Source organism: Mucilaginibacter sp. A3364, assembly GCF_059690715.1.
In genome coordinates, this window is the sequence record NZ_JCAWED010000002.1 from 1094356 (window position 1) to 1152026 (window position 57671).

46 protein-coding genes (2 of these 46 only partly in view) are annotated in these 57671 nt (G+C 45.2%); 29 read left to right on the forward strand and 17 right to left on the reverse strand.

The genetic code is table 11. The features are described from left to right. The 7 genes in view from AC59JT_RS17205 to AC59JT_RS17235 are tightly spaced (at most 34 nt apart) and all read left to right on the forward strand, a layout consistent with a single transcriptional unit that may run on beyond the window. On the forward strand, positions 1–1151 hold the final stretch of the coding sequence (locus AC59JT_RS17205) for a TonB-dependent receptor (protein WP_497401249.1). The gene continues 2188 nt to the left of window position 1, outside the view; only the last 1151 of its 3339 coding nucleotides appear in the window; its start codon lies off the left edge, out of view; its stop codon occupies positions 1149–1151. 13 nt (positions 1152–1164) lie between these two features. Further along, complete coding sequence (locus tag AC59JT_RS17210) at positions 1165–2565, forward strand: RagB/SusD family nutrient uptake outer membrane protein (RefSeq protein WP_497401252.1); 1401 nt, start codon at positions 1165–1167, stop codon at positions 2563–2565. A 13-nt stretch (positions 2566–2578) separates the two neighbouring features. Next, positions 2579–3067 carry a hypothetical protein gene (locus AC59JT_RS17215; RefSeq protein ID WP_497401254.1) on the forward strand — a complete coding sequence of 163 codons (489 nt, stop codon included), beginning with the start codon at positions 2579–2581 and terminating at the stop codon, positions 3065–3067. Position 3068: 1 nt separating this feature from the next. Continuing rightward, positions 3069–5075 carry an FAD-dependent oxidoreductase gene (locus AC59JT_RS17220; protein WP_497401257.1) on the forward strand — a complete coding sequence of 669 codons (2007 nt, stop codon included), beginning with the start codon at positions 3069–3071 and terminating at the stop codon, positions 5073–5075. A gap of 5 nt (positions 5076–5080) precedes the next feature. Continuing rightward, positions 5081–5839: an SGNH/GDSL hydrolase family protein gene (locus tag AC59JT_RS17225; RefSeq protein ID WP_497401259.1), complete on the forward strand. Its 759-nt coding sequence runs from the start codon at positions 5081–5083 to the stop codon at positions 5837–5839. Between the two features lie 4 nt (positions 5840–5843). Further along, positions 5844–7058, forward strand: a complete 1215-nt coding sequence (locus tag AC59JT_RS17230; protein WP_497401261.1) for an MFS transporter — start codon at positions 5844–5846, stop codon at positions 7056–7058. A gap of 34 nt (positions 7059–7092) precedes the next feature. Then, positions 7093–9822, forward strand: coding sequence for a glycoside hydrolase family 2 protein (locus tag AC59JT_RS17235; protein WP_497401263.1), 2730 nt, complete (start codon positions 7093–7095; stop codon positions 9820–9822). A gap of 72 nt (positions 9823–9894) precedes the next feature. Here the strand turns inward: AC59JT_RS17235 and AC59JT_RS17240 are convergent, their stop codons facing one another. Further along, on the reverse strand, positions 9895–10479 hold the full coding sequence (locus tag AC59JT_RS17240; protein ID WP_497401265.1) for an RNA polymerase sigma-70 factor: 585 nt from the start codon (positions 10477–10479) through the stop codon (positions 9895–9897). A 132-nt stretch (positions 10480–10611) separates the two neighbouring features. On the opposite strand from AC59JT_RS17240, the gene AC59JT_RS17245 reads away from it, so the two are divergent. Beyond that, positions 10612–11742, forward strand: a complete 1131-nt coding sequence (locus AC59JT_RS17245) for a FecR family protein (RefSeq protein ID WP_497401267.1) — start codon at positions 10612–10614, stop codon at positions 11740–11742. An 88-nt stretch (positions 11743–11830) separates the two neighbouring features. Here the strand turns inward: AC59JT_RS17245 and AC59JT_RS17250 are convergent, their stop codons facing one another. From AC59JT_RS17250 to AC59JT_RS17265, 4 genes are read right to left on the reverse strand one after another with little or no spacing between them, the layout of a single operon-like run. After that, the gene (locus AC59JT_RS17250; RefSeq protein ID WP_497401269.1) at positions 11831–12517 is read right to left on the reverse strand and encodes a DUF4998 domain-containing protein; all 687 of its coding nucleotides are present in this window, start codon (positions 12515–12517) and stop codon (positions 11831–11833) included. 10 nt (positions 12518–12527) lie between these two features. Then, on the reverse strand, positions 12528–13745 hold the full coding sequence (locus AC59JT_RS17255; protein WP_497401271.1) for a DUF5000 domain-containing lipoprotein: 1218 nt from the start codon (positions 13743–13745) through the stop codon (positions 12528–12530). A gap of 15 nt (positions 13746–13760) precedes the next feature. Next, positions 13761–15686, reverse strand: coding sequence for a RagB/SusD family nutrient uptake outer membrane protein (locus AC59JT_RS17260; RefSeq protein WP_497401273.1), 1926 nt, complete (start codon positions 15684–15686; stop codon positions 13761–13763). A gap of 10 nt (positions 15687–15696) precedes the next feature. After that, positions 15697–18906, reverse strand: coding sequence for a SusC/RagA family TonB-linked outer membrane protein (locus tag AC59JT_RS17265; protein ID WP_497401275.1), 3210 nt, complete (start codon positions 18904–18906; stop codon positions 15697–15699). Between the two features lie 382 nt (positions 18907–19288). Between AC59JT_RS17265 and AC59JT_RS17270 the strand changes: the two genes are divergently transcribed. Together AC59JT_RS17270 and AC59JT_RS17275 are read left to right on the forward strand one after the other, a co-directional pair. Continuing rightward, positions 19289–20413, forward strand: coding sequence for a glycoside hydrolase family 27 protein (locus AC59JT_RS17270; protein ID WP_497401277.1), 1125 nt, complete (start codon positions 19289–19291; stop codon positions 20411–20413). A 268-nt stretch (positions 20414–20681) separates the two neighbouring features. Then, positions 20682–22034: a serine hydrolase domain-containing protein gene (locus AC59JT_RS17275; protein ID WP_497401279.1), complete on the forward strand. Its 1353-nt coding sequence runs from the start codon at positions 20682–20684 to the stop codon at positions 22032–22034. 67 nt (positions 22035–22101) lie between these two features. Here the strand turns inward: AC59JT_RS17275 and AC59JT_RS17280 are convergent, their stop codons facing one another. After that, a complete protein-coding gene (locus AC59JT_RS17280) occupies positions 22102–23736 on the reverse strand; it encodes an ABC-F family ATP-binding cassette domain-containing protein (RefSeq protein WP_497401281.1) in 1635 nt (544 codons plus the stop codon). Positions 23737–24067: 331 nt separating this feature from the next. Between AC59JT_RS17280 and AC59JT_RS17285 the strand changes: the two genes are divergently transcribed. Further along, complete coding sequence (locus AC59JT_RS17285) at positions 24068–28024, forward strand: cadherin-like beta sandwich domain-containing protein (RefSeq protein WP_497401283.1); 3957 nt, start codon at positions 24068–24070, stop codon at positions 28022–28024. Between the two features lie 67 nt (positions 28025–28091). Here the strand turns inward: AC59JT_RS17285 and polA are convergent, their stop codons facing one another. The 4 genes from polA to AC59JT_RS17305 all read right to left on the reverse strand — a co-directional run bounded on the left by polA (position 28092) and on the right by AC59JT_RS17305 (position 32477). Then, positions 28092–30908 (reverse strand): DNA polymerase I, encoded by a 2817-nt coding sequence (polA, locus tag AC59JT_RS17290; RefSeq protein ID WP_497401285.1) that lies wholly within the window; start codon positions 30906–30908, stop codon positions 28092–28094. 184 nt (positions 30909–31092) lie between these two features. Continuing rightward, complete coding sequence (locus tag AC59JT_RS17295) at positions 31093–31668, reverse strand: DNA-3-methyladenine glycosylase I (protein WP_497401287.1); 576 nt, start codon at positions 31666–31668, stop codon at positions 31093–31095. Positions 31669–31694: 26 nt separating this feature from the next. Then, positions 31695–32057, reverse strand: a complete 363-nt coding sequence (locus AC59JT_RS17300; protein ID WP_497401289.1) for a four helix bundle protein — start codon at positions 32055–32057, stop codon at positions 31695–31697. A gap of 72 nt (positions 32058–32129) precedes the next feature. Beyond that, positions 32130–32477, reverse strand: a complete 348-nt coding sequence (locus AC59JT_RS17305; protein WP_497401291.1) for a carboxymuconolactone decarboxylase family protein — start codon at positions 32475–32477, stop codon at positions 32130–32132. Positions 32478–32602: 125 nt separating this feature from the next. Between AC59JT_RS17305 and AC59JT_RS17310 the strand changes: the two genes are divergently transcribed. The 3 genes from AC59JT_RS17310 (at position 32603) to AC59JT_RS17320 (ending at position 34234) form a co-directional block, all read left to right on the forward strand. Next, positions 32603–33046 (forward strand): DUF4488 domain-containing protein, encoded by a 444-nt coding sequence (locus tag AC59JT_RS17310; protein ID WP_497401293.1) that lies wholly within the window; start codon positions 32603–32605, stop codon positions 33044–33046. Positions 33047–33106: 60 nt separating this feature from the next. After that, positions 33107–33601, forward strand: a complete 495-nt coding sequence (locus AC59JT_RS17315) for a DUF4488 domain-containing protein (RefSeq protein WP_497401295.1) — start codon at positions 33107–33109, stop codon at positions 33599–33601. A 78-nt stretch (positions 33602–33679) separates the two neighbouring features. After that, positions 33680–34234 (forward strand): hypothetical protein, encoded by a 555-nt coding sequence (locus tag AC59JT_RS17320; RefSeq protein WP_497401298.1) that lies wholly within the window; start codon positions 33680–33682, stop codon positions 34232–34234. Positions 34235–34298: 64 nt separating this feature from the next. On the opposite strand, the gene AC59JT_RS17325 is transcribed toward AC59JT_RS17320, so the two are convergent. Beyond that, positions 34299–35393, reverse strand: a complete 1095-nt coding sequence (locus tag AC59JT_RS17325; protein ID WP_497401301.1) for an acyltransferase family protein — start codon at positions 35391–35393, stop codon at positions 34299–34301. Between the two features lie 292 nt (positions 35394–35685). Between AC59JT_RS17325 and AC59JT_RS17330 the strand changes: the two genes are divergently transcribed. Beyond that, the gene (locus tag AC59JT_RS17330; RefSeq protein ID WP_497401303.1) at positions 35686–36765 is read left to right on the forward strand and encodes an alkaline phosphatase family protein; all 1080 of its coding nucleotides are present in this window, start codon (positions 35686–35688) and stop codon (positions 36763–36765) included. A 136-nt stretch (positions 36766–36901) separates the two neighbouring features. Here AC59JT_RS17330 and AC59JT_RS17335 read toward each other — a convergent pair whose 3' ends face one another. Continuing rightward, positions 36902–37927 carry a LacI family DNA-binding transcriptional regulator gene (locus AC59JT_RS17335; RefSeq protein ID WP_497401305.1) on the reverse strand — a complete coding sequence of 342 codons (1026 nt, stop codon included), beginning with the start codon at positions 37925–37927 and terminating at the stop codon, positions 36902–36904. 428 nt (positions 37928–38355) lie between these two features. On the opposite strand from AC59JT_RS17335, the gene AC59JT_RS17340 reads away from it, so the two are divergent. From AC59JT_RS17340 to AC59JT_RS17360, 5 genes are all read left to right on the forward strand, one after another. Next, positions 38356–39459 carry a PKD domain-containing protein gene (locus AC59JT_RS17340; RefSeq protein ID WP_497401307.1) on the forward strand — a complete coding sequence of 368 codons (1104 nt, stop codon included), beginning with the start codon at positions 38356–38358 and terminating at the stop codon, positions 39457–39459. Positions 39460–39624: 165 nt separating this feature from the next. Next, positions 39625–40491 carry an AraC family transcriptional regulator gene (locus tag AC59JT_RS17345; RefSeq protein ID WP_497401310.1) on the forward strand — a complete coding sequence of 289 codons (867 nt, stop codon included), beginning with the start codon at positions 39625–39627 and terminating at the stop codon, positions 40489–40491. 2 nt (positions 40492–40493) lie between these two features. Further along, positions 40494–40922, forward strand: a complete 429-nt coding sequence (locus AC59JT_RS17350) for a DUF983 domain-containing protein (RefSeq protein WP_497401312.1) — start codon at positions 40494–40496, stop codon at positions 40920–40922. Positions 40923–41063: 141 nt separating this feature from the next. Next, the gene (locus AC59JT_RS17355; RefSeq protein WP_497401314.1) at positions 41064–41420 is read left to right on the forward strand and encodes a hypothetical protein; all 357 of its coding nucleotides are present in this window, start codon (positions 41064–41066) and stop codon (positions 41418–41420) included. Positions 41421–41430: 10 nt separating this feature from the next. Beyond that, positions 41431–42582, forward strand: a complete 1152-nt coding sequence (locus AC59JT_RS17360) for a hypothetical protein (protein ID WP_497401316.1) — start codon at positions 41431–41433, stop codon at positions 42580–42582. A 3-nt stretch (positions 42583–42585) separates the two neighbouring features. Here the strand turns inward: AC59JT_RS17360 and AC59JT_RS17365 are convergent, their stop codons facing one another. Genes AC59JT_RS17365 through AC59JT_RS17375 form a run of 3 tightly spaced genes read right to left on the reverse strand, consistent with a single transcriptional unit; the run spans position 42586 to position 44755 of the window. Continuing rightward, positions 42586–43170 (reverse strand): Crp/Fnr family transcriptional regulator, encoded by a 585-nt coding sequence (locus AC59JT_RS17365; protein ID WP_497401318.1) that lies wholly within the window; start codon positions 43168–43170, stop codon positions 42586–42588. 17 nt (positions 43171–43187) lie between these two features. Then, the gene (locus AC59JT_RS17370) at positions 43188–43814 is read right to left on the reverse strand and encodes an alpha/beta hydrolase (protein ID WP_497401321.1); all 627 of its coding nucleotides are present in this window, start codon (positions 43812–43814) and stop codon (positions 43188–43190) included. Between the two features lie 5 nt (positions 43815–43819). Further along, on the reverse strand, positions 43820–44755 hold the full coding sequence (locus AC59JT_RS17375) for a ring-cleaving dioxygenase (RefSeq protein WP_497401323.1): 936 nt from the start codon (positions 44753–44755) through the stop codon (positions 43820–43822). Positions 44756–45172: 417 nt separating this feature from the next. On the opposite strand from AC59JT_RS17375, the gene AC59JT_RS17380 reads away from it, so the two are divergent. The 9 genes from AC59JT_RS17380 to cysM all read left to right on the forward strand — a co-directional run bounded on the left by AC59JT_RS17380 (position 45173) and on the right by cysM (position 55782). Continuing rightward, entirely contained in the window at positions 45173–46585 is a 1413-nt protein-coding gene (locus AC59JT_RS17380; RefSeq protein WP_497401325.1) for a glycoside hydrolase family 125 protein, read from the forward strand. Between the two features lie 129 nt (positions 46586–46714). Further along, positions 46715–47626 carry an EamA family transporter gene (locus AC59JT_RS17385; protein WP_497401329.1) on the forward strand — a complete coding sequence of 304 codons (912 nt, stop codon included), beginning with the start codon at positions 46715–46717 and terminating at the stop codon, positions 47624–47626. Positions 47627–47715: 89 nt separating this feature from the next. Beyond that, complete coding sequence (locus AC59JT_RS17390) at positions 47716–48813, forward strand: carboxypeptidase-like regulatory domain-containing protein (RefSeq protein WP_497401333.1); 1098 nt, start codon at positions 47716–47718, stop codon at positions 48811–48813. Positions 48814–48870: 57 nt separating this feature from the next. Continuing rightward, positions 48871–49992 carry a carboxypeptidase-like regulatory domain-containing protein gene (locus AC59JT_RS17395; RefSeq protein WP_497401336.1) on the forward strand — a complete coding sequence of 374 codons (1122 nt, stop codon included), beginning with the start codon at positions 48871–48873 and terminating at the stop codon, positions 49990–49992. Positions 49993–50203: 211 nt separating this feature from the next. Beyond that, positions 50204–51781 carry a CotH kinase family protein gene (locus AC59JT_RS17400; protein WP_497401340.1) on the forward strand — a complete coding sequence of 526 codons (1578 nt, stop codon included), beginning with the start codon at positions 50204–50206 and terminating at the stop codon, positions 51779–51781. Between the two features lie 62 nt (positions 51782–51843). Next, positions 51844–52509, forward strand: a complete 666-nt coding sequence (locus AC59JT_RS17405) for a DNA alkylation repair protein (RefSeq protein ID WP_497401342.1) — start codon at positions 51844–51846, stop codon at positions 52507–52509. Between the two features lie 77 nt (positions 52510–52586). After that, complete coding sequence (locus AC59JT_RS17410; protein WP_497401344.1) at positions 52587–54011, forward strand: DUF4419 domain-containing protein; 1425 nt, start codon at positions 52587–52589, stop codon at positions 54009–54011. An 89-nt stretch (positions 54012–54100) separates the two neighbouring features. Then, the gene (epsC, locus tag AC59JT_RS17415; protein ID WP_497401346.1) at positions 54101–54907 is read left to right on the forward strand and encodes a serine O-acetyltransferase EpsC; all 807 of its coding nucleotides are present in this window, start codon (positions 54101–54103) and stop codon (positions 54905–54907) included. 2 nt (positions 54908–54909) lie between these two features. After that, complete coding sequence (cysM, locus tag AC59JT_RS17420; protein ID WP_497401348.1) at positions 54910–55782, forward strand: cysteine synthase CysM; 873 nt, start codon at positions 54910–54912, stop codon at positions 55780–55782. A 477-nt stretch (positions 55783–56259) separates the two neighbouring features. Here cysM and AC59JT_RS17425 read toward each other — a convergent pair whose 3' ends face one another. Both AC59JT_RS17425 and AC59JT_RS17430 read right to left on the reverse strand, forming a co-directional pair. Next, positions 56260–57456, reverse strand: a complete 1197-nt coding sequence (locus AC59JT_RS17425; protein ID WP_497401350.1) for a DUF1501 domain-containing protein — start codon at positions 57454–57456, stop codon at positions 56260–56262. Between the two features lie 118 nt (positions 57457–57574). After that, positions 57575–57671: the 3' end of a DUF1800 domain-containing protein gene (locus AC59JT_RS17430; protein ID WP_497401352.1), read on the reverse strand. Its footprint extends 1292 nt past the window's final position; only the last 97 of its 1389 coding nucleotides appear in the window; the start codon falls outside the window, past its right edge; it ends in the stop codon at positions 57575–57577.

Sequence of the window (57671 nt, forward strand, 5' to 3'; positions counted from 1 at the left end):
GCGATTATACTGCGCAGGGACAATATGCAACAGGCGGCAGCTACATAGGCCAAAGCGGTATATTTTTAAGTACCATACCTAACCCTGATCTCACCTGGGAAACCACCCTGCAATATAACGCCGGTTTGGATATCTCCATGTTAAAGTCGCGCATCTCTTTAAATGTGGACGCGTATGTTAAAAACACATCGAACCTGTTGCTAAACGTGCAACTGCCAGGAACATCAGGCTTTGGCTCGGTACTCAGGAACGTAGGCGCCACGCAAAACAAGGGTCTGGAGTTTACGTTGAACACTATTAATATTGAGAATGATGCGCTTACCTGGAGCAGCAATTTCAATATCTCCTTTAACCGTAACAAAGTAACGCAACTTTACGATGGTGCCGACAATATAATTGTAACCTCCGGCGCAGGCTTGACTGGTTCACTTACCTCGTACAGCATCATACAGGTGGGAAGCCCAATAGGTAGCTTTTATGGTTGGAAACACTCGGGTGTTTACCGTTATTCGACAGATAATACAACTGGTATTTTAAATACCAGTGTTGGTACCAACAATTACAAATTTAAAGGCGGTGACCTGATATTTGAGGATGTCAATAAAAATGGCACCATTGATAACTTTGACCGTACCATCATTGGTAATGCTCAACCTAAATTCACCGGTGGTTTTAATAACTCTATTAAATTCAAGGGCTTTGATCTGAACGCTTTAATGACCTTTAGCTATGGCAACGACGTGGTGAACGGTACCCGTTATTCGTCCGAGTCGGCCACAGGTTTTGTTGGCTCATTATCGTTATTACGTCGCTGGAAGAATGAAGGTGATATCACCGATATCCCACGAGCTACTTCGGCAGATCCGGGTGGTAATAAAAGGTTCAGTAACCGCTGGATAGAGGATGGTTCATACCTACGTTTAAAGACAATTACCCTGGGTTACCAAATACCGAAGACCTTAACAAGCAAGTTAAGCGTACGTAGTTGCCGTGTTTACGCTACCGCCCAAAACTTATGGACACTTACGCGCTATACCGGCTATGACCCAGAGGCAAGTTCATTCAATTCAAGTGTTGCGCAGATAGGTATCGATCAGGGGACTTACCCGCAGTACCGCGCATTCATTTTTGGTTTAAGTGTTGGATTTTAATTTTAAGAAAAAAATGAGAACCAGTATAAAAATGATTATCGTGTTGGCTTGCTTTTCGGCATCATCATGTAAAAAAGTTACAGAACAGATCCCCGATAGTATCATCACCCCAACAAATTTTTACAAGACCGCTTCAGACGCGGATAATGCCATAAACGCCTGTTACGATGCTTTGCAGGGCAGCCCTTTTAACTACATTATTTGGGGCGACGGCCGTGCAGATATGTTAGCCAGTACCGACCGCTCGTCAGGATCAGACCTGCAGGTAACAAGTGGCAACGTATCGGCTACTAATGATTACGCCGGCTGGAACGCTATGTACGCAGGTATTAACCGTTGCAACAGCGTGATCAAGAACGTACCCGGCATGACCGATGCAAGCTTAGCGGCCCGCAAGGACCGCATTATAGGCGAAGCGTACTTTTTACGCGCCCTGTTTTATTTTTACCTGGCCCGCACATTCGAGAACGTGCCATTGATATTGCAGCCTTACGAGGACCTAAGCGGAGACTTTTATCCTAAAAAGACAGACCGAGCCACTTTGTTCACCCAAATAGAAAGCGACCTGAAAAAAGCGGAGACCATGGTGCCTGACCTGCCATTTAGTACCGTATTGGAAAATAAAGGTAAAGCTACGAAAGGTGCGATCAGAACAACTTTGGCCGACCTGTATCTGTGGCAAAAGAAATACCAGGCCGCGGCCGATGCCGCTAACCAGGTGATCACCGGCGCAGGTAATTATAGTTTAGTATCAGGCCCTAACTTTGCTACCATATTCACCGCAAAGAATACGACCGAATCCATATTTGAGGTACAGTATAACTATACCTATCAGGAAGGGAATAACAATAACATTACCGAACAGTTTTTACCGATAGGTGGTACCATTACCGCAGGTAACTTACGTCTTCAACCGAGCAACGCGTTGTTAGCGGCCTTACCTGCTAATGATAATCGTGCGGCCATTACCTATAAAAACACAGGAGCCGTACCAGCACCTTTCCGCGACGCTAATAAACTGTATATCGCCAAATATCCGGGAACACTGGTTGGTAATATACTTTATTATGATGCCAACCGCATAGTTTACAGATTAGCCGAGGTCATTTTATTCAGAGCCGAAGCCTTGAACGAACTGGGCCAAACGCCGGACGCGATAACGCTGCTTAACCAGATCCGCACCAGGGCCGGTATTGGCAACACCTCCGCGGTAACGCAGGCTGATGTAAGGCTGGCCATTGAAAGAGAGCGCTTTGCTGAGCTGGCCTTTGAAGGCAAGCGTTATTATGACCTGGTACGTACCGGTCGTTACGCGGCGGTGACCGGTTTTACCGACCCTAACTTTTTGCGTTGGCCTTTACCAGCACAGGAGCTTATCAGAAACCCTAACTTAGTTCAAAACACTGGCTATTAATCTACTTAAGACCATGAAAATATATCAAAATATTAAAATGCTGTCCATAGCCATCTTGTTAATGGCAGCTATAGTTGGATGTAAAAAAGAGGAGACCTACCCGCCGATCACCGATTATATTTACGTAACGTCGACCGCGGTCACCGGCTCGGGCAGCACCGCCCAAACCACGATCACCAATTCGGCTTCGGGTAAGGTATCGGTAACGCCGGCTACCGCGCGGGTTTATGTTAATACACCCAAAACTACGGACGTAGTGGTCAATTATACCTTATCAGGCACAGCGGTTGCCGGTACTAATTACACCGCGCCAACACCTTTAAGCGTTACCATCCCGGCAGGTAAATGGTATGGCGATATTTCTATACCGGTGATCAATACGCCATTGGTAGGTGGAAATAAAACCATTATCATAACTTTAACCGGAGGTACCAACAACATCCAAATCGGTGTGGGTACAGACCGTAATTATAAAGTTTTTACTTATACCCTTACAAACTGATATGCCTTATAAATTATTCAGCATACTATTGCTTGGTTTAGTATTTAACCTGGTAACTAACAAGGCTCATGCACAACCCCGCCCGCAAGGCGGGGTTGATGTATGTATATACGGCGGTTCTTCAGCAGGCGTAATAGCGGCGTACACCGCGGTTAAAATGGGGAAAAGCGTAGTACTGATAGAACCGGGGCAACGTTTGGGCGGTCTGTCAAGCGGCGGCCTGGGGTTTACAGATATTGGTAATAAATATGTAGTGACGGGATTGGCCCGCGACTTCTATCGAAGGATAGGCCAGCATTACGGCCGATTTGAGCAATGGACCTTTGAGCCTAAAGTGGCCGAAGCTTTGTTTCTGGACTATGTTAAACGCGCCCAGATCAAAGTGATCTATGATCGCCGTTTGATCAAGGTGAACAAAAAAGGCCTGGTCATTAACAGTATCGTACTGGAAAGTTCGACAGGTAAAGCCGGTAGTTTAAACATACAGGCCAAACAGTTTATTGATTGCAGCTACGAGGGCGACCTGATGGCCCAGGCCGGGGTTAGTTATACCACAGGCCGGGAGGCTAACGCGCAATATGGCGAGACCGTTAACGGTGTGCAGTTAAAACATGAGCATCAGTTCCCGGACGGTATCGACCCATATAAGATCCCCGGAAAACCGGAGAGCGGTTTACTTTGGGGAATAAGCGACGCCAAATTGGAGCCTACCGGTACCGGCGATAAAAAGATACAAACCTATAACTATCGTATCTGCTTAAGCAATGACCCGGCTAATCGCATAGAAATAACCAAACCCGCGAATTATGACCCGGCTAAATATGAATTATTGCTGCGCTACCTGGCGGCAAAACCGGGTAAGGACCTTTGGGCTTTTCTAAAAATGAGCCCGATGCCCAACCATAAAACAGACATTAACAATAACGGCCCTTTTTCAACCGATATGATCGGGATGAACTACGAATACCCGGAAGGTGACTACAAAACCCGCGAAAAGATAATTGCTGAACATGAGGATTACACTAAAGGCTTGCTTTATTTTGCGGGGCATGACCCACGTATGCCCGAGCATCTGCGGAAAGAGATGTTAACATGGGGTTATCCAAAGGACGAATTTGTAACTACCGGTAACTGGACACCGCAGTTATACGTTCGTGAGGCCCGCCGTATGGTAGGCGCTTACGTGATGACCCAGGCCAACTGCGAACAAAAAGAGGTGGTGAAAGATGGCGTAGGCATGGGTGCTTACAATATGGACTCGCACAACACCCAACGTATCGTAGTGAATGGCATGGTAAAAAATGAAGGCGATGTACAGTTGCGTGGCATTAGCCCATACCCTATCGCGTATCGTTCCATAACCCCTAAAGCTACCGAGTGTAGTAATTTGCTGGTGCCGATATGTTTGTCGGCTACGCATATGGCCTATGGCTCTATCCGTATGGAACCGGTGTTTATGGTTTTAGGTCAGTCGGCAGCGGTAGCGGCCATTCAGGCTATTGATAAACGCATACCTGTACAAAAAATAAACGTAGCCGCGCTACAACAACAACTGAACGATAACCCGTTGGCAGATAAAAGCCTGCCCGAGATATTGGTAGATAACGACGCGGCCGGCAACGTAACTATAACAGGCAACTGGAAAAAGGAAAAGAATGGCGGCTATGGGCCATCATATCTATACGACATGACGAACAAAAGCAGCGTTAAGTTTAGCCCGGCAGTTAAAAAGGAAGGCAGCTATGATATTTATATCTATTGCCCTAAAGTTGCTAAAGCAACAGATGTAACCATTGTAAATATATACGATGGGAAAAAACTTGAAAAACACAAGATAAATAAGGACCAGATACAAGTGATCGGACAAGCATCGGGCGAGTGGGTTTCCCTCGGCACAGTGAACCTGTCACAAGGCAAGACAGGTTACGTAGAGATCACCTCAGAGGGCGCTAACGGCGTTGTTGTTGCTGATGCGGTGCTCTTCGTCCCGAAAAATAATTCAAAATAAAAAACATGACCTTAAATAGAAGACAATGGGTTAAATGCGTTGGCGCATCGGCCACCGCATTGGCTTTACCTTCGTTTGGCGTAGCCAGCGAATATCGCCCCCAACAAACAACTAATCATAAGATAATTAATGCGGGCATAGGCGGAAACAACACGAACGAAATGCTGGCCAGGCTGGATAAGGATTGCCTGGCACATCAGCCTACGCTAACCATATTGATGGCCGGCACCAATGATATGAACAGCGTTAAACATGTTCCCTTAGATCAGTACGAAAAGAACATGGACGAAATGGCCACACGCATCAAAAAAAGTGGCAGCAAATTGCTATTGATGACCATACTGCCAACCTACGAACCATACCTTATGACGCGCCACCCCGTCGCGTTTTACCAGCCCGAAGGTGTGGCCGTTCGCCGGGAACAGGTGAACACCGTTGTTAAACGTATAGCCAAAAAACATCGCGCGCCTTTGCTGGATATCGGGCAGCGTTTTAGCGCTATAGGTAAAATAGGCTTGGATAAAGATTCGCTGATACAGAACGAAGCGAACTCCAACAAAACCGACGGTATACACCCTACCCCTAATGGCTATCGGTTTATAGCTCTGTCGTTATTCGACCGGATAACCGATCTGAAACTGCCCCTTGAACGCATAGTTTGCTTTGGCGACAGTATTACCCGGGGTGATGGCAGCACTACCGGGAATAGCTATCCCGGTTTTTTACATCAACTGTTAAGTACGATGACCGATGAGAACGGATAGCCCTGTGAAACAACTTTTCTCGCTGCCGCTGGTAGTGGCCGCGTTGGGCTATTTTGTTGATATATATGATCTGCTACTGTTTAGTATAGTACGTGTCCCCAGCCTGAAAGCCCTGCAAATACCCGACGAACTTTTGTTATCCGAAGGTGTGCATTTAATCAATGTACAAATGGCCGGGCTATTGATCGGTGGTATATTCTGGGGTATTTTGGGTGATAAGAAGGGGCGCTTGTCGGTTTTATTCGGCTCCATTTTATTGTACTCGCTTGCTAATATCGCCAACGGCTTCGTCACTAACATCGATCAATATGTTATACTGCGTTTCATTGCAGGTATTGGCCTGGCGGGCGAGCTTGGAGCAGGCATCACATTAGTAGCCGAAATATTACCCAAACATTTACGCGGTTATGGTACTTCGCTTGTGGCATCCATAGGTTTATTGGGCGCTGTGCTGGCTTACGTTGTGGCCGATCTTTTTGATTGGCGGATAGCTTACATGATAGGCGGTGGCCTGGGATTGCTTTTGTTATTATTACGCTTTAACATATTTGAATCGGGCATGTTCCAGCAGGCTAAGAAAGAAGAGGTGGCCCGGGGGAATTTCCTCATGCTTTTCAGTTCAGGTGCCAGGGCCATGAAATACTTGCGCTGTATATTGATCGGCATTCCTATCTGGTTCGTTATTGGCATCCTGATCACCTTCTCGCCCGAGTTCGGCAAGAGCCTGGGCTTGAGTTTTCCGGTAGAGGCAGGCAAAGCGGTCATGTTCAATTATATCGGCCTATCACTTGGCGACTTGAGCAGCGGCTTTTTAAGTCAGCGTTTACATAGTCGTAAAAAGGTAGTATTGCTATTCATGTTTTTGACGGCAGCATTCGGCGGCGTTTACCTGTTCATGATGCCCGACTCGATATGGTTTTTCTATGGCCTTTGCCTGTGTTTAGGCTTCGCGATAGGGTACTGGGCCTTGTTCGTTACTATAGCTGCCGAACAATTCGGCACCAACGTACGGGCTACCGTTGCTACCACTGTGCCCAATTTTGTGCGCGGCAGTGTTAACCTGATGACACCGGCTTTCCTGTTGCTTAAAACAACGCAGGGCGTAACAGGTGCGGCGGCCATAGTTGGTGGGTGTACCATCATATTAGCACTGCTTGGCTTATGGAAAATGGAAGAAACTTACAGCAAAGATCTTGACTACAATGAAACGGTCAACTGATCTAATTAAATTTAATTTAGACCCTTCATCACCCATGATAAAATTATCAATTCAGCGCATTACGACCGTAATTGTGGTTACGCTGATCCAGGCATTTAATGCGAATGCGCAACAGGCAGCGCACTTGTCCACGCCATCTTCAGAAAGTTCGATCTTTTTACGGTCGTCAAACAGTGTGGGCGGTAAATACGCCTGGCAAATGATCAAAGCTAGTGAGGTGACAGGTGGCGGCGAGGCTATATCAAAGACCGGTCAGTCGACAGGTAACTGGCAAAAAGCCATTGTTCCGGGCACGGTGCTAAATAGCCTGGTGGCCAATAAAGTTTATCCCGAACCATACTATGGTGATAACAACCGCCGATCCAAAAAGATCATTCCCGACATCACAGATGCCGGTTCCGAGTTTTACCATTATTGGTTTCGCACATCATTTAACACACCAGCTACTTTTAAAGGCAAACGGACCTGGTTAAAGTTTCATGGCATCAATTACCGTTGCGCTATTTGGGTAAACGGCGTTCAGGTTGGCAGCATGGCAGGTATGTTCAATACCCAAAGCTTTGAGGTTACAAAAGTGCTTAAAAAAACAGGCCGCAATGTGCTTGCTGTTGATATTTTACCTGTGGATCACCCGGGCTCGTATTACCGGCCGGGACAGGGACGTGCCGGCGCCGTGGGCGAAAACCATAACGGCGGCGACGGCGAGATAGGCAAGAACGTGACCATGCTAATGAGTGTTGGCTGGGATTTCACCTCCCCCGATGGTATCCGCGACAGGAACACAGGGATATGGCGCGATGTAGAGCTTTTCGCTACCGGCGACGTGACCCTTGCTAGCCCATTTGTACAAACCGACCTGCCACTGCCGGATACTTCATCATCAAGAGAGACCGTATCGGTTGAAGTGAAAAATGCATCTACCAAAGCTCAAAAAGGCATATTGTCAGGCATCATCACCGAGACGGGTAGTACCTTCAGCAAAACGGTTTCGCTTGCACCTAACGAAACGAAAACGGTAGCTTTTACACCCGAAGAATTTAAGGCGTTGACCATTAAGCGGCCTAAGCTTTGGTGGCCTATCAACAAAGGTGGTCAGCACCTGTATAACTTGAAACTTAAATTTACCATCGCGGGGCAGGTAAGCCATAGCCTTAGTAGTAAATTCGGTATCAGGGAGATCAGTTCTGATCAGAACACGCCTGATAAGTCGCGCCGTTTTTATGTTAACGGCCAGCCTATCTTTATACGCGGCACCAACTGGGTACCCGAGGCTATGCTGCGCAATAACGAACAACGCACCTATGCCGAGTTACGTTACACCAAACAAGCCGGCTTAAATTTGCTGCGTTTGTGGGGTGGTGGTATTGCCGAGTCCGACTATTTTTATCAGTTATGCGATGAATTTGGCTTACTGGTTTGGAGCGAGTTCTGGATAACAGGCGACACTCGTATGCCAGCCGATACCGCGCTATACTTTAAAAACCTGACGAATACAGTAAAACGCATCCGCCAGCACGCATCATCAGCTTATTACGTGGCGGCCAATGAGGGTGGCGAGATACCTGGCACTGCCGCACTGATCAAAAAATTTGACCCGACCATCGGCTACCAGGTACAATCAGAATGCTGCGGCGTGCATGATGGCAGCCCGTATAAATACGAAAACCCGATGCAGTATTTTGAGAACACCGCGTCAAAAAGAGGCAGCCGTGTGGATGGCTTTAACCCAGAGTATGGCGCGCCGAGTTTGCCGATAGCCGAGTCGATCAAGAAAATGATGCCGGGCACGGATGCCTGGCCGATCAATAAAGATGTTTGGGACTACCTGGATGGTAACGGCTTTCACCAGATGACCACTAAATATCGCCAGGCGGTAGATGAATTTGGTCCCTCATCTTCTATCGAAGAGTTTGCCAAAAAAGCGCAGTTCGTTGGCGCGTTAAATTTCCGTGCGATATGGGAGGTATGGAATTATAACAAATTCAACTTCGGCGACCGCTGGGCCTCAGGCTTCCTGTTCTGGTATCACAACAGCCCGCTTCCGCAAACTGCGTCAAGGATGTATGATTGGTATTTGGAGCCTACAGCAGCCCTATACTATTCGCAAAACGGACTGGCGCCATTACACCCGCAGTACGATCATCTAAAAAATACTGTATCCGTTTACAACGACTATCGAAAAGCTTTTAACGGTTACAGCGTAGAAGCCACGGTGTATGATCTTAACTCAAAACCGGTATGGCAAAAATCAGCAAAAGTTAATATCCCGGCGGATGGCCTGGTGAAAGACGCGCTGAAGATCGACTTTCCAACGGATATTACCTCCGTGCATTTTATTAAACTGAAGCTGAAGGATAGTACAGGAAAACTGGTTAACGATGCTTTCTACTGGCGATCAACAACCGCCTACACCGGTGCCTGGAGCATGACGGGGCCTGCGGTATCAGGTTTTCAGGACATCAACAAACTGCCAAAAGCAAAATTGAAAGTGAGTGTCAAAAAGATCAAGATAGGCCATAAGCAAGGCCTGGAAGTACTTGTCAATAACCCGTCGGGATCACTGTCGTTCTTTACGCAGTTGAAACTACAGGACGAAAAAGGCAATAACTATGCGCCTACTTATTATTCGGATAACTTTTTCAGCTTATTACCGGGCGAATCGAAGACGGTAATTATCGAAATCCCTACAGAAGCCACCAAAGGCAAAGTAAAACTAGTGACCGATGCTTTTAATGCAACTGCTACAGCACAAATTATACAGTAATTGATCAATTAAATTAGATTAAGGGCATCTGAAAAGATGCCCTTTTTTATGGGCGGTTCTTGGCTGATAACTTTATTTAACAAATTGCGAAATAAGCGACAGGATGAGCGCTACGTATTTCATAGACATGCGCAAATGTTTTAGCGCGTGAGTGATCTGGTTCTCCACCGTTCGTTTGGATATACCCAGGCGCATGGCAATTTCCTGGTTAGACAGCTGCTCAACCCTGCTCATCTGGAATATCTCCTGACAGCGCTTAGGTAAATGATCCATGTGGTCATATAGTTCGTGATGCATGTCGTGTTCATTCAACCGCTCTGCGCCTTCGTTATATACCGCGTTAGATTCCTGGTCCGCAACTTCTTCTGCCTGTATATGTATCGGACGTTTAACCCGGTAGTGATTGTGTACCTGGTAACGGATCGCGGTAGTTAAAAAAGCGGGGAAAGATTGTATATCCAAATCGGCCCGGCGCTCCCAGATATTCACAAAGATATCATGAACGATCTCCTCGCATAATTCCTTGTCGCGAATGTGCGCGCAGGCGGTTTTATACAGCTTTACCCAGTAGCGCTCGAAAAGCACCTGGAACGCGGCCTCATTATCATGACGCACGGCATGCCATAGTTCAATATCTGTACCGGATAGGGATCTCATAATTTAACTGGTTCCTAAAGTTAAAAAATGATCAACATATATCCTAAATGGAATTAATTGAATTTTTTTTTTTATTTATGTGTGTGCATCTCCCATTTGTGATACATTCAATATGTAAGTACATACATTATTATGACCGCTAACGAATTTCAAATACTGTACAAAAAGTTCATGGAAGGCAAATGCACGCCCGAAGAGGAAGCCGCCCTGCATGCGTACCAGGATGAAATAAAGTTGCTCGACGCTAACTGGGACGCTGATCTTGGTGACCAGCAGCTTATTCACGACAGATTGAAGAACCGGATACACGAAAGTCGCTATGGTAAGCCTAAGAAAAACTATACCTGGCTTAAGGTGGCTGCCTCAATCCTGGTGCTCTTCAGTATCAGTTATTTTTGGCTGGCTAAGCAAAGCCAACCTGTAGAAACTACCGGCGTTACAAAACAGCTTATCAAACCCGGCAGTAATCAGGCTTACCTTATTACTGCAGAAGGCAAAAAGATCCTGCTTACCGACGCTAAGAATGGCCAATTGATGGTACAGGCTGGTGTGCAGGTTTCAAAAGCCAAAGACGGGTTACTGGTATATGATCTGTCATCTTCAAAGCACACGGGTGACGAATTGATCCATAACACCATAGCCACGCCACGAGGGGGGCAGTATTGGGTAACCCTGGCTGATGGCTCAAAAGTATTGCTTAACGCAGCCTCATCACTTTCGTTTCCGGTGGCTTTTAAAGGTAAAGAGCGTCGTGTGCAATTACAGGGCGAAGCGTATTTTGAGGTTGCAAAGAATGAAAAGATGCCTTTTATCGTTGAGGCCAATGGTACCAACGTGAACGTACTGGGCACTCATTTTAATGTGAGCGCTTACGCGGATGATAACGCGGTTACGACAACCCTGTTAGAAGGCAGTGTACGCTTGAATAAAGGTGCGGCCAGCGCCATGCTAACTCCGGGCTTCCAGGGTATTGCTTTAAATGCAGAGAGCGGTTTTAAGGTACAACGTGCCGATATTAAAACCACCATAGCCTGGAAGGAAGGATATTTTTATTTTAAGGAGATGGACATCAAGTCTATTATGAAACAAATGGCACGCTGGTATGATATTGATCTTGCTTATGAAGGGCCACTTAATAAAAATGAGCGTTTTAGTGGTAAAATATCCAGGTACAAGGATATTACGGAATTGTTAAACAACTTCGAACTCACCGATTCCATTCACTTCAGGATAGAAGGGAAGAAGGTAACGGTAATCCAATAAGATATATTAATCCGGATTCAAGTTTAATAAGAAAGGGCACCTCCGATACCGAAGGTGCCCTTTCTTATTATCATCGCTTTTGGTAAACTTAGTAATTCAGCGTATCGGTTTTTGAATAAAATGTATCGATAGCACCTTTAGGGATGTAAGCCGTTTTAAAGATAAACTTTTGTGCAGGCTTAGCATTGGTTAACAAAGTGGTATCGCGGTTTTTGGCCGTGAATACCGATGCCGTGCTACCGTTATTTAGCGGATAATAAACCCGCACACCAACCATTGCTGATGAGGTATCCGTTTCAGAGAACCATTGTATACCCGTAGTGCCCGATACCGTGATCTTAGCTTTATACACCCGGTTCACTAATGTCCTGATGTAATTTTGCCCGAAAATGGAACCGTTCTTTTCCGTTACTACCGAACGATGACCGGCTGCATCAAAGCTCACGGCTTGAAACGAATATATCCCTTCGGGAATAGAAGGTATCATGATGGTTTTATTCTTAGCCAGGTCGGTCTTGTCAATTGTTGCTTCAACAGAATCGCGACCGCTGTTCCAGTAAATACGCACCTTAACAACCCGCGGATCAGGGCTGATCAGTGCCAACACCTGCGCACGGTTGATGCCCGAATTAATGGTTAGCGAAACGGGTTTGCCTGGATACACGGCCTCTGCGTTATCCAGGTATTTGGTATAGTCGCCTGTGTACTTTTTGCAGCTCCCGACAAAGAGCAGGATAGCCAGTAACAGGAAGGGTATAATGCGTGTTTTTTTCATAATAAGCGTATTAATTGGTGCCATAAAAAGTTAGTTCGGCCAGGGCCACATAAGTTACCAGGCCCCAAGTGGCAGTTGTTTTAAAGCGCCAGTAACGGAATTTACCGGCAGTAGCCTCAAACTCGTACTCTTCGCCTGCTCTAGCCTGTGCTATATCTGCCGCCGTTACCTTACCTAGTGGTGAACCAGAAGGTTTGACTGAATTGAAAGTACCTACGTAGGTCCAGCTGTTAAAGCTGCCATCGCTGGTAGGGTTATTGCTTCCCCACATCTCGAATGCTGACGGTTGTCCGCCGGTGTAAACGTTCAGATCGCTTGGCGGGATGTCCGGATACATGATCATGCGGCTAATACGATAAGGTGCTCCCATGTCGAACGAGAACCACTGCGGGATCAGGGTAGTTGGTTTGGTTTGGAAGATGGTGCCGCTTTGCGCGCGTATACCGTCCCATAATACAGGCAAGGCCCTGGCTCTGCCCTGCGCCGTATGAATATCGTATGTATCAGACGGCAGATAGAGTGGTAAGAATTTGCTTCTGTCGATTAGGCTTTCCTGGAAAGGCGTAAGGTTAGCCGTCAGCGTATCGGTGCGATTGTTCCAACGATCGGTAATCGCAACACCAAAGTCGCGCGCTGTTGCTTCCAATCCTCTTACACGTATACGGCCGCCCGGCGCATTGCTATAAGAGGTTTGTATCTCTTTCCATTGCGAAGTGCTTACATCTTTTTGCAGCACATGGAACACCAGGCTTGACAACGTAGGATTTGAATAATCAATATTCAAACCACCAAAAGCAGCATAAAATGCTTTCTTTAGTTTGATGGTATCCATCACCAGTTTGTACGCCGGGCGCAGGGTCTGTATCTTGATCACTACCGGGGCAGATTCAACCTCGCCTACGGCTACCGAAGTTAAGTTAATGTCATAACTGCCTTCGCTGGAGAAGCCGTCAACCTGCAACGTGTTCTTGTAGATCGCCGATTTGGCCTCTCTGGTTTCGCCGTTATCCAGCTTGTAAGTAGCTTTAATGTAGCGCAGATCGGCGCCTTGTGGCAGGTCATACGTAATAATGGCGCCGCCTGGTATAGATACATAACTATAATTTGTTACTACTGAAGGTTTTTCACCTGTTTTGAGGGCCTTTAAACCATCGTCTCTTTTACATCCTGCCCAAACCAATAGCAGTACAAATGTTACTGCTGTTAGTATGCTTAATTTTGCTTTCATATCTTTTAAATTAAATTACCAACCAGGGTTTTGAGTTAATTTTGAGTTTCTGCGCAGTTCGCCTATGCTCATAGGCCATAGGTAGTCGCGTTGCGCAAAAGTGCGCGAATACAGGGTGGCCTGGCGATAGAACAACTGCGCGTCTTTTTCACGGATGCTCCAGCCGGTGATATTCGTATTCAGTTCTTGCTGGGCTGTTTTCCAGCGGCGCAGATCCCAAAAACGCTTTCCTTCAAACATCAGCTCGATAGAACGTTCGCGACGGATAATGTCACGCAAACCTTCTTTGGAGTTAGGTTTGGCCGGGTTGCGGGCAAATTGTGTCCATGATGTTTGCACGCCTAGTAAACCTGCTCTTTTACGTACAAGGTCCAGCTTCGCGATAGCATCCCCATTCGGGCCGGTAGCTTCGTTTGATGCTTCAGCGTAAAGCAAATACAGATCGGCCATACGGATGATTGGGTAAGGATACTCATACACGGTGAACGAGTTAGAGGCAGCGGTAACATTACGATAGCTGGCCAGCTTTTTAGGGGTATACCCGGTAGCAGAGTAAGTTCTGATATTCACCGGTGCGGCGTTACCACCCGGTTTGTAGTTTAAGTTAAACGCGCTGTTATCATTAGTAAGCGCGCTGGTAAAATAGCGTCCGCCATCAAAAGCTAACGACGCGTAAAAGCGATCCTCACGGTCAAAGTGCATACCAACGGTAGTGTAACCAGCGGTAAGGTTGTACATGTATTTAGAAGTACCGGTGGGTACCGCTCTCAGTGCAAAACGGTTACCATAATCATAGGTTTTATCTTCATCTATCGGTACACCGTTGTTGCTGTAGTACAACAGGGCAACGTTGATGGTCGGTGACAGATAACCGGTTAATACGCTATTATCAATAAAAGCAGGGTCATAGCTCCTGATCGTAGCCGCGGCCTGCACATCCCGGGTAGCACGTGATACGTTGTTCACCCATATCTGTTCCGGATTATTTTGGCGCTCGGCGATACTTTCGCGGTAGCTCATCTGATTAATGGTACTTGTTTGCGGCGGTGTAGTTAATGTAAGCGGCGGCGTCCACTTAAAAAGCGTACGGCCATAGCTTTCCGCAAATTCAACTGCAATCTTGCAGGCCTCAGCAGCTTTCACCCATTTGTCGTTATTGAATGTCGGGTTGAAAAAAGGCTTGCCATCGCTTGTGCTAAAACCAGAATAGTCGGAATTACCGTTAAACAAAGGACTGGCTGCTGTAACCATTATTTCTGCCTTTATAGAATAAGCGATCAGTTTGCTGATCCGGCCGTATTCATTAATGGTGCTGATATCATCCGGTAGGTCAGGCACCGCGCTATCGATTAGGGAGGTGATATAGTTAAAGCATTCGTCTACCGGTTTACGCTCTATCTGGGTCTCCAAAGGATCGGCGGTAGTGCTCACATTAACATCCATAATGTGAATAGGGCCGTACATGCGCAGCAGATAGTAGTGATAGTATGCTTTCAGGAACTTAACCTCAGCCGACCAACGCTTCTTCTCCAGATCATCCATATCCGGCACAACAGCAATGTTCTCTAAAAAGATATTACAGTCGCGGATGCCTCTCCAAAGTGCTTTCGCCTGACCCGAGCCATCCCAGTAATTATTTAAAGGGCTGCTGGTATTTTGGTTACCCAAAGCGATGTACCAGTTACTAAAAGTGCCGGTAAGAAAGTTAGATGTTGAGCTTAGCCAAAGTTCATCACCGGCAAAAAATGCTGGGTTTGATTCCAGGTCGAAGCCGCCCGGCATCCAGTTATAGCAGGTATTCAGGTAACGCTCGGCCATTACCCGGCTTCTGAAAGCGTTATCCAGCGTTGGCACGTTATCGGGCACAATATCCATGTATTTATTACATGATGTGGCACAGATAGCGACCAGGAACAGCAATATTTTAAATAGTTTTTTCATGATCATTTATTTAGAAATCAACTTTAAAACCCAGGTTATAAATACGTTGCAGCGGGTAGGCTAAGCCGTTTCCACCCATCTCAGGGTCCCACAATTTGAAAGCGCTTACATTAAATAAATTCGTACCGCTCACGTATATTCTAAAGGCATCAATGTGCATGCGTTGCAATGTTTTTTTGCCCAGGTTATAACCTAATTCCACCTGCTTAAGGCGGAAGAAGGCCCCGTTACGCATCCACTTTGTGCTAGGCTGGGTATTGTTAGCCAAAGCGGTTTGGCTTAAGCGCGGCCAGAAGGCATAGATGTCCTGGTTCTCTTCGCTCCAGTAGCTGTCGGCGATGGTTTGCAGTACTGCTTTAGGCGTTGTAATGTTACCGAAAGGCGCTATACCCTGCACAGCATCGCCGGGTTGCGATGAGGTTGGCGAGATGAACAAACTGGTATTGGCCACACCGGTGAAGAAAAACGAAAAGTCGAAATTTTTGTAGCCAGACGAAAGACCAAAACCATAAACTATTTCGGGGGTGGTAGGTTTACCGATAGGCACCATATCATTGGCATCTACGCGTCCGTCTTTGTTCACATCCACGTACTTGATATCGCCACCGCGTACTGTAGAACCGAACGCTTGTGTAGGGCTGTTGGCCACTTCCTGATCGTCAACAAAAAGTCGCTCGGCTATATAGCCCCTTACCTGGCTTGATGCCAGGCCGATACGGCTCATGTAAGGATATTGGTAATAAGGTTCTTCATATCTTACATAGTGACCAACGGCATAAGTTAAAGTACCGCGACCTTGTATCCAGAAATCTTTGTTGAAATACTGGTTATAGGTAGCTTCCAGATCCACACCTGAGCTTTGGTATTTACCCAGGTTAACTAATGGCGTGTTTGACAAACCCAACGCTGATGGCAATGATGCCCTGGCTTGTACGATGTCATTCCTCTCCTGGCGATAGATATCTGTGGTTAAGGAGAACGCGCCATTAAACATGCTGAGGTCAATACCTAAGTTGAATTGTGTTGATTTTTCCCAGCGCACCTGGTCATTTGCGTAACGATTTATCGAAATGCCATTAACCGTAGTTAAACTGCCCGGGATACCGAACGAGAATGATCGGTCGGCATCGTTCAGGTTAACATCTGATAAGTAAAAGAAACGAGTATCTGATATCGCGTCATTACCCACCAGGCCATAAGTGGCACGAAGGCGAAACGTATTGATCCACTTTTGAAGCGGCTTCATGAATTTTTCGTTACTCACGTTCCAGGCCACACCGGCAGACGGGAAAAAGCCCCAACGGTTGTCCTTGGCAAAACGCTCGGAACCATTATAGCCAAAAGCGAATTGCGCGTTAAAACGGTTGTCAAACCCATAGGTAAAACTACCCGACAAACTGATGTTACGGAAAGGCAAGGTGTTCAGCAAGTTCAGGTCCTGATCGCCGGGTTGGGTGATATTGGTACGCATGGTATTGATTAGCATACCAGTAACCGTATGTTTAGAGTTAAAGGTACGATTGTAGTTGATCGCGTTCTCCATGTAAAACAACGCCGCCAAACCTTTACCTGCCGAATTAAAGCTCAGTGTTTCTGTCCCGGTGGTGGGGTTTAAGTTGATGTAAGTGTATTCGCCAGTTATAGGATCTTTAAATGGCGTATAGTAGAACGGGTTATAGGTGCGCGATATCGCATAACTTGATTTCCGCGTAAGGTTAGCTAACGAGCGGTAACTCAAACCCTCCAACACAAATGATGACAGGTCCTGCCGAAGTTCCAGCTGTACCTGCATATCGTTAGTATTCTGCTCTTGGTAACCCCGTACTACGTTAGCATAAGGGTTACGAAACGTACCGTTACTAAAGTTTCCGAAAAGCGGATGCTTGATATACGATTGAGATGGCCCCGCGGTATACACCGGTTGAAACATCACCGGGTTAGCGCTGATCGCTTCCGCGTAAGCCTGGCTACCGGTCACAGGCGGCCCCGAGTAGATCTGGAAATTACCGATGGTACGCACCATCAATTGTGTTGACTTGGTGAGGTTAAAGTTGATGTTACTACGTAAGTTATAGGTCTTAAAATCAACGTTTGTGTTGAAGTTATTGATCGGGTTCACCTTTAGCAAGCCATTATCCTGTGTTAAGCTACCGCTTACGGCATAGGTGGCTAAGTTGCTACCACCGCTTATGCTCAAACTATAGTTTTGGGTAGTAGTGCTAGGTTTGGTGATCACATCCAACCAGTTCACGGCCGGGTAAAGCAGTGGATCAGCACCCGCGGCGGTCATAGCTATTTTCTCATCCGAGTAGAATGGCACAGCAGGCTCACGCGTCATAATAGCCTCATTACTCATTTTCATGAATGTGATAGGATCGGCTAATTCCAGCTTTTTGGATGGCGATGAAAGACGTTGTTCCGCACGAAAGCTTAGTTTCGCCGGGCCGGCTTTACCCAATTTGGTGGTTACCACGATAACGCCGTTGGCACCCCTTGAACCGTAAACTGCCGACGAGGTAGCATCTTTTAAGATAGAGAAACTGGCGATATCATCAGGCGGAAGCCTTGCCAACGCGTCGGTGGTCACTTCCATGTTATCGATCAATATCAATGGGCGTTGACTAACACCGAACGAGCCGATACCACGGATAAAGAAATCGGCATTATCACGTCCCGGCTCACCGCTTCGCTGCACAGATATCAAACCCGGAACACGGCCCTGAAGCGCCGTAGTTAAATTACTGGCCGGAATCTTAAGGTCTTTTGGCGATACCGTAGTCACCGCGCCTATCAGGTCGCTTTTTTTCTCTTTTTTGCCAAAGGCGGTTATGACTACTTCCTCCAGGTCATTTTTGACATCGGCCATTTCAACATTTATCGTTGTTCTTTTTCCTACGGCGATGGTTTGGGTAGTGTAGCTGATCATAGAGAATACCAGTTCTGAATTTTCCGGTACTACCAACACATACCGGCCGTTTATGTCGGTAGCGGTGCCTATGCTGGGTTTATCCTTTCGGGATACGTTAAGGCCGGGCAGTATCTCGCCTTTGCTGTCTTTTACTATACCGGTTACGGTAATATTAGTTTGCCCGAAGGACAATAAGGAGAAAAGGCAACACAATAAAGTGATCAACCCTATAACGTGCTTTTTAAATGACCGGAAATGCGGGGGCTTTGAACCTGCCCCCCGGTTGGAAAAATGGGTAGTGTTTTTATTCATAATTTGGATTAGGTGGTTTCAAAAATTTTGACAATAAACAACCATCATTGAATAATTATTCAATGCAATTGGCTGTAAGTAAATACCTTAACTAATTACAGCTATTCCACGTGACGGGCTTTGCCAAACAGGTGCTTTGGTTTCATAATGGTTAAAAAAGGTTTATTAATAATTGGTTTATCAATACTATAGTATATAAAAAGAGCGCCCACACACATGGTTTTAAATAAATTATTACGAAAACGTTTTCGAACGGCGATGTATCAAAAAATGTAAAAAAAGGATGTGTGTGTAATCAATTTTTTTACACTCTAGGAATAATGCCGGTCATGACCGTAAGGTATGGGTGTTCCTTATCTTAAAGCTAACCGATAAACCAATTATGCTGAAAAGATCATTTATTACCAGTGTCTTCATAGGGGCACTGCATATAGCGGCAATTGCGCAGACCCGAAACACCAATGTACCGCCCAAAGGGTGGAACAGTTGGGATAGTTACGGCATGTATCCTACCGAAAAGGCCATGATGGCCAACCTGGAAGTAATGGCGAAACGCCTGAAGCCCTACGGTTATGAATATTTTGTTATTGATGCGGGTTGGAATAAAATAAAGAACGAAAAAGGTAAAGTAACGGGCATGAGCCTGGATGAACACAGTCGCTTTATTCCGGCGCCGGGAAGTTTTCCTAACGGAATGAAGGTAGTAGCGGATAAAGCGCACGCGCTGGGTTTAAGATTTGGCATACACATTATGCGTGGCATATCGCGCCGGGCTTATGCGCAAAACCTGCCGATACTAAATTCCACCGCTACCGCCCGCAGCATAGCAGATACCTCATCAAGGTGCCCATGGAGCAGCGATAACTATGGCGTGAATATGAAAGCCCCGGGCGCACAGGCTTATTATGATTCGTACATAGCGCTGTTGGCCAGCTGGGGTGTTGATTTTATTAAGGCTGACGATATTGCCGGGCATCCGGACGAAATATTGGCGGTTGTTGAAGCGATAAACAAAACTGGCAGAAAAATAACACTTAGCCTTTCGCCGGGCAGCGATGCCAAACCCGAGCACTTTAATGTGTACAAAAAGGCAGATATGGTGCGGGTGACCTATGATATATGGGATGATCAATTAGGCATTGACCGTGTGTTTGAGGCCTGGAAAAAGTGGAAGGCTATTGATCATGAAGGTTTTTGGCTGGATATGGACATGATTGCCTTGGGGCACCTGAACCTTCCTAATTCCGACCCTAATTATTTGACCGCAAAACGTGACCCTAAACGCATGCGCAGCGGACAGGGCGAACACATGAGCTTTTTTACTACCGATCAAAAATATTCGTTCATGGCTATGCGTGCGCTTACCGCGTCACCATTATTTATGGGCGGAGACCTGCCTACCAGCGACGAGTTCTCCTTTGCTATACGATCCCCTCTCCATAAATGTCTCGTCCGAGGCTTATTAAATTGGTTACCCCCGGCGTGGTTGCCGGGGTTTTTTACTTAAGGAAGTTGGTCGCGATTTTTGCTCTCACGGTCATCAACAATCGTAGTATCATCTGAACGGTATCAATACAATATGCACTTAATATCACATACTATCAAAGCAATGCTAATCGAGACGCGTATCTTCCCATCCCTCAAAATCAAATAACTACCGCAAAGGTGCTCGTCCTTAAAAAAAATTTATTTCTACCCAGCGTTTTTGATATCCTACCCGTAATTACAGATACCGCTCACAGAACAGCGGCGACACGTGAAAATTTAACGCAAGGATGAAACAGATCATTATCACACTAACATTGGCAACAGCTATAGTCTGCCCGGGGCGCAGCCAACCGCTTACAGCCCAAACAAAAGCGGCAATAGACCAACTTATTGACAAACGTTATAAAGCCGACGAACCCGGCGGCTCGGTGCTGATTACACGCAAAGGGCAAGTGCTTTACCAGCGCGGTTTTGGTATGGCCCATCTGGAGCAACCAACCCCCATGCAGCCTGATATGATCTTCAACATAGGGTCGCAAACCAAACAGTTTACAGCCGTTTGCGCGCTGCTGCTGGCCGAGCGGGGAAAATTGCGCGTTAGCGATAAAATAAGCAAATATATTGATCATTGCACACCCGCCTGGCAGGATATAACCATAGAGAACTTAATGACGCATAGTTCGGGTATTTCAGATCTGAGGGGTGCAAACGCGCCGTCGCTAGTGGCCAGGATAGATACCGCCATGACCAGGCCGCTGGCCTATAAGCCCGGTACTAAAACTTTTTATGCCAATATAGAATTTGAGATACTGGGTTATATTGTAGAGAAAGTATCCGGCGAGACGATGAACGCCAATATCCGGAAGCACATTATTGAACCGCTGGGGCTTAAAAATACTTATGCGCCCGATCTGGGCCAGGTAATACCTAACAAGGCATCGTGTTATGTACGCGGCCGCGACGGAAGCTTTTTTAACAATGCCGCCAGTTCGGCAATTGGCCCCGTTGGTGGCGCAGGCGGCTTGTTTGGCAACACGCGCGACATGGCCACCTGGTACGAGGCATTGGCAAACGGAAAGGTGATCAAAAAAGAAACGTTGAAAAAGGCTTGGCAGCCATTTACCCTGGCAGACGGCAAAGCGGCTAAATATGGTTATGGTTGGGATGCCGGCGGCGATGTGCAGGGCAGCCCGATTGCAGAGCATGGCGGAGTAGCCGGTGGTTTTGTTACCGAATCGTTGTATTTAATGGATGAGCATATTTATGTAGGCGTTTTTCTTAACCAGCGGGCTTATGCCGACGCCACCGCCCAGGAACTGGCAGCCATAATACTGGGCAAGCCCTACGTGGTTGAAAGCGCGAGCCCCACCGAAACCGACCTTTCAGCCTGCGCCGGCATATATAAAGATGATAGCGGAGTAGAAAAGTTATTCAACTTAACAGATGGCAAACTTTATTACGAACCTAAGGGCGCCATGCGCACACGGTTGGCAGCCTACAGCAAGGATAAATTTTTGTTGGATAATACGTTGGTTGAGTGCGAAGCCGTGCGAGATGAACAGGGCAAGGTAATAGCCATGCGTTTCCGTGATAGGCGCTACTCTAAACAGCCGGGTTGGATGTGGAAGAAAAGTAGTTGATGGATTAAAAAGTTGGTTGGTTTAAAGTCGAAAGCCTTCAGGCGTTAGTCTGAAGGCTTCTTTGTTTCTACCCCTGCTCCACCTGCCTCAAATTATCCATCTTCTTATGGGCCAAAAATCCTTTAATATCCTCAAAATGCTCACGTACGCGTTTGTTGCCAAACTCAAATACTTTGGTTACCAATCCGTCCAGGAAATCACGGTCGTGAGATACGAGGATCAGGGTGCCGTCAAAATCTTTCAGGGCATCTTTGATGATGTCCTTGGTTTTCATATCCAGGTGGTTGGTGGGCTCATCCAGGATGAGCACGTTCACCGGCTCCAATAGCAATTTGATCATCGCTAAACGTGTTTTCTCACCGCCTGACAGTACTTTAACCTTCTTGGTAGTATCATCGCCACTGAACATGAATGCGCCCAACAGGTCTTTTATTTTCACGGTTCCGTCGCTTAGCGGGATCTGGTCAATTGTTTCAAATACGGTTAAATTTTCATCCAACAAGGCCGCCTGGTTTTGGGCGAAGTAGCCGATCTTGGCATTGTGGCCAACTTTCAGGCTTCCCTCAAAATCAATTTCGCCCATTATGGCTTTGATCATGGTTGATTTACCTTCGCCGTTTTTACCTACGAAGGCCAGTTTTTCGCCACGCTCTATCACCATAGATGCCTTCTCAAATACGGTATGATCGCCATATTTTTTGGTTAGCTCCTCAACAATAACCGGGTATTGGCCCGAACGTGGCGACGGCGGGAATTTTAAGCGTAATGCCGATGTATCCACCTCGTCAATCTCCAATATCTCCAGCTTCTCCAACATCTTAACGCGCGATTGTACCTGTAAGGTTTTAGAATACACACCTCTAAAGCGGTCAATAAACTCTTGGTTATCGGCAATAAAACGTTGTTGCTCTTCGTAAGCTTTGATCTGGTGCACACGGCGGTCGGCGCGTAGCTGCAGGTAATGGGTGTATTTGGCTTTATAATCGTATATACGGCCCATGGTTACCTCGATGGTACGGTTGGTAATATTATCTACAAAAGTACGGTCGTGCGATATCACCATTACTGCCTTCGCCGAGTTGATCAGGAAATCTTCCAGCCATTGGATACTCTCGATATCCATGTGGTTGGTAGGCTCATCCAGCAGTATCAGATCGGGTTTCTTTAACAGGATCTTGGCCAGCTCAATACGCATGCGCCATCCGCCGGAGAATTCAGAAGTTTGGCGGTTGAAGTCTTTACGCTCAAAGCCTAAACCTTTCAATACTTTTTCTATCTCCTCGTTATAATTCACCTCTTCCTGCGAGTAGAATTTTTCGCTCAACTCAGATACCCGCTCGATCAGTTTCATATACTCATCGCTCTCGTAATCGGTACGGGTGTTTAGTTGCTCGTTCACCTCGTCCAGTTCTTTTTGCATCTGGTTGGCCTCGTCAAACGCTTTCATCGTTTCTTCAAAAACGGTTACGTTGTCCTGGGTAAGCAAGTGCTGTGGCAGATAGGCTATCACGGCATCTTTAGGACCGGTTACGTTACCTGTGGTAGGTTTGGCCGCGCCGGCAATTATCTTAAGAATGGTAGACTTGCCTGCGCCATTTTTGCCCATCAGGGCTATCTTATCATTCTCGTTTATCGGGAATGTTACGTCGCTAAATAAGGTGGTTCCGCCAAATGAAACGGAAATGTTGTTGACATTGATCACTGTATGGGATATTGAATTTTGCGCAAAGATAGTTTAAAGGCGCAGAATTATGGCAGGCGTATTACATACTAGCTATCCGCGTTTGATGTTTGTAGGATAAAGTGGTTTCACAATCATGCCAACCCCAATTAATTTTAATAAAAATTGGATTAATTAATTTTATCTTAGCAATAGTTTATAGCTAATTGAATTGAACCCAGACCTTCGCAAAGCGGCACGCCCCCGGCCGCGTTGAGCAGATAGCCACGTGCTGTATCAAATTTAATGTCGGTTATAAATATTAGCAGGCTCGTTTAAACATTTTTTTAGCTATTCCGTACACATATTTTATATGGCAAAACCTTTACCCTTCAGCAATTTACTTAATCAAAAACACTGCTTAATTTTAACCGCTTTTCTGTTATTAATTAATGCATTGCCGGTGCGGGCTCTCAATATCCCGCGCAGCGGTAACTCCATAAATGCCGGGTTGGTGGCCGTGCCGCTTGTGCCTGTTATTAACTCGTTTACGCCGTTAAAAGGTGCCGTGGGTACCCTGGTAACCATAAAAGGTACGCGTTTAAGCAGCCCAACAGGTGTTACTATTGGTGGCGTGTCGGCCGTAGTGGTATCTAAAACAGATACGGTGGTAACGGCATTAGTAATGCCTGGTGCCGTAACAGGAGCCGTAACATTAACTACCACGGGTGGTACAGCAACGTCAGGCAGTAGCTTTAAAGTTACCGCAACACCGCGACCGGTTGTGCCGCAGGGCAGTAAACTGGCAGATTTGACTACTACCGGTAATGCCGGGCAGGGATGCGCTATTGCTTTAAGTGCCGATGGTAATACCGCAATAATTGGGGGCTCGCCTTTTGGCGGTTTGCATGGTGCGGCTTGGGTTTACGTGCGCAACGGTTCAACCTGGACTATGCAAAGCGGCCGGCTGGATGGTAATGATACGCAAGGTTGGCCGCAGCAAGGTGCAGGTGTAGCCATCAGTGCCGATGGCAATACCGCTATTGTAGGTGGCCTGTATGATAACGATACCAAAGGCGCCGTATGGGTATACACACGTACCAATGGTGTATGGACACAGCAAGGGGCTAAATTAATAGGAGGAAGTAGTACAGAATTTGGTTTCCAGGGCTTTAGCGTAACGCTGAGTGCCGACGGAAACACATTGGTTTTTGGCGGTCACCGCGATAATAATTATACAGGTGGTGTTTGGACGTTTACGCGCACCAACGGTGTTTGGAGCCAGGTAGGTGGTAAGTTAGTTGCCAATGGTGCCGTTCAAGGGTCGGCTTTTGGAACTACCGTTGCATTAACTGCTGATGGAAACACCATGGTGGCAGGCTCCAACAGCCACGGCGGGGGTGATGGCGCGGCTTACATTTTTACCCGTAACGGCAACTCGTGGACGCAGGTAACCACACTAACGCCATCTGATAACACCGGTAAAAGCTGGTTTGGTACTTATGTGGATATAACCCTTGACGGTAAAAAAGTAATAATCGGCGGTACTGATGATAACGGCGGCAAAGGCGCGGCCTGGATATTTGCCTCAAATAACGGCACGTGGTCTCAGCAAGGTAGCAAACTCGTTGGATCCGACGCTGTGGGTACCAACATACGACAGGGTCAGTACGTAGCCATTAGTTCGGACGGTACAGTGGCTATGGTGGGCGGCCCTAATGATAATACCACTAAAGGAGCGGTTTGGATGTACACGTTTAACGGTACCAGCTGGACGCAATATGGGAGTAAGATAACAGGTAGCGGCGCTGTAGGGGCTAATTACCAGGCACCACTGGCTTTAAGCAGCGACGGTACCACCGCCATGATAGGTGGCCCGGGCGATGATTCGTCAAGAGGTGCAGCGTGGGCATTTACCAATGATGCTGCAAACGCTAATCTGCAATCATTTAGCGCATCTGCGGGGATAATGAGCCCGGCGTTTGATAGTACAAAAGTGGCCTACACGATAAAGGTAGGTAGCAATGTTGATAGCATTAAGGTTACACCAACCCTGGCAAATGCCGACGCTACTTTAAAAGTAAACAATGCTTCGGCAACAAGTGGCATTGCCAGTGCGTCTATCCCTTTAATTATCGGTGCTAACAGCATTAATACACAAGTAACCGCCCAGGATGGTATCACCGTAAAAAACTACGCGCTTACAGTTAACCGACTAAACCACGTACTTTCATCAACCACCACTTTGCGTAGTTTAACCGTGAGCGAGGGTACGGTAACCAAAATAAGCAATACAGAATTTAACGTAGTAATAAAAGGGTTGACCATTACGCAGCTAACGCAAAAAATTACACTGACAGATACAACCGGCACGCTAACTGTGAATGGTGTAGCGGTCGAGTCGGGAAAAAATTCGGGTTATATTACTTTAAATGCTTCGGGCAACGCCACCATAACAACAGTAGTAAAGGCCGAAGATGGTGTTACAACGCAAACTTATACAGTTAACGTTTCGCGCGTAGCGAATAATAATACCAACCTGGCTAAACTAGACCTGAGCGAGGGAACCTTGGTTAAAATTGATGCCACTACGTTTACCGCTTCGGTATTGGCCGCCACAAAGCTAAAAGAGATAGTGCGTGCCGAAGACGCCAATGCTACTGTAAAAGTAAATGACGTAACCGTGGTGGGTACCAGCACAGATTATATAAACCTGAATATGACGGGCACTACCACGCTAACCACAGTAGTAACCGCCGAAGATGGTGTTACGCAGAAAGCCTATACCATAACCATTACCAGGTTACCTGCAACCAATGCCTCGCTGGCCAAACTTGACCTGAGCGAAGGTACCGTAACCAAAATTGATGCTATTACTTTTACGGGGGCTGTGCCACTTATTACCAAAGTAAAAGTTCAGCTGCGTACCGATGACCCGAATGCTAGCGTAAAAGTAAACGGCACATTGGTTACAGGCACAAGCTCAGATTATATTAACCTAACTACAGTTAATACAGTTATTACCACCGTTGTTACTGCAGAAGATGGTGTTACGCAAAAAATCTACACGCTAACCGTTACCAGGCCGCCAACAACCAATACAAACCTGGCAAAGCTTGACCTGAGCGATGGTACATTGGTTAAAGTAGATGCAACTAACTACACAGCTACGGTTTCGGGGATTTCATTTATAAAAGTAATAGCCCGTGCTGATGACGCGAATGCCACTATAACCGTAAACGATACCCCGGTGACGGGTACCAGTTCAGAGTACATTGCATTGAATGACGACGGCATTACCCCATTGATTACTGTTGTAACCGCGGAAGATGGCGTAACGAAAAAAACATATACCATTAATGTAACCAAAGCGCCCGCTAATAATGCCAGTTTAGCTAAGCTGGATTTGCCCGGGATTAAATTAACTAAAGTTGATGCCACTACTTATACGGCAGCTGTTTCGGGCTTAACTACTACCAATGTTAAGCAATTGGCCCGCACCGATGATCCGAAAGCAACAATGAAAGTTAACGGCAATACCGTAACATCAAACGTTAATACAGCCTTTGCGCTAAATACAACCGGCACAACTACCTTAGAAACCGAAGTTATTGCCGAGGATGGTATTACTACTAAAAAGTATACCATTTTGGTTACTAAGTTGCCTGCTACAAATGCCAACCTGGCTAAACTTACCGTAAGTACCGGTCAGTTGGTGAAGGTAGATGCAACTAACTACACGCTTGATCTACCCACTGCCAGTCTTACCCGCATTAAACAACTGGCACGTGTTGATGACCCTAACGCTAAGACAAAAGTGAACGGCACGCCTGTAACCTCAAATGTAAGCACGTATTTTAACCTGGCGCCAACAGGCTCAACCGTGTTAACTACCGAAGTGACCGCCGAGGACGGTGTAACCACTAAGATGTACACCATAACCATTAACAAGCCTGGAACAATGCGCATAGCGGCATCTAAGTTAAATACGCAGAGCATAGCTCCACCGGTTACGGCTACAGTGCTGAACGAGACCGAAGTAACTGATATCAAACCGCATCAGTCGCTATCGCCTAACGGTGATGGGATTAGCGACCGTTTTGTGATCGAAGGGATAGCCTATTATCCTGATAACACCGTAACCATTGTTAACCGCAGCGGAGCGAAGGTATATGAAGTGAAAGGTTACGATAATGAAACTAAAGCATTTACAGGCCGCTCTAACATCACGGGAGCACAACAGACTGATGGTACTTATTTTTACCTGGTAGAATACCTGCGTAATGGACATACCGAACGCAAGACAGGTTACCTGATCGTTAAAAACTAAGGCAGCTTATAGAAAAAAAGCCTTCAAGGTTTATTTGAAGGCTTTTTTGTTTGTGTTGGAGCTGACATTAATGCGCCTCTAACCAATTCACGCCGGTACCCACTTCAACCAAAATAGGTACGGTGGTTTTGATGGCGTTCTTCATGTTTTCTATAATGATAGGCTTAACAATGTCAACCTCATGTTTAGGGACATCAAACACCAACTCATCATGCACCTGCATGGTCATTCGGGTGGCCAGGTTTTTATCTTTTAGTTCCTTGTGGATATTGATCATGGCTATTTTGATCATATCGGCCGCGCTGCCTTGTATGGGCGCGTTAATGGCATTTCGCTCGGCGAAGCCACGTACGGTTTGATTGGCGGAGTTAATGTCTCTCAGGTAACGCCTGCGACCCATTAAGGTGGTTACGTAGCCGTTCTCGCGGGCAAAGTTCATGGTATCGCTCATGTACTGCTTAATGCCCGGGAACTGGATAAAATAGTTCTCGATGATCTCGGCAGCTTCCTTACGCGGGATGCCCAGATTTTGCGACAAGCCAAAAGCCGACTGCCCATAAATTATCCCAAAGTTTACCGCTTTGGCATTACGGCGCTGGGTGCTGTCCACATCCTCCACAGCCACTCCGTAAACGTTGGCCGCGGTTGCAGTATGGATATCGATACCTTTAACAAAAGCCTCCATCATGTTGGCGTCCTTGCTTATTTCGGCAATGATGCGCAGCTCTATTTGCGAGTAATCCGCCGATACGATGACGTGGTTCTCGTCCCGTGGGATAAAAGCCTTACGCACCTCACGCCCGCGCTCGGTACGGATAGGGATGTTTTGCAGGTTGGGGTTGGTAGAGCTTAAGCGGCCCGTAGCAGCCACCGCCTGATTATAGCTGGTATGCACACGACCGGTTTTTTGGTTAACCATCGTCGGCAATGCGTCAACATAGGTTGATTTTAGTTTTTGCAGTTGGCGGTAATCTAAAATATCGCGAACAATATCACTCTTGCTGGCCAGGCCTAGCAGCACATCCTCGCCGGTTTGGTATTGGCCGGTTTTGGTTTTTTTGGCTTTTGGGTCTAATAGTAATTTCTCAAACAAAACCTCACCCAATTGCTTTGGCGAAGCGATATTGAATTTTACGCCGGCTTTTTCATAAACCGTTTTCTCCAGTTTGGCTATGTCGGTTTCCAGTTCTTTCGAGAATTCTTTCAGCGTATCGTGGTCTATTTTAACACCTTCGTGCTCAATATCCGCCAGTACATAAATTAAAGGATTCTCAATTTTATGTAGCAGGTCATCGGCACCAACCTGTTTTATTTTTGGTTCGAAAACTTCTTTTAATTGCAGGGTGATGTCAGCATCTTCGGCGGCGTATTCTTTGATCTTTTCTATCTCTACATCGCGCATACTGCCCTGGTTTTTGCCTTTAGGGCCGATGAGTTCGGTAATAGAAACCGGTTTGTAACCCAGGTAATTTTCGCTTAGTACATCCATGCCGTGGCGTGTATCAGGGTCGATAATGTAATGTGCCATCATGGTATCAAACAGGTCGCCACAAATTTGTATGCCGTACCATTTCAGCATCAGGATATCAAACTTCAGGTTCTGGCCAATTTTACCTATCGCCGGGTTCTCCAAAACTTCCTTAAACTCGTTTACTATAGCCTGTATGCCTGCCTCATCAATGGGCACGGGCACATACCAGCCCTCGGTAGCTTTTACCGAGAACGACAGGCCTACCAATTCACAATTATTCGCATCGGTGCCGGTGGTTTCGGTATCAAAACAAAAGCTTTTTTGCTGACTTAGTATCTTGATCAGTTCCGCGCGTTTTTCTTTGGTATCTGCCAAATGGTAAGTATGCTCAACGTTGTTAATATTTTTAGAGGCCGACGGAGCATCGGGTGAACTAATATCCTGAACATTCACCTCTAAGCTTGTGCGGCCCTCTGCTACCGGCGCGCCAAACATGTCTATCTGCGTACCGGCTGGTGTGGCTTTGTATTCTGTTATGCTGAAATCTTCGCCAAAAACGCGGCGGCCCAGGGTTCTAAACTCTAATTCGGCGAATAAGGGCTCTAATAATTCTTTGCTCGGGTCGCACATTTCAAGCCCTGCTTCATCCAGCTCAACCGGCGAGTTGAGGTTAATAGTAGCCAGTTTTTTCGATAGCAAACCCTGCTCGGCAAAGTTCTCTACATTCTCTTTTAGCTTGCCTTTAAGCTCATGGCTGTTGGCAATAATACCCTCTACCGAACCATATTGTTTGATCAGGGCTTTAGCGGTTTTTTCGCCCACCCCCGGGATACCCGGAATACCGTCCACAGCATCGCCCCATAAACCTAAAATATCAATCACCTGCTCGGGGTGCTCAATTTCCCATTTGGCCAATACTTCGGGCACACCCAGTATTTCCATCTCGTTACCCATGCGGGCGGGCTTGTAAATAAATATGTTTTCGGATACCAGCTGCGCGAAATCCTTATCAGGCGTCATGCAATACACCTGGTAACCTTTTTGTTCGGCTTTTTTGGCCAGGGTGCCTATAATATCGTCGGCCTCGTAACCGTCGGCTGTAATAACGGGAATGTTAAAGCCCAGTATCAGCTTAACAATATAAGGCAGCGCAGCCGAAAGGTCCTCGGGCATGCTTTCGCGGTGCGCTTTGTAGGCGGCAAAATCGGTATGGCGTTCGGTTGGCGCGTCGGTATCAAATACCACGGCCATGTGCGTAGGTTTTTCTTTTTTCAAAACATCCAGCAGCGTATTGGTGAACCCCATTACGGCCGATGTGTTGAACCCGCTTGAAGTAAAGCGCGGGGTTTTACTTAAAGCAAAATGTGCCCGGTATATCAGGGCCATACCATCCAAAAGAAAAAGCTTCTTCATTGTATTTTTTGTTGATTGCACCGATGTGGTTTGATCGCACCGATATTTTCAAAAATACAATTTATGTTGGGCCGAGCCACACCCAATGCAAAAATAGCGATGGGTTTTAAACCCATCGCTATTTTTGCATTGGCGGCGATTACTCACCCTCCGAAGGACTCCTATGGAGATGAGTTCACCACGTTTATTTAAACGAGCATCCCGGCACATGATCATTCACCATACCCACCGCCTGCATAAAGGCATAACATATCACGCTGCCAAAAAAGGTGAAGCCTCTTTTTTTCATGTCTTTGGCTATGGCGTCAGATATTTCGGTGGTTACCGGTGTTGAGCCAGAGTTGTTCATTAAGGGTTTGCCATCCGGCATAAAACCATACAGATAGTTATTGAATGATCCAAACTCCTCCTGCACCTTTAAAAACAGATTGGCGCTTTTAATAGCTGCTTTTATTTTTAGGCGATTGCGGATAATTCCCGTATCCTGCATCAGGCGTTCCTGGTCGGCCTCGGTAAAAGCCGCCACCTTATGCACGTCGAAATTGGCAAAAGCATTACGGTAGCCCTCGCGACGCTTTAATATGGTGATCCAGCTCAGGCCTGCCTGCGCTGCTTCGAGTATTAAAAATTCAAATAGCACTTTGTCATCATGCGTGATTTTGCCCCATTCGGTATCATGGTATTCCATGTATAGCGGATCGTTTCCGCACCAGCGACAGCGTTTTAAGTCGGGAGTCTTAAGTCTTGAGTCTTGAGTCATTTTTAGTCTTAAGTCAGTTAGTAATATTATTTAAATTTTTCAGGGTTGTTAATCATATAGTTTAGAAGACGTGTTACTTCTTCGGCTTGTTGATTAAGTTCAGCAAACTTTTCGCTACTGATATATTCACATGCAAGAGATGCGTCTAGCCATGCCTGAGTCTCGCCAATTTCCATGTCGGCATCAGTTAGTTTACTTACAAAATGATTAGGATACTTGCGTTTTTTATAAGCTTCAGCGATGCACGCAAAGCCCGATCTCGATGAGCGACGAATTTGATCAATAAGACTGTAAGTCTCTTCTTTTGGAAATTTTTTAGTCAAAAAGAATATTTCCATCGATAGTGCGAAAGCTTTTTTATAGGCAATTAGGTCTCTGAATGAACTCATCGGGTTTAAGATAAAGCTCTAAAATCGACTTTTATATCCAAAAAAAAAGACTTAAGACTAAGAACTCCGGACTTAAGACTCCAAATTCAATTCGTCCCAGTATTCTACCGCTCTTCTGTAATGCGGGATAACTATACTTCCGCCAACAAGGTTAGCTATCATAAACACCTCGTTCATTTCATCGTGCTTTACGCCGGCTTCGTGGCATTTGCCCAGGTGGTATTTTATGCAGTCATCGCAACGTAGCACCATTGATGCTACCAGGCCCAGCATTTCTTTGGTTTTTACATCCAAAGCGCCGTCGGCATAGGTGGTGGTATCCAGCGCAAAGAAACGTTTAATATTGGTATTGGCCGTTTCCATTATCCTGTCGTTCATTTTGGTACGATAGGATTCAAAATCATCTTTTAGTTGTCCCATGGGATTTTTTGTTAAGCGTGTTAAAGGTATGAAAGTGTTTTTTAATGATAGTCAGTAAGGCGTAATGATAGTTTGAATTATAAATTCTGTTATATTTGGTTATAACCTTTCAAACTAAACCAATTATGAACATCAACCTAAAAACCATTCTTTTAATTTTTACAGTTACTGTATTTAGCTTAAACGCATCGGCACAACGCGGTAAAAAAGTACGCGCCGGTAAAAAGGCTAAGGCTACTGCCACCGCTTTGGTGGGTATATGGGAGTATAACAATGCACCAGGCCTATTAAAAATTTTTAGCGGCGATAATACATTTGCCAATTTGCAAGTTACACCTAACGGTACTGTTAAAACCCATAGCGGCAAGTTTATGGTAGATAGCAAACAGCAATATACCGAGATCATTGATAATGCCATTGCCGATAGCCAGTATTCCCTTGCCGGCCAAACCTATCAAATCAATTACATATTTAGCGATGATAATAAAACGGTAACGCTTACCGGTTGGGTAAAAGGCAAGTACGGACAGCCGGGTCTTAACTATACCGAGGTATTACATAGATTATAAGCCCTGTTGGTGATGCAATATTTCAACAAAAAAATTCTAAACCTTTACAACGTATCAATTATGAAAATGAACTTAAAAACCGGTCTTTTAATTTTAAGTGTAAGCTTATTAAGCATAAGTGCATCGGCACAACAACGTGGTAAACGTACTGCAGTTTTAGCACCAGTCAAAACGATGGCACCTGCGCCACGTGCAAGCAATGCCTTTGTTGGTGTATGGGAACTGGCGACAGACGGTGCTAATGCTACTGAGCAAAATGGCGCATCGGCAGGTGTATTAAAAATATTTGGCGGCGATGGCACTTTTACCCACGTGCAGGTAAACCGTGGCGAAACCCGTACTACTCATGGAGGCACTTATAAAATAGATGGTAAGCAGCAGTACACCGAATTTATAACTTCGGCCAAACCCGATATGGTTTATGTTGCCCCGGGCCAGGTTTATCATCTTAAATATGCTTTTAATGAAGATGGCACCAGGCTAACCATTAGCGGCGAGGTAAAACGCCAGGACGGTAACGGCTTGGTTTACACCGAGGTTTGGCGTAAATTGTAAAGAAACCATACGATGAATTTAGAGACGCAATAATTTTGCGTCTCTTTTTTGTTTAAATTAGTTTCACCTATAAATTCGATGACTGTTCAATACCTAAACTACACCGTTACATTATTTAACGATAATGAATATACGCCGGGTTCGGCAGATAATGTGAACGCCTATAGATTTGAATATTTTGAGGATAGGGCCTACCAGCATCCGTGTAAACACGGTATTGTTGTAAGTGAGCAAGGTATCGAAGTATGCAGCGCGATACTATTTGGAAACGGGGGAGCTACCACTATCCACCAAAAGTCGTATCTGATTAAATCAGATAGTTTGTTTATTGCCTGTGGCGATAGTGTTTATGCTCTTGAGCTGCCATCGCTTAAACTGCGATGGAAGAAAGAGGTAGATTTTGCTACCTGTTTTGGTTTATATGATTTTGGCGAGGATATCATCAGCCACGGCGAATCAGATATATCCAGGCTAACACCTGCGGGAGATATAGAATGGCAGTTTAGCGGCCGCGATATATTTGTGAATCTGGAGGGCGAATCGATATTAAAAATTGAAAGCGATACAATTACAGCTATTGATTTTGAGGGTTATACCTATAAGGTAGATAGCCAAGGGCGATTAATAGAGTAAGATTAAAAGCTGCGCAATTTGCGCAGCTTTTAATTAATCCGGACCAACGATGGTTCTACCCAAATTATACCAATTCCTTGTTCATCTTCCTCCTGAAATACTTGCGTATAGGCGCATCAACAAATTTCAATATCAAATAAGCAAATGCAATGAGCAAAACGGTTGTTACCGGTATTACCACAGCCAATTCACTGTTTGAAGGTTTGTATTTGGTAAGATAGCTCATAAACAACCATATAAAAGGGTAATGTACCATGTAAAGCGGGTACGATATATCGCCCGAAAACTTGCAGATATTTTTCAAGCCGCTGCTTATTTGCGCACCGGCACCCAGGGCTACCAGCAATGGCAGATAAATGATCACAATCAGCGGATCTTCTATCCAGCCCCATTGTTTACTAAATGGCGATACAAAAACCGCGAATGTTAATATGGCCAGCCCTATAAAACCCAGTTTGTTGCGAATGATGAAGTTGCTGCGGTAAACCAATATCCCCGCCAGGAACGAAAAGAATACTCTCGCACCACCGCCCATAATATCATTAAGGCCCCAGCCATTCATGAGGTGGCCGGCTCTTTTTGCTTCGTACCACAAACAGGCTGCTGCAATAACAACCAGCGCCCATAACAGCTTGTTCTTTATTTTAACCAATACAAACGCGTAAACAATATTGGCTACGTACTCCCACATTAACGACCATGTAGGCGGGTTTAAATGGAAAAGGTTATAATAACGCTCGGGCACCTTTGGGTACGGTATCATCAGGCACGAGGTAAAAAACATCACGATAGCTTCTTTAACGCCGTATTTTTGATAGAGATCGGCCATCGGGTCGTAAACAAAACTGAGTATACCTATTATCGATCCTACAATAACCAGCGGGTGCAGGCGTATCAGTCGTAATTTAATAAAGTTGGCTATACCCATTTGCCCTAAACGGGTATCATAGGCGTAGGCGATAACGAATCCCGACAGGCAAAAAAAGAAATCGACCGCCAGGTAGGTGTGCCCGAAAAAGTTTTTTTCATAATCGGGTTGCACTATTTCCATAAAGTGAAATATCACTACAGATATGGCTGCAACGCCGCGCAGGCCATCCAGTATTTCATAATGGTGCTTGCTTTTTAAAACGTTACTGCTTACAGGTGTTGATGACATAGGTTTTTTATTGAAGCGTAATGATAGTAAATATTTGCAAACTTAGCCTCCCCGCAAAACATATGTATGTGCATGCTACAGGCCCGCTTTATGGGCGGATAAGGCTTAAGGTGCGGTAACAAAATACCCATATTGAGGGATTTATGACCCTGTGAATAAGTAAGTAAAGGACCGGATTTCCTCCATTTTAAATTTTTGTTAAAAAATTATAGCAAAAATTTGGAAGCTGTATCTTTTTCGTTACATTGGTATTTGATTTGTGTTTGTATATACAAACCAATGCGAACCTAATATGCGTAATTTAAACTTGTTTGTATTTGCTGTGGCAATTGCCGCAATGTGCTGTTTAATGGCCTGCTCAAAGGTTATTGAAACGCCGCGCGTTGCTGATACACAGCAATCTGCATCTACACAGGCCGAGAAAAAAGAAACTAACGAGACGCAATCATCAGGCAACACCACTACGCCTACCGTACCGGCTACACCCGTTACACCTATCACGCCAACAACGGTGTGCTGCAAAACAGAACATGTGATTATTGTAGTTATTGACGGCCCGCGCTTTAGCGAAACCTGGGGCGATAATACTCGTCAATACATTCCGCAGCAGTCAAACCTGTTGGGCCAGGCTGTAGTGGCGCACCGATTTTATAACAATGGTTCTACGCTTACAGATCCGGGTCACCTGGCTATAACTACCGGTGTGTACGAAAACATTGACAATTTTGGCGATAACATACCCGAAACACCATCTATTTTCCAGGAGTATTTAAAAAGCAGCGGTAAACCTGCCGAGAAAGCCTGGATAGTAACATCAAAGGGTAAACTGGAAATATTAGCTAACAGCAGCGCCGATGGCTGGCACAACAAATACATGCCTCGTACTGATTGCGGGCCAAGTGGTATGTACAGCGGCTACCGTGCCGATAGCATTACCATGGAGCGCACCAAAAGCATCATCGCGGCACACCACCCCAACCTGATGCTGGTAAACTTTAAAGACCCCGACTATTACGCGCACAGTAACCTGTGGGATCAATACATTAAAGGCATTCAAACAACAGACCAGTATGTGCGCGACTTGTACGACCTGATACAAAACGACCCGGAGTATAAAGGTAAAACAACGCTGATAGTAACCAATGATCACGGCAGGCACAGTAACGGTATCTTAAACGGTTTTGTTGACCATGGCTGTAGCTGCGAAGGTTGCAAACGCATCCAGTTCTTCGCCATTGGTCCCGATTTTAAAAAGTACACCAACGTAGGCATGCCTTATGAGCTGACAGACATTAGCAAAACCGTAGGCAAACTGCTTAACTTTAATACCTCCTACAGTAAAGGCCGGGTAATGACAGAGATGTTTGATTAGGTAATTTGCTTTAGCTTTTTCAGCCGTTTCATAAATCGAAACACTACATTTTGGGGTGTAGCGCATGCTACAGCAGGTGTAGCGGTGTAGCGTGCTACGCATACGGCGCTACACTGCGCCTCTGCTGATGAGGTTTTTATTTCAATCTTTCGCCGCCGATTCCGTAAAGTTCGGTATCAAGTACGCGGGTCTCAAATTCGGTAATGGGGTATTTACTTTCAATCAGTTTCAATAGCATCTCAACCGCTATCTGGCCCATATCAAAAGCCTTTTGGCGCACGTAAGCAATTTGAGGTACCAGCAGGTCAACCACATCGGAGTTAGAAAAACCGGCCACGATGATCTCAGCAGGTTCAACCTTCAGTTTCTTCAAAGCCCTGATGCACTTAATGCTAATCCGGTCGCTGCTGACGAACAGAGCGTCGGGTTTTTCGGGCATGGCCAGCAGGTCTTTAATTACTTGTTCAATTTCCTGGTAGTCGTGGCCGCCAAGGCTGCATGGTTGTAGTAACTCAGGGGTAAAAGTCAGGCCGTTATCCTGTAAGGCTTTCATGTAACCCTCAACCCGTTTATTCGTGGTTGATAGTTTAGCCGCATTAGCCAGGAAAGCGATTTTTCTGCGGCCGGCTTTTATCAAAGCTTCGGTAGCATTGTAGGCGCCGCTAAAATTGTCGGATGTTACTTTAAATGTTTCTATCTCATCAACAATGCTGTCAAAAAAAACGATAGGCAGCCCTTCGTCATGCAGTTTTTTAATGAACTCGTAATCACTGGTGGCCGATGACATGGATATCAATAAACCATCAACAGATCTGTTGGCCAAATGGTTAACGTTGATCAGTTCGCGTTCAGGCGTATCATAAGTTTGTGTAATAATAGTATGATAACCTTTATCATATGCAATAGATTCGATACCCGCTATAACCTGTGAAAAAAAGCTGTTAGCAACCTCGGGCACCACAATGCCTATGGAGTAGCTGCGCTTGTTACGCAAACTCAGGGCAATAGGGTTTGAGCGATAGTTAACCTGGTTGGCATATTCAACCACCAATTGTTTGGTTTTGGTGCTTATCTCGTAACTATCACGCAAGGCCCTTGATACCGTCGAGGGTGACAGACCGAGCGCCAGTGCAATATCTTTTATGGTAGCTGGTTTATACATTTTACAGGAGATGATGAAGGTTAAACAAGGCTCCTTAACGGCTTTATAAAAGCAATTATACATTTAATTAACAGGAGTAACTCAAAAAGGCCCCGGCTAAAAATGCTACAACGATTGCGGAAATTTCCGGTATCGATTGCGTTAAATTTTGGCAACGTTTGCGCAATTTTTTTAACTATTTGTTAACGCATTGGTTTAAAAACAACTAATATAGCCTAACCAATTAACCGAAACCTGTTAATAACAACCATTTAATAAACTATGAAAACCTGTGTTAAACCACGTGCTACGCCACACTTTTTTGCTTTGCCAAAATAGTTTTTAGTAACCGGTAGGCCTTTAGCAGCCTATGTTAACATAGCCCTAAAAAGCGTGAATGGAAAACCTTTGCCTAAATTTTTTAAACCAAGCCTAATAAAAATTAAATTATGAGAACTATAGTATTAAACATTACCAATATGCGCCACGCGGTAAAACCCATAGCCATATTGCTTTGCTGCGTGCTTATGGCATCATGCAAAAAAACAATCGATGAGGTGTCGGTTATACCAACACCAATAAACGCACTTGCTAAGTTTGACGTTGCGAAAGATGCGAATGATGCGTTTAAGTTTACGTTTACGAATCAGTCGTCAAAATATAAAAAGCTGGAATGGCGATTTGGCGACGATACCTTGACCACCGAAACCAACCCAGTACATATTTATGCCAAGCCGGGTAAGTATACGGTGGATCTGAGAGTTGTTTCGGAAACCGGAAATATTTCCAGGAGGTTTTATGATATAGCAATTGTTCCGGATAGCGTGGTTAAGATTTCGGCCGAGAAAACAGGAGTAGCTAACCAGATTAAATTTGGTGTAACAGCTAAAGCGCCTATAGCTTCTGTTGTGTGGACTTTTGGTGATGTTTCGCCGGCTGTTACCAGTACATTGGCCAATCCTGTGCGCGAGTATGTGCCCGGATCATTTAACCTGGTTACTGCCCAGGTAACTACCACCAGCGGATCGGTAGTAAGTGTAAGTGCTAACAATTTTACAACAGAGGGTGCAGTAAAGGATATTACCCAGGCCAGGGCCAGGTATACCGTATCTGCCGATAATAGCTTAAACCTTGCCGAAAGTTCGCCAAACGTGTTAGACAATAATGTGGAAACCAAGTTTACCATGGGTGGTAAGGATGGCCGTTTATTTAACTATCCATTATTAATTACGCTGATCTACGATACACCTAAAACAGTTAGGCTATACGCCATAAGCAACTCGAACGATTTACCGGCACGCGATCCAAAATCATGGCGTTTGGAGGGTTCAAACGATGGAATTGTATGGGAGACTTTAGATAGCCGTACCATGACTAAGAATTTTTATGACCAAATGACGGCTTTAGGCGCTACCAAAGATGCGGATCGCTTTAAAAAATTGTTTTACTATGGCGTAGCTAATCCGAAGCCATTTTTACAGTACCGTTGGGCTATTACAGCAAACTGGGGAGACGCGGCCCTGCAAACCAACGATTTTAGGTTATTTAACTAAAAGAGCGTTTCATACTTATAGTATGATCACTTGGGTCCGGCTGTGGGAGGCAGTCGGGCCTTTTTTTATTTGTAATTTTTACCGATTGGTGCAAATCAGTAAAAATTACCATAGGTTGGTGAAATAGCACCATTGAAGCTGGTAATTAGCACTTAACTTTGGGGTATGAAAACAGGCATCCCCATTTATGATATTTGCAGCCTTACCGAAAAGCGGCAGGATATTTTGGTGAACCGGTTTTCGCCATACCTAAAAACCCACCATAACCTACATAAGGCACACAAACACTCGTTTTATCACCTGGTATTTTTTACCAAAGGCGGCGGCTCGCAAACTATCGATTTTGAGCAGGTGCCCGTTAAGCCCTTCCAAATTTATTTCATGATACCGGGCCAGGTACACAACTGGGCCTTTGAGGGTGATGTGGATGGCTACATTGTTAACTTTTCTGTGCCTTTTTTTCAATCATTTTTATTGAAGGCTAATTATGTGGATGAGTTCGCTTTTTTTGCGGGCGTGGTTAAAGATTCGGTATATGACATCCCCGAAGGGAAACAGCAACTACTGATAAACCTTTTTGAAGCTTTGATAGCAGAGACGGAAACACCGCAGCCTTTGCAGGACGATATGACCCGCGCCTTGCTACTGCAGGTATTTATTGAAGTGGGCCGCTTAAATATGGATGGTATACATACGGCATTACCATCATACAATTATACCTTACTGCGTAACTTCCAGAAACTAATAGAGCAAAACTACAAGCTTATTAAACTGCCTAAGCAGTATGCCGAGCTATTATACATTACCCCTAACCATTTAAACGCGTTGTGTAACGATGTGCTGGGCATATCGGCAGGTGAGGTAATCCGTAATAGGGTGGCGCTTGAAGCTAAGCGACTGCTCATTAACCAGGACCTTAGTATCACAGAAATTGCTAACGAATTGAATTTTGTAGATAATTCCTACTTCACCAAATTCTTTAAAAAGCAAGCCGGCTTAACACCCGAAGAATTCAGAAAAAATCAAAACTAGTTATGTATACCTTAGTTAAAGATCATATGCCACCGTTATCAGCCCTTAGCGCAGCCACACAGGCCAAATGCCCAAAATGCCGTGTAGGCAATATGTTTGCCAATAACATGTACGGCCTGTCGTCACAAAAAATGAACGAAACCTGCCCGCATTGCGGTTTTAAGTTTGAAATTGAGCCAGGCTATTTTTATGTGGCCATGTTTGTAAGCTACGCATTTAATGTGGCTCAAATGGTAACGCTGGCCGTAGCTATTTATATATTAAGCGGTAGCGAAAATCCATGGATATATGTCGGCGTGCTGCTGGCATCGGCGGTGATATTTTCTCCATTTAACTTTAGATACTCAAGGGTCGTGTTGTTGTATTGGCTAACTCCGGGTATCCATTATGACCCGGCCCGTTCGGCGGCAGATTATAAAAAGATTGGTTAAAACTACCTGTGGCTTATACCCGGCCATCCTTTTTTATAGGGTGGCTTTTTTATTTTATTGCGGTTTAATAATACATAGATTTATGAGTTAATTGTTCATTATCAGTATATTAGTTTGTTTTTAGACGAGCCTTATCACAAAATGACTACAATTAACATAGATGCAACCGCCATCCCGGTACTATTGGAGATGGAGTTTCAGACCCCGCAGCAATTTTTTTATACGGTAGAAGTAACCGACCAGGACGGAAATGTAAAGTTTACAGACCAGGGCCGCTGGGACGGTAAAAAGAAATTTGACCTGGGCCCCGGCTCTGCATTGATCAACCGGTATTTAAATATTTATTGGACGGTTATCGACCCTAACGGAGCAGGTAATAATTTTAACGCCACAGCTACGGCAAAGCAAAACAACGCGGTAAAGCCCACCATCCAGGTATGCAGTGGCACGTCTACCGCCACTACTGTAAACAAAACCACTTACGCTCATTTTGTTTAACCGTACGCTCATGAAAAAAATAGCAGTTTTATTATGGTGCGCTGCCTTGGGCGTGCAATGCAGCTTTGCGCAGGTAAACAGTGCCGAAAACACTATACAGGCCGGTTGGGGAACGTTAAATTATGCGGTGCCTGAGTCGCCTGCGTTTAAGGCGCTGGGTACAAGTGCCAGCAATATTATGCGGCCTACCGCTACGCGTGATATCGCCTTATCTATAGGTAATCATTTTATAAACGATGGCGGAACTATCCCACAGAATATGGCTGTGGAGATATCGCCGGCACTGTTTAACCCACGCATGAGTTTGGCCGATTTTAAGAAGAACCGCTTTTGGTATACATCGGCACTTTCGGTAGGTACAAAAGTTAATAAGGATAAAAGCTACGCCATTGGCATTGGCTTTAAAATTAAATTGGTGGATAAGCAGGACCTACGCGCCAGCGATACACTTATAGCCAAATTTAACGAGTTTGGCCAAAGCGCCAACACCGCCTATGTTAAAGCTGTGAAGCAGGTTACCCGCGAATTTTTAGCCAAAGACAAAACAACCCAGCTTAATTATATACAATACCAGGAAATGATAACCAACGCCTACAGCGACCTGAAAGATGCGCGACACAAGGAGGTTGAAAAAGCGATAAATGATGTTATTGCCAGATCGTTCGATGTTAACCGTATTTCCGAGATTCGCGACAGCGTGAAAAAAGCATCGTGGAATAAGCCTGTTTGGGATCTGGGCGTCGCGTCGTTATTCAATTCTAAAGACTCGTTGATAAGCAGTATCCAGCCGGCCTCAAAGCTAGGCTTGTGGACATCCTATGGCTTGCCGTTGTTTGGGCAAAAGGGCCAGTTACTTATTGGCTTAACCGGGCAAATAAAAGATACACTGAACTCCAAACTGAGTTTGCGTACGCTAAACATCGGTTCGCGTGCGTATTATGGGTCGAACGATACCAAAGGTTTTATAGAATGTAATGGTAGTTTTTCAAGCGCGCAATCTGCAGGCTATCGGGCAGCTATAGGTATTGAAACAACATTTTTTGGCGGCATGTGGGTTGACTTTAGTTTAGGATTAACGAAGCAAGGCAGCGCAAAAGCGGTATTTACACCAGGATTCAGTCTATCATTTGCCAATGGCGAAAAGAAAAAGGCGGGATCATAAACGCTATTTCGCTTTCAATAATTTACGCTGCATCCTGCTAAAAAATTCCGGCGTTACGCCAATGTACGATGCGATCTGTTTTTTGGGAAGACAGTTAATTAAGGTTGGATAACGCTCACAAAAGTTATGGTAACGCTCCTCGGCCGTAAGGCTCAAATTGTCATTTAAGCGTTGCTGATAGGATACCAGCGAGTTTTCGGTAATGATGCGGAAAAAGCGTTCAAACTTCGGGATATCCTGATATAGTTTTTCCTGGTTTACTTTGGATAGCAGCCAGGCTTCGGTATCTTCCAATGCCTCAATATTTAAGTTGCCGGGCTTTTGCGATAACAGGCTGTACATATCAGCAGCCCACCAGCCTACCGGGGCAAAATTAAGCACATGCTCATAGCCATTTTGGTCTATCGTATATCCGCGTAAACATCCCTTAGTAACAAAAATAGAGTGTTTACAAATTTGGCCCTGCTGCAATGCCATTTGCTTACGTTTAAAGCTTTTGGGTTGCAGCAGGGCCATAAAATGTGCCTGCTCATCGGCGGTTAAATATACGTGGCGGTCAACGCTGTTTATGATGAGGTTGTTTAGCATCAGCCCTAAATTACGCTTTATCGCGCAAACACCAATTGGTTGGCCAGGTCAATTTCGTTACGACCAATAGTATGTGGCCTGCCGGGATATACTTTTACCGTAACATCGGCACCCATTCCTGCGATAATAGCCTCGCTCTCGTGCACCCGGGTAACAGGCACATGCGGGTCAGGATCGCCGGTTGTAATGAGTATGGGTGTGCCATTAAAATTGCCGGTGTAGTTGGCCTTGTTTAGGTCTTGTCCTATCAGTCCACCGGTTAGAGCTACGGCACCACCGTAACGTTGGGCATTGCGGGTAATATATTCAAGCGTTAAACATGCCCCTTGCGAAAAGCCGGCAAAATATATGTTTTCGGGCTTAATGCCTGCTGCTAAAATATCCTCAACCGCTTCGCCAATAACTTGTATGGCCGAACTCAGCGCGGGTTCGTTATCCGCCTGCGGCGCTAAAAAACTGTAAGGGTACCAGCTATTGTTGGTGGCTTGCGGCGCTATAATAGCAGCATCCGGCAGTTTAAAATAAGAGGCTAAGCCAAGGCCGTCTTTAGCATTACTGCCACGGCCATGTAAAACAACCAGCGCGCTTTTAGCAGTTGCTAATGGCACGCCGGCTGTTAATATTTGTTTTTGATGTGTGTACATAACCATTAGTCCAATTTAGGCAAGTTGTTTTCAATTTCGGCACGGCGGCTTTCGTATTGGGCGGGCAACATTAAGTGAGTGCCCAATTCGTCGGCCGGTTCGTCAACAGCAAAGCCGGGGTTATCGGTAGCTATCTCAAACAATACACCGCCCGGTTCGCGGAAGTATAGTGAGTAGAAATAGTTACGGTCTATTTTCTCGGTGATATGCAAACCTAAAGCGGCAATTTTTTCGCGGTAATACATCAAGGTTTTTTCATCGCTTACACGGAAAGCAACGTGATGCACAGAACCACCGGCAACATGACCGGCAATTTCGCCGGCAACTTCTACCAGGTCAACAATGGCGGCAACATCAACCGCGTCGGTTATAAAGCGGTAACGGTTTACGTGCTGCTCCAATAATCTGTAACCAAACACATTGGTTAAAATAGCAGCTGTTGGCTCTATTTTATTGGTGGTGATGGTGATATTATGGAAACCTTTTAAAGCATGCTCTGCACCGATCTCGTTGGTGGTATAAGCTTCGCGATCATCAGCGTTTTTAGCTACGGTTAACTCTAGCTTCAAGCCATCCGGATCAAGCAAAGTCAAATACTCTTCGCCAAATTTTTCGGCTGGTTTGTTATAGGTTACGTTGTGTTTATCCAACCTATCTAACCAAAAATCTAAACTGCCCTGTGGTACGCTGTAACCAATCTCGGTAGCCTGGCGTGCGCCACGGCGGCCTGTTTGGATACCTTCCCAAGGGAAGAAAGTTAATATAGTACCCGGAGAACCGGCAGCATCGCCATAATATAAATGGTATGTACTTGGGTCGTCAAAGTTCACGGTTTTTTTAACCAGGTGAAGGCCCAGGGTGTTGGTATAAAAATTAAGATTGCGTTTGGCATTACCTGCTATAGCGGTGATGTGGTGAATGCCTTTTATTTGTTCGTTCATGATATGCTCCGTTTTAATTATTGTTTAAAATGATGAACAAATGTACCACGGTTTTTGCCGCCGCAACTTGACCTAGGATAAGAAATGAATTTGTCATTAGGTCATTGGTCATTTGCCTGCGGCGTCATTAGTCATTGGGTTATATTTGTAGAGACGCAATATTTTGCGTCTCCCGCCAGCCTCGCATTCGTTCACTGTCTCAGAGAGGACCCTGCGTTGTCCCATCACCCCCTAAAATATAATTTGCTTAAATGGCTTAAAGTTTTTAGTATTGGGGGAGATATTTATTTCTAACCAAGCACGCCTCCATACATTAACTATAAAAACAGATCGTCTATACAAATAGACTGATTATGGTATGTTCAATTTGCTGCGGAGCAATGGCCTGCTGGTTTCAATTATTAAAGAAAACAAACAATGCAAAGAAGAAACTTCCTGAAAAACACCGGTTTGCTGGGTGCATCTGTACTGGTAAGCAAACTGCCTACATTTGCGCAAGCGGGTTATCCAACTGTAAGGGTTACCAAACGTAATTTTACCAGTGCATCGGTTGAAAAAGCCATTGCCGAATTCAGCAAAAACGTGGCTGATAAAGAGCTGGTATGGTTATTTAACAACTGTTTCCCAAATACTTTGGATACTACAGTTGAGTATACCGAGAAAGACGGTAAACCTGATACCTATGTAATTACCGGTGATATTGATGCCATGTGGCTGCGCGATAGCAGCGCGCAGGTATACCCTTATTTGCACTTTGTTAAAGAAGATAAAGACCTGCAGAAACTGGTTGTTGGTGTAATAAACCACCAAACCAAATGCGTGTTGAAAGACCCCTATGCCAACGCTTTTTACAACGACCCTAACAAAGTAGGTGAGTGGGCAAAGGATGATACCAAAATGCAACCCGGCCTGCACGAACGTAAATGGGAGATCGACTCGCTTTGTTATCCCATCCGTTTGGCTTACCGTTACTGGAAACTGACGGGCGATACCAGCCCGTTTGATGGCAAATGGAAAGACGCTATTGAACTTACTTTAAAAACATTTAAAGAGCAACAACGTAAAACCAATGCGGGCCCTTATCGCTTTCAGCGTAAAACTGCCTGGGCTACCGATGGTGTGCCGATGAATGGTTACGGTTACCCGGTAAAAGCAAACGGTTTGATCTGTTCGGCTTTCCGCCCGAGTGATGATGCTACAATTTATCTATACCTGATTCCTGCTAACTTCTTCGCGGTAGTAAGTTTGCGCCAGGCGTCAGAAATGATCACCAAAATTACTAAGGACACCGGCCTCGCTGCACAGTTAACCGCTTTAGCTAACGAGGTTGATGCTGCCCTGAAAACCAACGCGGTAGTTACCCACAAAACTTACGGTAAAGTATACGCTTACGAAGTAAACGGTTACGGCAGCTACAACCTGATGGACGATGCCAACGTGCCTAGCTTGCTGAGCTTACCTTACTTGAACGCTATGCCGGTAAGCGACCCGATCTATCAAAACACGCGTAAAATGTTGTTGTCAACCAGTAGCAATCCTTTCTTCTATGTTGGTAAAGCAGGCGAAGGTATTGGTGGTCCGCATGCGGGTAAAGACCAGATCTGGCCGCTGAGCGTTATTATCCGTGGTTTAACAAGTACCAACGATGCCGAGATCAAAAAATGTATCTCGATATTAAAACATAGCAACGCGGGCACCGGCTTTATGCACGAGTCGTTCCATAAGGACGACGCGAAGAAGTTTAGCCGCCCTTGGTTTGCCTGGGCCAACACGCTGTTTGGCGAGTTTTTATGGGAGACTTACAAAAACAAACCGGCATTGCTTAAATAAGCATCGCGCGGATAAAATGAAAGAGCCGTTCCCCACCAGGAGCGGCTCTTTTGGTGTTTGACAATAGCGTGGCTTTATAGCCCCCTGTTTTTATGATATTTGCCAGCTTACCAGCGCGATACCCTCACAATGAAGAATGCAAAATATTACATAGCCGCTATTTGGGCTTACGCCACCTGGGGCTTTTTTAGCCTGGTGCTTAAGCCACTGAGTGCCTATAGTTCTGTTGATATTTTATTTTACCGCATCTTTAGCTGCGCGATATTGTTGCTGTTGATCACCACGCTGTTTAAACGCAAAGTTTTGGGTGAAACCATAGCCACGTTTAAAGCCCTGCCTCCGCAGCGGAAACGTAAACTGATTTTGTTAAACGTAGGCGGTAGTGTATTGTTAAACGTCAACTGGTTCTCGTTTATTTACGTGCTTAACCATGTTAGTATAAAAGCCACCTCGCTGGCCTATTTGGTTTGCCCTATTATTACTACGTTGCTGGCGTTCTTCATCCTGCGGGAAAAACTGAATAAGTTTCAATGGACCGCCGTTGCTTTGAGCGTGCTGGGTTGTCTGCTACTATCCTATGCAGATATTATGGATATGGTTTACGGCATCATTATCGGCTCAACATATGCGGCTTATTTGGTTAGTCAGCGAAAAAACACCGGGTTTGATAAATTTATATTGCTTACGGCGCATATCACGCTATCATCAATCATATTGCTGGCCTTTTATCCGGGCTATGCGGGACCGGTCCCCACCGAAACTAAGTTTTGGGCCTATATAGAAGTGATAGCCGTATTGTTCACCATTATTCCGCTGTTTTTAAATTTATATGCGTTAAAAGGGCTTAATTCTTCTACTGTGGGTATGTTGCTTAACATTAACCCTATTATCGGTTTCGCGCTGGCTAATGTTATCTACCGCGAACAAATAAGCGCCCTGCAAATCCTGGCATACAGTATCATATTTATAGCTGTGCTGGTATTTAATGCCCATTATATTTTTAAGCCAAAGCCTGTAACTGCCGAGGTTGAGTGTATCTGATTGAAGCGTAAACTTTGGTGATATTTTGCTTCTTAGTTTTTAAATGATCCCGAATATTTAATACATTTAAGAGCCAATCGATAACCTGAATGAAAATCACAATGCATTGCCTGCTTTTTTTAGTCTTATGCTTATTTAACAGCGCTGTTTTCGCGCAAGGTACATTTACCCTGTCGGGGAAGGTGACCAACGAAAAAGGCGAAGCACAAAGGGGGGCCACAGTATTTATTAGCGGCACAACCCGCATTATGCCTACTGATGCGCAAGGGCGCTTTGCATTCGCAAAAATATTTCCCGGCAACTACCAGCTATCGGTTAAGCTGATAGGCTTTAAGCCGTATACACAGAATGTCATCATAAGCAACGAATCGGTTAACGTAAAAATAGAGTTGGTTGTAAAAATTAACGAACTTAACGAGGTAGTTATTGGGCCCGATAACTGGGAGGAGCATTACCAAATGTTCAAGAAATTCTTTTTAGGTACTACCCCTAATGCTGCGCAATGTGTTATTATCAACCCCAAAGTGCTAAGCTTTAAATACAGCAAAAAGAAAGACCTGCTTACGGCCTATGCAGATGATTTTTTGGTAATTGAGAACAAAAGCCTTGGTTATCGCATACAATACATGCTAAAGTATTATAGCAAAGAAAAAACGATAGTAAATTATGACGGCGAACCCGTTTTTGAGGAGTTGGAAGGTACAGAGAGAGCCAAAAAGCGTTGGCAGCAAAACCGGGCAAGTACTTACCGTGGCTCATTTATGCATTTCACACGGTCGGTTTTCAATAATTCTGTAATAAAGGAGGGTTTCCTGGCGTATGGTATACGCAGTGTGTCTGCGGGCAAGGGCGGAGATGTGGCCGAGTTAGAGCCAAATCCTATAAATTTTGATACGGTGGCTATACGGATGGATAGTGCTTTCGTGTTATTAAACTTTAAGTCGATGTTTTTAATTAACTATAACCCTGCAAGAGCCGAAAAAGTATTGGCGGGTGGAACCAAGTATAAAGTTGAGTCGGAATTGATAACGTCCGACGATTCCTTGTTAAGTCTTCACCTAAACGTTGCCAACATTGATGCCCGTGGCAGTTATGGCGATTACCGTACGTTTTTAAAACAGGGCGTATGGGGCAGGCAGTTAATGGCTGATAAGCTACCCTATGAGTATCAGCCGCCGGCGAATTGACATGCAACCTCTTAACCGTCTGTCACTGCTTTCTATTGTTAACCATTGCATATTTGAGTGTCAATTTTAAAAACCTGGATGAAGATCATAGCCAACAATTTCCTAATAGTATTATTATGCTTGTTTAGTAGCCATGTTTCGTCACAAGGTACATTTACCCTGTCGGGAATGGTAACCAACGAAAAGGGCGAAGCACAAAAAGCCGCCACCGTTTTCATCAGCGGAACGCAAAAAATTACAGCTACCGACGCAGACGGGCGCTTTGCTTTTTCGGGGATGGGTTCGGGTACTTACCAGGTATCGGTTAAAATGCTGGGCTTTGCCCCTTATTCGCAAAACGTAATATTGCAGGGCGAGTCGGTTGATGTGAAAGTGGGTTTAACGGTAAAACCTTTCGAGTTAAAAGAGGTGGTTATTGGTCCGGATAATTGGGATGCTAATTACGCTATGTTTAAGGATGCCTTTTTGGGCACCACTAAAAATGCCAAAAGCTGTGTTATTGTAAACCCCAAAGTACTCAGCTTTAGTTATAGCAAAAAGCGCGACGTGTTAAGTGCCGAGGCGGATGATTTCCTGGTGATCGAAAATAAAAGACTGGGCTACCGTATACGCTACATGTTGAAGCTGTTTGATAAAAAGCGCAGCCTGATCAACTACGATGGCGAAACCAGTTTCGAAGAACTGGAAGGCACCGATAAAATGAAGAAAGAATGGGAGGAGAACCGCGCCGAAGCCTACAAAGGTTCGTTAATGCATTTCCTTCGGGCAATTTATACTAATAAGGCATTGCAAGAGGGTTTTATGGCCCATCAGTTGGCGCGCGCGTTTGGCAGCAGGGTGGGTACCAAGGTAAGTATTGATCCCCGCCCCATGAATTTTGACACCATTTCCGTACGGCTGGATAGTTCGTTGGTAGCGCTAAAGTTTACTTCCATGTATGTATACTATAACCCCAAAAAAGCGGCGAAGTTACTGGCAGGTGAAGCACCTTCGAAATTGAACGAGTTGATGTTTACTGATGATGATTCGATATTGAAACTTTACCTTAATATGGCTACCGTAGATGCAAGAGGTAGCTATACAGATTACCGCACTTTCTTAAAGCAAGGCAAGTGGGCCATGCTTCTTGTGGGGGATCAACTTCCCTTTGAATACCAGCCCCCTACAGCCAAACAATAACTTTTTTCTGTCATAGGTCAGTTATTATTAGAGATTGCTACACTAAATTGTTACAGTAACAATTTTGCGAAATCGTTTTCGTTGTCAATCAAAGCTGTAATTTTGCTGTTAACCTAATTACCTAATCAATCACTATTCACTATACTACGTATTGCGAATAATGGGCTGGCTACCGCTTGCCGAACATCAATTTATTGCCCACGGGCTACTTATGAAAAAACACTACCTGTTTTACTTTATTATACTGCTGCTATCGGCCACAGCTTGCCGAAAGAATAATATTATTATCGATAAAAACAAAACCGATAACGGTACGGGTAATGGCAACAAGCCGCCCATACAATTGTCGCCACCCAAACTCTCCGGTTTTAAGATAAATGGCGCCTCCTGCGGGTTTGATTCGCTTAGCAACGCTTACTACTATCCCGTACCGCTGGGTACATCACTAACAGGTTATACTATCAGCTTTGACACTACAGTAGTAAAATCCATAACCATCGATAACCTTAAACAAAAAAATGGTGATGTAGTAAACTATGAGCTTAAAACCAATCAGCAACTGGTTATTAAAACGGCCGACAAGAGCGGCACAAGCCTTACCTATAGCCTAACCATTACCGGTTTGCCTATTGTTATGCTAAAAGCCGCGTCACCAATAGGTGACGATCGTGTAAATGCATCAATGACCTTGGTTAACAGCGACTATCAGGCCGAGAAAAGCGAATTGCAGATTGCCACAGACATCACCATAAATCTTCGCGGAGCTACTTCACGATACTACCCTAAAAGCTCATACGCCGTACATGTTACGAATGACAGTGGCGACGATAAAGATGTTGCGTTTTTAGGTTTGCGCGATGACAATAGCTGGATATTGGATGCCATGTATATCGATCAATCGCGCATGCGTAACCGCCTGTGTACCGATATATGGAACAGTTTTAATAATGTACCCCACATAGCCAGCGAGCCCAAAGCCCTTAACGGCACTCGCGGCTACATGACCGAGGTGTTTTTAAATAACAAATACCAGGGCGTTTACTGCCTTACTGAAAAGCTCGACCGCAAACAACTACAGGTTAAAAAGCAATATGGCAATATGTACAAAGCCAACCTGTGGACGGATCAAACATCGCTATACCGTGCTATCCCTTTTGATAACAGCAGCGATACCTGGGGCGGCTGGGAGTTGGAGTATCCCGAGCTTGGTGATACCCCCGCGCCAAACTGGGGCTATCTGCATGATATCATAAACTTCATAGGTACATCAACTGATGATGAGTTTGATAACGAGATAAAAAACAAGGTGGACATCAATAATATGGTCGACTATTTCATATTCATCAATATGATGCAGGCGCCCGATAATGAGAATAAAAACACCTTCTTTAGCTTTTACGATTATCGCAACGCGCCTAAATTTTTCTACTCGGTTTGGGATTTGGATGGAAGTATGGGGCGCAACGCGGCAGGCAACTATCTTTCAAACACACTGGTTAAGGTCAATAATAATAATTTGATGGATAGGCTGATGACCCTTAACACCGCTAACTTTAAAACGCTGCTAAAAGCCCGTTGGAATGCTATCAAAGATAACCAGTTTAGTAAAGCTACTATCGGCGGGCGTATTGAGGCTTACCGCAGGCAACTGGCCAATACCAACGCCTTCGCCCGCGAACGTGGCGTATGGACTAATATCACGCAGGACCTTAATATAGAAGCTGATTACATGACCACCTGGTATTTTGCCCAATATAATCTGTTTGATGATTACGTGAACAGCCTGTAAGCAGGTCGCTTTTTTTGCGTGGCTAACACATTTTGCCTAAATTGCCTCAAAGCTCATCACCCATGGAACTTAAAGAGGCATTAGCAAAATTAGAAGCATCTGGTAACGAAAGCGTACGTATCCATAACAAAAAATGGGGCGCTAACGATAACCAGTTCGGTGTAAAAATGGGCGATATCCGCGCCATTGCCAAAGCCATTAAAATAAACCATCAGCTAGCCAATCAACTTTGGCAAACGGGTAACATGGATGCCATGCTGTTGTCTTTGCTGATCATAAAGCCCAAGCAGTTTACACTGGCGCAGCTTGATGAAATGGTGCGGCAGATAACATCTCCCCAAATAGCCGACTGGTTTAACAGTTACCTGGTAAAAGAACATCCGGATAAAGATCAGCTACGCGAAAAATGGATGAACGACAATAACCCCTGGGCTGCACGCGCGGGCTGGAGCTTAACTAGTGGCCGGATAGCCCGCGAGCCCGCAGGCATTGACATAAAAGCGGCGCTGGACAGAATTGAAAAGCAAATGCCGACTGCCCCGCCCGAAGTACAATGGACAATGAACTCGGCGCTGGCCAATATTGGCATCAAGCATGCACCGTACCGTGAACGCGCGCTGGCCATTGGCGAAAAACTGGGTATTTACCGGGACTATCCTGTTTCAAAAGGTTGTACATCGCCGTTTGCACCTATTTGGATAAATGAGATGGTTAAGCGCGAAGGCTAATTAACAGATAAAAATTTTTCTGCTTTTATGGAATTTGGTATCTTGATGCATCTTATTGGTGAACCAAGCCAAAAATCATGTTTAAAACAACCGCCTTATCAATTGCCGTGCTGTTATGCATCGCTTTACAAACCAATGCGCAGAGCGGCGTAACCTTCGACGTTGAAGAACTTGCTCGTCCTCAAAAGCTGCTTCCTGAGAAAAATTATAATCTCATCCTGCAAAAACTGATACGGATGAATGACGGTGTTAGGGAAAGTGACAGCGCCAAAATAGCTTCGTACAGGATAGTTGCCAAAAGCAAGATACCGGAGAGCCTGGTTACGTATGATCTTAATTCGTTCTTCAGAGGCATGCACGCCGCCTATTCTGACCATCGCCCGTTCACTTTATCGCCCGATATGATGTGGTTGATCATTAGCCAGGGATTTGCTCAACACGTTAAAAATAATAAAGAAGAACTGCGGTCGATGTTTGTGAAGTTTGATGGGAAAGCAACGCTTAGTGTGCAGCATGATGGTATAAAGTTAAGCAACCCCGATAGCCCCTGGGAAGAAGTGTTCCCGATGTTTACCAAGCAAATAGCCGGGCATACCGGGCAGGAGCTAATTGACGTGTTGACGGCTGATTTCTCTACCACCACACCAACCACAAGGGTAGCATCGCAAATTACCTTGATGAACGCCATGGGTGTTTATTTTGATTATATGATGCTTAGCGGCTGCGGCATACCGCAGATCACGCTGGAGGGCACCACACAGGATTGGGAACGCGTGCTGGCTAAAACCGAAGCCTTGCGAAAGTATAAGCTAGGTTGGTGGGTTGATAAAATGACGCCCGCGCTTAAGCAGTTCGTAGCGGCATCAAAGGGTAAGGTAAAAAAGAGTTTCTGGCAAACCATGTTCAAGTATCATTACGCCAAAGGCAAGTATTTACCACCCCAGATAATTGATGGTTGGATAGTGAAATTCTTTCCCTATAATGATAGGGGGCAACGCAATAATTTGAAGATGATCGTTCGTTCGGCTGATGGTAAAGACCATTTACCTAACGAGATCGTGGAGGTTGATCTTAAATTTGTTAGCGATACCGATGGAGAAGTGCCACTGGAATTATGGGCAGGGTTTGTTGGCCTGGAGCAGGATGGTAAAACCATGGGACTTAAGCCCCGAATCGGTTGGATGATACGCCGGAAGGAGGGGTTGCGACAGTCGGTATTGAACCGCTTGAAATACCAGATGGGATTTATGAGCGCCATAACCATAGTTGATGAAGTGCCGCCCGAATTGATGCAAATAGGCCCCATCAAAAAGCTTGATATGTTTTTTAAGAAAGATGTTGTTATACCAAATGAACTGGCCAAAATATCCATCGGCGAACTATACATAAGCGGCCACATGAGCGCGGATCAAAAGGAAAAGATCGTAAAACTGTTCCCCAATACCAAGGTAAAGTTTAGCGAGAATGACTACCCTATTCGCAATGAGTTTTCTACATGGTAGCATTTACTCTACAAACCAAATAGAACATATCTATTTTTTACATGTAAACAACAATATTTTGCATAAACTTGCAGTGTCAAGCAATTGTTATGAGCGAAGAGTTTTATCTGCAGATATTTAATAAACAGCAACACGCCGAGTCGGTCCCATCTAACAAAGAGATCACCAATTGGGCATTGCATGTTATTCGTTTGCTGTTTCCTGAGCAGGCAAAAAAGGTTTTCTCAACCATGGCGCAGTTAAAAGATGAGTTTACCAAACTGCAGGAAGAGCTATATCACATCATGAACGCCACCAAGGCTTGCAGCGATTGCAATAACGAGCAACGTGCCAAAGCTTTTTTTAACGAATTGCCTGAACTTTACCGCATACTGAACACCGATATACAAGCCATATTTAACGGCGACCCTGCAGCACGCAGCGAGTTTGAGGTAATACGCACCTATCCGGGCTTTTATGCCATTTGCTTTTATCGTTTGGCACATAGCCTGTACCGAAATGATGTACCCCTGCTGCCGCGGATATTAACCGAAGACGCGCACTCAAAAACAGGTATCGATATACACCCTGCTGCCCAGATTGGCGAGTATTTTTATATTGACCACGGCACCGGCCTGGTTATTGGCGAAACTACCGAAATAGGCAAACACGTTAAACTATACCAGGGTGTAACCCTTGGCGCGCTAAGTGTGGCCAAAAATATGGCTCATACCAAGCGTCACCCAACGGTAGAAGATAACGTAGTGATCTACTCGGGTGCTACCATTTTAGGGGGCGATACGGTGATAGGGCATGACAGTGTTATTGGTGGCAACGTTTGGCTCACCCAAAGCGTTGAGGCGCACTCAAGGGTGTATCACACGCCAATGATCAAAGTTTTAACAAAGGAGCAATAATTATGGCAGGAATGCTGAGTTTGATAGGCAATACGCCTCTGGTTGAAATTACACGGTTAAACCCAAATCCTAAGGTAAAAATATATGGCAAGCTGGAGGGCAACAACCCGGGCGGCAGTGTGAAGGACCGAGCGGCTTATAATATGATCAAAAGCGCTTTGGATCGTGGCGAGATAAGCGAAGGCACTAAACTGATAGAGGCTACGAGCGGCAATACCGGCATCGCGTTAGCTATGATAGCCAGCTTATTTGGTTTGGAGATAGAACTGGTACTACCATCAAACTCCACCCGCGAACGTACCTTAACTATGGAAGCCTTTGGCGCCAAAGTAACGTTACTGGAAGGCATTGAAGCCTGTCGCGATTATGCCGAAGCTAAGGCCCTTACGCCCGGCTATTTTATGCTGAACCAGTTTGCTAACCCTGATAACTACTTAGCTCACTACAAAACTACTGGTCCTGAGATTTGGCGTGATACTGATCAACAAATAACACACTTTGTAAGCGCCATGGGTACCACAGGCACCATTATGGGCTGTTCAAGATTTTTTAAAGAAGTAAACCCAAAGATACAAATAGTAGGCTGCCAGCCAATGGACGGCTCATCCATTCCCGGCATACGCCGCTGGCCCGAAGAGTATCTGCCTAAAATATTCGATCCTGCACGTGTGGACCGTGTAATGGATATCTCAGAGCTGGAGGCCACGCTAATGGCTCGCAAAATGGCCAAGCAGGAAGGCGTATTTGCCGGCATGAGCAGTGGTGGCGCATTGGCTGCGGCTATTAGGCTTGCCGAAGAACTGGATCATGGCACCATCGTTTTCATCTGCTGTGATCGTGGCGATAGGTACCTGAGCAGCGAGTTGTTCGGCTAAGACCTCTCCCAACCCTCTCCGAGGGGGAGGGCTTTAGTTAGAATCTTGTATTAGGGTAAAAAAGACTAACAGGGTGCGCCACTTTTAAAGTGGCGCACTTGGCGCAGCTAAATTTTATAAAATATTGTAAATCAAATAATTATCCAAAAAAGCGGCGCACTGTGGCGCACCCCACCTATTTCACAACTATTTGATTTTTAAGGCTTTGATATTTTAGGAGTTGTTTGCTTGATAAAAGTGGCGCAGCAAAATCGCAAAAAATGGCGCACCCTTAAAACACGATTGTCATCCTTCGCTATGCTGAGGATGACAATATAAAAAGCGCAATCAAAAGCCCTTTCGTTACAGCAGGGTCTCTCGTAGAGGACCCTGCGTCTGGCATGCTCAATTGCAGGGTCCTCTACGAGAGACCCTGCTAAGACAATGTAAAGGCACAATCAAAAGCCCTCCCCCACGGGGAGGGTTGCGAGGGGTCATTTAGATCAAATCCAATCCCGAAAAACTCTTGTTCAATATCTGGCTATTATTTACGTCCAGCCATTTATCCAGCAGCGTTGCATAAACATCTCTAAAGTCTATCTGGTATTTCAGGTCGCCATTATCCAGCTGTTGCAAATCAGGGGCATTATTAAAAATGCCTTGTTTTTTCAGCTTGCCACCAAACAGCAATACGTTGTTGGCGGTACCATGGTCGGTGCCATTGCTGGCGTTTTGTTCAACACGGCGGCCAAATTCAGAGAAGGTCATTACCAAAGTATCATCCAGTTTACCGGTAGCTTTTAGGTCTTTTATAAATGCAGCCACTGCATCGCCATAAATTTTTAACTGGCGGCCCTGCTGGTTTTGCTGACCAACGTGTGTATCAAATCCGCTTAGCGAAACATAATAAACCCTTGTTTGCAGCCCCGAGTTAATAAACTTAGATACATTTTTAAGCTGGTTGCCTAAGCCTGTGTTAGGATATTGCCCCGCCACGTTATACGTTTTCGAGGTCTTCTGTATATAATCTGCTGATGAATAGGTTTCTATCATGGTTTTATACAGGTAGCCCAGGTTATCCTCGTTCAGGTTAGCGTTATGGTCGTTCACCAGGTCCTTAAAAAAAGGCTCGCGGGTGGTTTGATAAAGCTTGTTTGGGTCCTGTACGGCGATGCCTTTCATTTTGGCGCCTTTCATGGCTAAAGATAGCGTATCATCAACCTCGATAGCCGTGTACGGATTTTGGCAGGTCTGGCAGTTCGAATCCAGGTATCGGCCTATCCAACCGGTAGTTAAAAACTGGTTCGAATCGCTACCCGTTTGCCATATATCCATCGAACGGAAGTGCGACCTGTCAGGGTTAGGGTAACCTACCGAGTTGATCACCGTCATCCAGCCCTGGTCGTAAATTTCTTTTAAAGCTGATAGGTTAGGGTTCAAACCCTGCATATCATTCAGCGTAACAATTTCCGGTTTGTTTATGGCGATGGTTTTGCGTTTCTGATAATAGATATCATTGCCATAAGGGATAATGGTGTTCAAGCCGTCATTACCACCCGAAAGCTGAATGATCACCAGGTTTTTATACCCGGTTAATTCACTTTTGGCAAGGGCTTCCATCGGTTTCAAAAAAGCAGGCACCATAAAGGCTCCCGATGCTAAGGCTGTGGCTTTTAAAAAATCTCTTCTTTCCATAATATTAATTATTGAATGAGCGAATGACTGAATGAGTGATTGGTCGATTCATCAATTGCTACATTTTTACTTTTAAAACATTCACTCCTTCACTCATTCCATCCTTCACTCATTAAACTCAGCAAAGCTGATACTCCGGCGTTGATACGATCTGTATTACTGTAGACTTGATATCGGGCGCGCGGTTTACTTCGTCAATAGTTTGTTTACTAATT

What these genes read in the sequence shown, in the direction of transcription:
- AC59JT_RS17405 (WP_497401342.1), top strand. Translation starts at nt 51,844, where the DNA reads ATGGAACTTAAAGAGGCATTAGCAAAATTAGAAGCATCTGGTAACGAA.
- epsC (WP_497401346.1), top strand. Translation starts at nt 54,101, where the DNA reads ATGAGCGAAGAGTTTTATCTGCAGATATTTAATAAACAGCAACACGCC.
- AC59JT_RS17275 (WP_497401279.1), top strand. Translation starts at nt 20,682, where the DNA reads ATGAAACAGATCATTATCACACTAACATTGGCAACAGCTATAGTCTGC.
- AC59JT_RS17245 (WP_497401267.1), top strand. Translation starts at nt 10,612, where the DNA reads ATGACCGCTAACGAATTTCAAATACTGTACAAAAAGTTCATGGAAGGC.
- AC59JT_RS17225 (WP_497401259.1), top strand. Translation starts at nt 5,081, where the DNA reads ATGACCTTAAATAGAAGACAATGGGTTAAATGCGTTGGCGCATCGGCC.
- AC59JT_RS17240 (WP_497401265.1), bottom strand. Translation starts at nt 10,479, where the DNA reads ATGAGATCCCTATCCGGTACAGATATTGAACTATGGCATGCCGTGCGT.
- AC59JT_RS17305 (WP_497401291.1), bottom strand. Translation starts at nt 32,477, where the DNA reads ATGGGACAACTAAAAGATGATTTTGAATCCTATCGTACCAAAATGAAC.
- AC59JT_RS17235 (WP_497401263.1), top strand. Translation starts at nt 7,093, where the DNA reads ATGATAAAATTATCAATTCAGCGCATTACGACCGTAATTGTGGTTACG.
- AC59JT_RS17425 (WP_497401350.1), bottom strand. Translation starts at nt 57,456, where the DNA reads ATGGAAAGAAGAGATTTTTTAAAAGCCACAGCCTTAGCATCGGGAGCC.
- AC59JT_RS17380 (WP_497401325.1), top strand. Translation starts at nt 45,173, where the DNA reads ATGCAAAGAAGAAACTTCCTGAAAAACACCGGTTTGCTGGGTGCATCT.
- cysM (WP_497401348.1), top strand. Translation starts at nt 54,910, where the DNA reads ATGGCAGGAATGCTGAGTTTGATAGGCAATACGCCTCTGGTTGAAATT.
- AC59JT_RS17270 (WP_497401277.1), top strand. Translation starts at nt 19,289, where the DNA reads ATGCTGAAAAGATCATTTATTACCAGTGTCTTCATAGGGGCACTGCAT.
- AC59JT_RS17375 (WP_497401323.1), bottom strand. Translation starts at nt 44,755, where the DNA reads ATGAACGAACAAATAAAAGGCATTCACCACATCACCGCTATAGCAGGT.
- AC59JT_RS17295 (WP_497401287.1), bottom strand. Translation starts at nt 31,668, where the DNA reads ATGACTCAAGACTCAAGACTTAAGACTCCCGACTTAAAACGCTGTCGC.
- AC59JT_RS17320 (WP_497401298.1), top strand. Translation starts at nt 33,680, where the DNA reads ATGACTGTTCAATACCTAAACTACACCGTTACATTATTTAACGATAAT.
- AC59JT_RS17325 (WP_497401301.1), bottom strand. Translation starts at nt 35,393, where the DNA reads ATGTCATCAACACCTGTAAGCAGTAACGTTTTAAAAAGCAAGCACCAT.
- AC59JT_RS17335 (WP_497401305.1), bottom strand. Translation starts at nt 37,927, where the DNA reads ATGTATAAACCAGCTACCATAAAAGATATTGCACTGGCGCTCGGTCTG.
- AC59JT_RS17360 (WP_497401316.1), top strand. Translation starts at nt 41,431, where the DNA reads ATGAAAAAAATAGCAGTTTTATTATGGTGCGCTGCCTTGGGCGTGCAA.
- AC59JT_RS17365 (WP_497401318.1), bottom strand. Translation starts at nt 43,170, where the DNA reads ATGCTAAACAACCTCATCATAAACAGCGTTGACCGCCACGTATATTTA.
- AC59JT_RS17340 (WP_497401307.1), top strand. Translation starts at nt 38,356, where the DNA reads ATGAGAACTATAGTATTAAACATTACCAATATGCGCCACGCGGTAAAA.
- AC59JT_RS17255 (WP_497401271.1), bottom strand. Translation starts at nt 13,745, where the DNA reads ATGAAAGCAAAATTAAGCATACTAACAGCAGTAACATTTGTACTGCTA.
- AC59JT_RS17210 (WP_497401252.1), top strand. Translation starts at nt 1,165, where the DNA reads ATGAGAACCAGTATAAAAATGATTATCGTGTTGGCTTGCTTTTCGGCA.
- AC59JT_RS17260 (WP_497401273.1), bottom strand. Translation starts at nt 15,686, where the DNA reads ATGAAAAAACTATTTAAAATATTGCTGTTCCTGGTCGCTATCTGTGCC.
- AC59JT_RS17330 (WP_497401303.1), top strand. Translation starts at nt 35,686, where the DNA reads ATGCGTAATTTAAACTTGTTTGTATTTGCTGTGGCAATTGCCGCAATG.
- AC59JT_RS17250 (WP_497401269.1), bottom strand. Translation starts at nt 12,517, where the DNA reads ATGAAAAAAACACGCATTATACCCTTCCTGTTACTGGCTATCCTGCTC.
- AC59JT_RS17370 (WP_497401321.1), bottom strand. Translation starts at nt 43,814, where the DNA reads ATGTACACACATCAAAAACAAATATTAACAGCCGGCGTGCCATTAGCA.
- AC59JT_RS17355 (WP_497401314.1), top strand. Translation starts at nt 41,064, where the DNA reads ATGACTACAATTAACATAGATGCAACCGCCATCCCGGTACTATTGGAG.
- AC59JT_RS17265 (WP_497401275.1), bottom strand. Translation starts at nt 18,906, where the DNA reads ATGAATAAAAACACTACCCATTTTTCCAACCGGGGGGCAGGTTCAAAG.
- AC59JT_RS17400 (WP_497401340.1), top strand. Translation starts at nt 50,204, where the DNA reads ATGAAAAAACACTACCTGTTTTACTTTATTATACTGCTGCTATCGGCC.
- AC59JT_RS17385 (WP_497401329.1), top strand. Translation starts at nt 46,715, where the DNA reads ATGAAGAATGCAAAATATTACATAGCCGCTATTTGGGCTTACGCCACC.
- AC59JT_RS17310 (WP_497401293.1), top strand. Translation starts at nt 32,603, where the DNA reads ATGAACATCAACCTAAAAACCATTCTTTTAATTTTTACAGTTACTGTA.
- AC59JT_RS17410 (WP_497401344.1), top strand. Translation starts at nt 52,587, where the DNA reads ATGTTTAAAACAACCGCCTTATCAATTGCCGTGCTGTTATGCATCGCT.
- AC59JT_RS17300 (WP_497401289.1), bottom strand. Translation starts at nt 32,057, where the DNA reads ATGAGTTCATTCAGAGACCTAATTGCCTATAAAAAAGCTTTCGCACTA.
- AC59JT_RS17345 (WP_497401310.1), top strand. Translation starts at nt 39,625, where the DNA reads ATGAAAACAGGCATCCCCATTTATGATATTTGCAGCCTTACCGAAAAG.
- AC59JT_RS17315 (WP_497401295.1), top strand. Translation starts at nt 33,107, where the DNA reads ATGAAAATGAACTTAAAAACCGGTCTTTTAATTTTAAGTGTAAGCTTA.
- AC59JT_RS17390 (WP_497401333.1), top strand. Translation starts at nt 47,716, where the DNA reads ATGAAAATCACAATGCATTGCCTGCTTTTTTTAGTCTTATGCTTATTT.
- AC59JT_RS17350 (WP_497401312.1), top strand. Translation starts at nt 40,494, where the DNA reads ATGTATACCTTAGTTAAAGATCATATGCCACCGTTATCAGCCCTTAGC.
- AC59JT_RS17220 (WP_497401257.1), top strand. Translation starts at nt 3,069, where the DNA reads ATGCCTTATAAATTATTCAGCATACTATTGCTTGGTTTAGTATTTAAC.
- polA (WP_497401285.1), bottom strand. Translation starts at nt 30,908, where the DNA reads ATGAAGAAGCTTTTTCTTTTGGATGGTATGGCCCTGATATACCGGGCA.
- AC59JT_RS17215 (WP_497401254.1), top strand. Translation starts at nt 2,579, where the DNA reads ATGAAAATATATCAAAATATTAAAATGCTGTCCATAGCCATCTTGTTA.
- AC59JT_RS17285 (WP_497401283.1), top strand. Translation starts at nt 24,068, where the DNA reads ATGGCAAAACCTTTACCCTTCAGCAATTTACTTAATCAAAAACACTGC.